The sequence below is a fragment of the Actinomadura litoris genome (genome assembly GCF_009733595.1).
Taxonomy (GTDB): domain Bacteria; phylum Actinomycetota; class Actinomycetes; order Streptosporangiales; family Streptosporangiaceae; genus Spirillospora; species Spirillospora litoris.
Window position 1 is genome coordinate 682,924 of record NZ_WOFH01000001.1, and the last position, 57,171, is coordinate 740,094.

The window sequence follows — 57,171 nt, forward strand, 5'->3', positions numbered from 1 at the left end:
GCGCGGGTCGTCCCGGGCGTCCAGCGGCGGCTCGCCGAGGCCGCCCGCCTCGGGTTCAAGTACGCCGTCGTCCCGCGCGGCTCCCTCGAACTGGCCGACGGCTCCCCGCTCAAGCGCGCCGATCCGCAGCTCTCCAGCTACGAGGGGATGAAGGTGATGGAGGTCGACAGCATCCAGCAGGCGCTCCAGGTCGCCTTTACGGCGCCCTGAGCCGGGTAGCGCCAGAGTATTACTGCACGCAACCGGTGGTTGCGACCAGGGGAGGAACCAGGCGAGCGCCCTCCTCGGTAAACTGACGCCGTCCAGCGACCTCCGGGGGCCAGGTGCCAGCACACGACAAGGGTCATGACGAACGACGCCGCGCCACCCTCGCGGCGGTTGCCCCGGGCACCCAGATCCGGGACGGACTGGAACGGATCCTCCGGGGCCACACCGGTGGGCTGATCGTGCTCGGCTACGACAAGCCGGTCGAGGAGCTGTGCACGGGCGGCTTCGAACTCGACGTCGAGTTCTCCGCGACCCGGCTGCGCGAGCTGGCCAAGATGGACGGCGCGATCGTCCTCAACGGCAGCCACAGCCGGATCGTCCGCGCCGCCGTCCACCTCGTCCCGGACTCCACCATCCCCACCGAGGAGTCGGGCACCCGGCACCGCACCGCCGAGCGCGTCGCCCGCCAGACCGGCTACCCGGTCATCTCGGTCAGCCAGTCGATGCACATCATCGCGCTGTACCTCGACGGCATCCGCTACGTGCTGGAGGACTCCGCCGCGATCCTGTCCAAGGCCAACCAGGCCCTCGCGACGCTCGAACGCTACAAACTCCGGCTGGACGAGGTGTCGGGCACGCTCTCGGCACTGGAGATCGAGGACCTCGTCACCGTCCGCGACGTCAGCGCCGTCGTCCAGCGGCTGGAGATGGTGCGCCGCATCGCCGACGAGATCGAGGGCTACGTCGTCGAGCTCGGCACCGACGGGCGGCTGCTGTCCCTCCAGCTCGACGAGCTGGTCTCCGGCGTCGACGTCGACCGCGAGCTGATCGTCCGCGACTACCCCTCCGCCGACACCCGCGCCCGCGGGGTCAACGCGATCCTGTCCGCGCTGGACGTGCTGTCGGCCAACGAGCTGCTCGACCTGTCCACGGTCGCCGAGGTCATGGGCTTCGCCGGGCCCGACGCGCTCGACCTGCCCGTCAGCCCCAAGGGCTTCCGCCTGCTCGCCAAGGTCCCGCGCCTGCCGAGCATGGTCGTCGAACGCCTCGTCGAGCACTTCGGCGGCCTCCAGAAGCTCCTCGCCGCCAGCATCGACGACCTCCAGGCCGTCGGCGGCGTCGGCGAGTCCCGCGCCCGCAGCGTCCGCGAGGGCCTGTCCCGGCTGGCCGAGTCCTCCATCCTCGAACGCTACGTCTGACCCTCGGGCCCGGGGGTTCGCGGCCGGTCCGTCAACGGAGCTGGAAGACCTGCTTCCCGGCGCCCTTCAGCGCGACGACATAGGTGCCCGGACGGACGCGGGCGCCCCCGCAGCCGCGCCGCCGGTCCCAGCCGACGGTGTCGACGTAGGGGATGCCGCGCCGCAGCGTCCGGCGGGTGTTCTCCGCACGTCCCCCGCCGCCCCTCCGGCAGCGCGCCGACGACCAGATGCGGTCATCGCCCGACGCGACGCGCACGTCGAGTGATCCCGCGTCCCACGTGCACTCGCCCTCGCCCGCGTTGACGACCGAGACGCGGAAGCGCGGCGCGTCCCGTCCGGTGTAGGTGTCGCGGGACGCCGCCAGGCTGACGACCAGGTTCTTCGCCGCGCAGCGGCCGCCCTCCGCGACGGGCTCGGCGGAGCGGATGACGGTCCGCGTCACGGTGACGGTCGGCATCGCGGTCGGCGGCGGATCGCTCCGCGCGGCGTTCGCGCGCCGCCGGGGCTCGTCCTCCCCGTCCGCGCACGCCCACGCGAGGACGCCGACGGCGCCGAGACCCATCGCGAGGGCCACCACCCGGCGCCGCCAGTACCGGTCGAGCCCAGAACCACCGGAACCACGTCCGGTATCCACCCCCATACGGTCAGTATGCATTCGCCGAACCGGTGCGAGGACGCGACCCGCCGCGTGCCACAATGGCGATCCGCCATGAACTCCATCTACCTCGACCCGATCCTCGGCTGGTACGAGGCGAACGCCCGTGACCTGCCGTGGCGCGCCGACGACGCCACCCCGTGGGGCGTGCTGGTCAGCGAGATCATGCTCCAGCAGACCCCGGTCGCGCGCGTCCTGCCCGTCTGGCAGACCTGGATGCGGCGCTGGCCCGCACCGGCCGACCTGGCCGCCGAACCGTCCGGCGAGGCGGTCCGCGCGTGGGGGCGGCTCGGCTACCCGCGCCGCGCGCTGCGGCTGCACGGAAGCGCCCGCGCGATCACCGAACGGCACGGCGGCGCGGTGCCCTCCGCCCACGAGGAGCTGCTGGCGCTGCCCGGCATCGGCTCCTACACGGCCGCCGCCGTGGCCAGCTTCGCCTTCCGGCAGCGCCACGCGGTGCTGGACACCAACGTCCGCCGCGTCCTCGCCCGGCTGCTCGGCGGCGTCGAGTACCCGCCGAAGTCGCAGACCAGGGCCGAGGTGCGGCTCGCCGAGTCGCTGCTGCCGCTCGACCCGCCGACCGCCGCGCGCTGGGCCGTCGCGGTCATGGAACTCGGCGCGCTGGTCTGCACCGCGCGGACGCCCCGCTGCGCCGACTGCCCGGTCATCGCGTCCTGCGCCTGGCAGCGCGCGGGCAGGCCCGCCTACGACGGCCCGCCGCGCCGCGGCCAGACCTACGCGGGCACCGACCGGCAGTGCCGGGGGCGGCTGCTCGCCGTCCTGCGCGACGCCGAGGGGCCGGTCGAGAAACCCGCGCTGGACGTCGTCTGGTCCGACGCCGTCCAACGCGAACGCGCACTCGACGCCCTGGTCGCCGACGGCCTGGTCGACCCCCTCCAGGACGGCCGGTACGCGTTGCCCGTGTAAAAGGCGACACCCGCCGGGCGGGTGGCCTGGCGGGCGTCTCACCTTGTGCTGCTCAGTGGCGGTGCTTCTCGTAGGCGTCGATCAGACGGCCGAGCTTCGAGAACTTCTCGGTGTAGGAGTAGGGGTAGGTCCCGGGCGGGGTGGCCGGGCGTCCGGCGTCCACGTACTGCGTGCCCAGGTTGGAGAACACGACGACCACGTAGGAGCGGCCGCCCTTGCCGGGCAGCGCCCGGACGATGCCCGCGTCGGCGGCGGTGTTGTTCACCCAGCCGGTCTTGTGCGCGAACGCGACCTCGGCCTTCGCGTTGCACGGACGGACGTCCTGGCCGAACTTGTTGCCGTCGACGGTCACCGTCCCGTCCTCGCCGATCCAGCGGGACGGCACGGCGTTCGGGATGCCGGGCGCCGGGTAGTCGCCGCCGCACCGGTTCGCCGACGACAGCATGTCGTTGAAGCCCTGCTGCCCCAGCTCGGACAGGAAGAACTTCCGCGACTCGGTACTGAGGACCGCCCTGGTCACGGGCTTGCCGTCGGGCGCCGTCCACACCCGCCCGGGGGCGCCGTTGATGAGCGTGAGCAGCTTGGCCGTGTCGAGCGAGCTCATCGTGACCGAGTTGGACCAGCGCCCGCCGTTGGCCGGGTTCGTGCCCTTGAGCTGGAGGGTCTCCAGACCGAGGTCCTGGAACGTCTGGTTCAGCGGGTCGATGGCCTGGTTGTCGTGCAGCATCTTGATCAGCGCGCACGACGCGGCGTTGGAGGAGTAGGTCAGCGAGGCGTCCATGTACTGCCGGATCGTCTTCTTGCTGGCCCCTCCGCACAGCGAGCTGATCGGCGAGGGCTCGTAGGAGTAGGTGTCGTCCAGCTTGACCTTGCCCTGGTCGACCAGCCGCAGCACGCCGAAGTTGACCATCAGCTTCAGCACGGACGCCGGGTAGTCGAGCATGTGGTCGATGGGCGCGTTCTCCCGGCCCGGGACCACGTCGATCGTGCCCTGGCCCTTGTTCTTGTACCAGCCGGCGTCGTCCCACTGCCGCCAGCGGACGCTCTTGGTGGACAGGTTCCGGTCGACCGGGACCACGACGCCGTCCTTGTAGAGCGGGCTCATCAGCACCGTGCCGGACGAGACGGGACGCCCGCGCCGGTCCAGCTCGATGACGGTCGCGTCCATCTGCGGCTGCTGCGCGATCGGCTGCGGCGCGGCGACGGAGGCGACGCGCCTGTCGGCGTTGAGCTCCTTGTCCACCGGGTTCCGCGCGGACCGCGCCTGCGCCGTGCTGGGCGGCGCCGTGTCCAGGACCTCCTGGAACCTCAGCCCCTCGATGGCCTGGCGGAGGTGCTGGCCGACCTTGCCCGTCCGCTTCGCGTCCACACCCTTCGCCGTCTCAGCCGACGCCTGTCCGGTGGTACCGGCCACCAGCGCCGCCGCGGTGACGACTCCGACGGCCCCGTACATCCATGTGCGCCTCAATGGACCTCCCCGATCCGGTGGGCAAATTCAAGATCATCGTAGGGAGGTGCCGGACGGCCGCGCATCGGAACCCGGTATTTCGATGCCGGCCGCCTGTGCCTGAAGCTCGGATCGGACGAGTTCCAGCAGCCGTCCCGACCAGTTGCGCCCCCGATCGCCCCGGGTCGCCCAATGGTCGGAATCCATGCCGCCGTAGCCGATCGGGGCGTCGCCCGTCCCGAGCAGGATCGCGGCGAGCCTTGGATGCTGGGCGAACTTCGCGCGTTGCAGGCCCGCCATGACGGCCGTCCGCGCGTCCGGCCAACCTTCCACCCGCGCCGACTCGGCCGCCAGTTTCCGCGCCTCGGACGGAGTCTCGGCCTCCCGGATGCGCTCCCGCGCCCCGCGATCGGCCGTGGACAGCGCCCAATACGCGTGCGACACGGACGGATAGACGACTCCCCCGACCTCGATCGGTGCGGGGAACTCGTCTTGCAGCACATCGAGGCCGGCTTTCTCAGGAGGGCCTTTGGGGAACACCCGGCCACCCAGGTGGACCGTCCCCGCGACCGGCTTCTCCGGATCATCGGCAGGCCGTTTGTTCGCGTACTCCGTGCGGGCCTGGTCACGCTCGGCGAAATACCGCAGCGCCTCGTCCCGCATGGATTCGGTGATGGCCTCCACCTGGAACCAGCCGCCTATCGGCGGTTCTCCGATATCGGTGGCCAGGGCGACCAGCGGTCCGTCCTTCCGGTCCATGTCACCGAGCGCGTAGTGGCGCTTGTGTTCCGGAATCGCGAGATACGCCTCACGCAACGCGCGCCGATCATCCTCGTCCCGCGTTGCCAGATAGCGGTCGAGCCTGGTCAGGCACCGGTCGGTCGAGTCCGGACGGTCGTTGAGCCGCTCGATGTCGTCGGCGACCTCGCCCAGCAGCATCTCGGCCGTGAGCCCGAAACTCGCCTCGGCCGTTTTCCACCGGCCCAACTCGAACGCGCTGACCTCGGCGCCCTCCGGCACCTCGGTCACGACCCAGCCGCTGTCGAGTTTGCGTCGCAGGCCGTCCAGGTCCACCCATTCCCAGCAGTGGATCGCGCCGTCCGCGTATATCTGAAGGCCCGTCAGGTGATACGAGAAGTTGTGAATGAAGACCGGGCGCGTCACGCCCTCGATGCGCCGCCCGTCCGCGACGCGGTAGATCCGATCCATGCCCCCGCCAACTCATAGGTGTCGCCGAAGCATGCCGGGCGCCCCGAGCCAGGTCAACGGACATAAACCGATGGCCCGCGATCACGCGGGCCGAATACGGTACGTGGCGTGCGTGATCTGCTCAGCCTCCCCAAGGTCCACCTGCATGTGCACCTGGAAAGCACCATCCGCCAGGAGACCCTCCGCGAGATAGGAGCGGCGAACGGCATCCGGGTACCGGCCGGCTCCGGCGCCCTCGGCGGTTTCGCCGCGTTCTTCGCGCAGAACAACCTGGTCCGCGAATGCCTCCGCCGCCCGCAGGACTTCCACCGGATCGCCTATGAGTTCTGCCGGGACGAAGCGGCCCAGGGCACCCGCTACGCCGAGGCGTCGTTCACCGCCGCCGCCCACGGCGAACGCCTCGGCGACCTCGACATGCCCCTGACCGCCGTCCGCGAGGGCCTGGCCGCCGGACGCGAGGCGTTCGGCATCGACGTCCGCCTCATCCTCGACCACTCCCGCCGCCGCTCCCTGGACCGCGCCTGGCACACCCTGGCCCTTGCCGAACGCCACGACGACGTGGTGGCCATCGGCCTGGCGGGAGACGAGTCCTACCGGGGCGACCCGTTCACGGCCGTCTTCGCCGCCGCCCACGACGCGGGCCTGCACGTCGTCCACCACGCGGGCGAGGCCGAGGGCCCGGCCAGCATCCGCCAGGCCCTGGACGCGGGCCGCACCGAACGCCTGGGCCACGGCATCCGCGTCCTGGACGACCCGGACCTGGTCGCGGAGGTCCGTGAACGCCGCATCCCCCTGGAGGTGTGCCCGTCCTCCAACGTGGCCCTGGGCTTCTCGCCCTCCCTGGCCGACCACCCCCTCCCTCACCTCCTCGACGCGGGCCTCCTCGTCACGATCAACACCGACATTCCAGCCCTGATCGACACCCCGCTGACCACCGAGTACACCCACGCCCGCGAAACCTTCGGCTACGACGACGCCACCTTGGCCGCCCTGGCCCACAACGCCACCGAAGCCTCCTTCGCCCCACCACCCACAAAGACAACCATCCACAAAGCAATCAAAACCTGGCTAACCCCAACCCCCCAATAACCCCCCGCCCCAGCCCCATCCCCCGGCCCTCCGGCCCCGGCTCCACGCCCCAGACCTCCGGGCTCCCGCCTCGGGCTCCGGGCTCAGGGCCGTGGGCAGGGCTCCCCGGGGGCCTGGGTGAGGGGCCCTGGGTGGGGTTCAGTGGGAGTGGGGGGTCGTTACCTGGATCAAGGGGGAGGCTCGGATTTCGCGGAGGAAGGGGTCGTTGTCGTCCTGCCACTGCGCGAGTGTGCGGACCACGGGGTGCACGGGCAGGCCGAGCCGGGCGGACGCCTGCTGGGCCGCGTCGAATGCCGCCTCCGGGCCGAGGTCGCCGATCACCAGCACCTCCACGTCACCCGGCGGGTCGCCATGGATTCCCTCGTAGCGCTTGGCCCAGGGGCCGAACAGGTGGAGCTCCCGGACGGCGGGCAGCCGCCCGAACACGTCCGCCACGACGGTCGCCGGGCCGAAGGTCAGCATGATCAGCTGGGCGAGCGGCTCGTACAGCGGGCTGCTCGTGTCGCGGACCACCACGCGGCCCGCGAGGGTGCGCCGCAGGGCCACGACGCCCGCGTCCGCGAGCGACTCGACTTCGCGCATCACGGATCCGAGGTCGCTGCGGAGCATCACCGCGAGATCGAGCATGGTGATCTCGTGCTCGGGCCCGAGCAGGACGCGGGCGAGCAGTTCGCCCTGGAATCGGGAGCGGAAGATCGGCGGTTGGGGCGGGGCGGGCGACCGGGCGTTCCGCGGGAACGCGTCCGGGACACGTCCCTTCCGTCGCCGGAATTCCGCCGCCGAACCAACCGGATTCGATCGCATGTTCGAATATTAGGACTCCCCTCTGACATTCCTCCGCGTCATATGGGGCCTTCTGGGTCGAGTTCGCTGGGTTCTTGCTTCGAGGTCGCCACCACCTCCGGGCTGGTCGGGCGGCCTAGTGAATCGGGGGCTGCCGACGCGCCCCAGAGGGAAGGGCGCTGCCGGCTGTGGGGCGTTGAGGCGGGGTGTCTGGCGGGGCTCAGGAGCGTTCAGGGGTGTGTTCTCCTCTCTTGACGGCTTGCACGCCCCGGGCAGGGGGTTGAGGCGCTCTGGAATCGTCTGACGTCCAGGATCGCGGACGGGCGGCGGGGCGGGAAGGCGAACGTGGTTCTGGGGATAACACGGCGAAGGGCCCGCGCCGCGGGAAGCGGAGCGGGCCCTTCGTGGTCCGGGGGCGGTCAGTCCTTGTTGAAGTTGACCGCGCCCTCGATCGGGGGCGGGCTGTCGGGGACCGTGGACGGCTTCGGAACACCCTTGAAGGTGAACTTGGCCTCCTCGCCGGTGCCCTCGACGCCGACGATGACGATCTGCCCGGCCTTGAGATCGTTGTAGAGGATCTTCTCGGACAGGTTGTCCTCGATCTCGCGCTGGATCGTGCGACGCAGCGGACGGGCGCCGAGCACGGGGTCGTAGCCCCGCTCCGCCAGCAGGTCCTTGGCCTCCTGGCGCAGCTCGATGCCCATGTCGCGGTCGCGGAGCCGCTCGTCCACCCGGGCGATCATCAGGTCGACGATCTGGATGATCTCCTTCGGCGTCAGCTGGTGGAAGACCACCGTGTCGTCGACGCGGTTGAGGAACTCGGGACGGAAGTGCTGCTTGAGCTCCTCGCCGACCTTGGCCTTCATCCGCTCGTAGGAGCCCTGCTCGTCGTTCGCGCGGGCGAAGCCCATCGAGACGCCCTTGGAGATGTCCTTGGACCCCAGGTTCGTCGTCATGATGATGACGGTGTTCTTGAAGTCCACGACGCGGCCCTGGGCGTCGGTGAGGCGGCCGTCCTCCAGGATCTGCAGGAGCGAGTTGAAGATGTCCTGGTGGGCCTTCTCGATCTCGTCGAACAGGACGACCGAGAACGGCTTGCGGCGGACCTTCTCGGTGAGCTGGCCGCCCTCCTCGTAGCCGACGTAGCCGGGCGGGGAGCCGAACAGCCGCGAGACCGTGTGCTTCTCCATGAACTCGGACATGTCGAGCTGGATCAGCGCGTCCTCGTCGCCGAACAGGAACTCCGCGAGCGTCTTGGACAGCTCGGTCTTACCGACGCCGGACGGGCCGGCGAAGATGAACGAGCCGCCGGGGCGCTTGGGGTCCTTCAGGCCGGCGCGGGTGCGGCGGATGGACTGGGAGAGCGCCTTGATGGCGTCCTCCTGGCCGATGACCCGCTTGTGGAGCTCGTCCTCCATGCGCAGCAGGCGGGTCTGCTCCTCCTCGGTCAGCTTGAAGACCGGAATGCCGGTGGCGGTGGCGAGGACCTCGGCGATCAGCTCGTCGGTGACCTCGGCGACGACGTCCATGTCGCCGGCCTTCCACTCCTTCTCCCGCTGGGCCTTCTGGCCGAGGAGCTGCTTCTCGGAGTCGCGGAGCGCGGCGGCCTTCTCGAAGTCCTGCGCGTCGATCGCGCTCTCCTTCTCGCGCCGGACGTCGGCGATCTTCTCGTCGTACTCGCGCAGGTCCGGCGGCGCGGTCATGCGGCGGATGCGCATCCGGGAGCCGGCCTCGTCGATGAGGTCGATCGCCTTGTCGGGCAGGAACCGGTCGCTGATGTAGCGGTCGGCGAGCTGGGCGGCCGCGACCAGCGCGCTGTCGGTGATCGACACGCGGTGGTGCGCCTCGTAGCGGTCCCGCAGGCCCTTGAGGATCTCGATCGTGTGCGACAGCGACGGCTCGGCGACCTGGATCGGCTGGAAGCGGCGCTCCAGCGCGGCGTCCTTCTCCAGGTGCTTGCGGTACTCGTCCAGCGTGGTGGCGCCGATGGTCTGCAGCTCGCCGCGCGCCAGCATGGGCTTGAGGATGGACGCGGCGTCGATGGCGCCCTCGGCGGCGCCCGCGCCGACGAGCGTGTGCAGCTCGTCGATGAACAGGATGATGTCGCCGCGGGTACGGATCTCTTTGAGGACCTTCTTCAGGCGCTCCTCGAAGTCACCGCGGTACCGGGAGCCGGCGACCAGCGCGCCGAGGTCGAGGGTGTAGAGCTGCTTGTCCTTGAGCGTCTCGGGGACCTCGCCCTTGACGATCTTCTGCGCGAGGCCCTCGACGACGGCGGTCTTGCCGACGCCGGGCTCGCCCACCAGGACGGGGTTGTTCTTGGTGCGGCGGGACAGCACCTGCATGACCCGCTCGATCTCCTTGTCCCGGCCGATGACCGGGTCGAGCTTGCCCTCCCGCGCGGCCTGCGTCAGGTTGCGGCCGAACTGGTCGAGCACAAGGGAGGTGGAGGGCGCGGACTCCGAAGGACCGCCGGAGGCGGCCGGCTCCTTGCCCTGGTAGCCGTGCAGCAACTGGATGACCTGCTGGCGCACCCGGTTGAGGTCGGCGCCGAGCTTCACAAGGACCTGGGCGGCGACGCCCTCGCCCTCACGGATCAATCCCAGCAGGATGTGCTCGGTGCCGATGTAGTTGTGGCCGAGCTGCAGCGCCTCGCGCAGGGACAGCTCAAGGACCTTCTTGGCGCGCGGAGTGAACGGGATGTGGCCCGACGGCGCCTGCTGGCCCTGACCGATGATCTCCTCGACCTGCTGGCGCACCGCCTCAAGGCTGATCCCCAGGCTCTCCAATGCCTTGGCAGCGACACCCTCGCCCTCGTGGATCAGACCAAGGAGGATGTGCTCGGTGCCGATGTAGTTGTGGTTGAGCATCCTGGCCTCTTCCTGAGCCAGGACGACAACCCGCCGCGCGCGGTCGGTGAACCTCTCGAACATCTCGTCGCTCCTCACAGAGCGGTTGGGCAGAGTCCGGAACGTCCGGAACTGTCCTTCCGCATGCTAGCCCGCCCCGAGGAGGCCGCCCGGTGCACTCCCACCAGGAGACGTTCCCCAGCTAAGCGCTGTTCAGTCTCATCCAACTACCGTATCGGTGCGTCATGTTCCCGCTACGCCCCAAGCGAACGAGGGGTTTCCGCAGGTCGGCCACGGCACGTCCGAGGGTCGCCGAATGGGGCGTCGCGCCCCGCGCGCCCCGGTCTACCTCACCCCCGGTCGCGACAAACCCGCCGGACGCTACGCCACAAGCGAACGGCCCGCCGCGCCCCGGCGGTCGCTTCCGCCCCATCGCGCCGACAAATCGGTGCGTTTGTATGAGTAACGCCCCGGCCCGGCCACAGCATCCCCGCGCGCGAGCGGCGATCACCGAAGAACGCCGGGCGGCCGCGCGGTTCCGGCGAACAGCGCACGAACAAACAACACCGCCCTGCTTGGACGGCGCACAGCGGACGCACCTCTTGGGAGGCGGCGCGGCGCTCATGACAAACAACGCACCCGCGCGAGTCCTCGGATCCGCCCGACGATCAACGGCACGCGGCGCCGCCTGAGCGGGCCCGGACAAACGGCATGCCCTGCCTCCCGGGAACAGATCACCGGCGGCCCGCCCGCAAGGACCGGCGGCGGGCGGGCGCAAGAAGCCGCGCACAAGTAGCGGCGCCATGTGGGCGGCCCGCGACAAACACCGGGCCCTCGCGAGAAGCGGCTTCGTCCGACGACCGATGACCGATGACGGGTCGGCCCTGCCCCATGACGGCGGCCTCATGACAAGGCCCTCATGACAAGGCACCTCCGCGCCACAAGCTAACGGCCCGTCCCACGAAGGGAGACGGGCCGTTGGCGGACGAGCGGATCAGTTGGCCGCCTCGTACTGTTCGATCACCGTGGCCGGGATCCTGCCGCGCTCATTGACCTTGATGCCATTGTTCTTGGCCCAGGCGCGGATCTCGGCGCTGCGCTCTCGGCTGGACGCGCCGCGCTGGCGGCGCCGGCGGGTACCCGTGCCCGCCTTACGCGACTTCTCCACGAACGGGTGCAGGGAATCCCGCAGCTTCTTCGCGTTGGAGCCACTCAAGTCGATCTCGTAGGAGGCGCCGTCGATCGAGAACGCTACGGTCTCGTCCGCCTCGCCACCGTCGAGGTCGTCGACGAGAAGCACCTGAACCTTCTGTGCCATGGGGACAGACCTTTCGGCTGGAGCAAACTTGCATTCGGTTGACAAAGATATACCGAGAACTCCGCCGATGACAATTCAACACCCGTGATGAAGCCGTCCACCCGGAGTGACATCGCGTAAGCGTTGACCGTCGAATCCGCCATGACCACCCGGGACGGCGGGCACGGCGGCTCCGCGCCGCGGCAATTGTCCGGGTGGACGTGCCCGCGGCGGGGATTTCGGCGTGACCGGCGTCACCGTCCACCCGTCCTGACCTGGGCCGCCGATCGCGGATTGGACAGGGTTTCGGGGCGTCCAGGCTTTCCAGGCCCGCGCCGTCCGACGAAAAAGAGCCCGCTGGGACCTTAACAGGCCGGGGGCCTCCGCCCCGCCCGAACCTTTAGACCGGCGTAACGGACTTACCGCACCGCAGGGGAATGGGCGGCGCGCCCGAGGCCTTGCCCGGCGGGAGGGGTTCCGCGCCGCTCACCGGCGGATGTCGCTGGATAACGGCGAGTGCGCCGCCGACGAAATCTTCTTGCCATGTCTCCGTGACGGGAAGTCACGATCCGCTATCCCCGCGCGACGTCGGGCGGACAGTCGATCCCGATTTCAGCGGATTAGCGGCACAATCCCACCTCCTGCCCTGCTTCATCAACCCCGTCTCGGAACCTGGACCAGACCAGACCAGTCCACCCCGCGCGGGCTCCCGCCGCGCGGGCCGAAAGGCCCGTTCCAACCGAGACGTCGTCCCATCCACCGTTAGTCCTTCGCCCTATGAAGCCTGGCCGTCACCGGCGCGCGAAGCACCCCACAAAGCGGAGGGGGCGTCCGGGACAGGACACATCCGCCCCGATTCGGGGCCGTAACCGGAACGAGTGTCACATTCCCCCCGAGTGCACCGATTCCCGCCCACCTGGCGGCCGCCTTAGAGCCCACCCCAGGCCCGCTTGTGGACCGGGGGTGAACGTTCGCGGCGGCGAACCGAAAGCCACGCCTGGACGCTCCCTAACGTCCACCTGCCGACGCGCTAGTGGATCTGTGAACGGACCTCGTCCGACCCAAGCGCCGTAGGCCCTGCGCTGCTATCACGAGCTCCTAACCGCGGTCCTAAAGTGAACGCGCCCTCCTACTGCGCTCGGTATACAGAACGCGCATACGGTTCTATCGGGAGCACCACGTTGAACTGACCACCGGAACGGTCCTTTGAGACCTGGCGGACACCCCTGCCACCGGCCGCCGCCGAGCGTCGTCCCCAGAAACACGGCTGCCGGCGATGGCGCCCGCAAAGCCGCCGGCGCGGGCCGAGGAGGCTCCAGAGAACGGATGGAGGCTTCCGGGCACCTCGCCTGACACCCGGAGCCTTACGGACGCCTACACGGCCGTCAGCAACGACCTGACAGCCCGCGGCGCGATGACGGGAACCGCCCGGCCGAAAGGGCGCCCGCGCCCAGAAGGCCGCCTACTCGGGCGGCGACGAGCGGGGGCGTTTGCGGACCTGGGTGTTCAGGAGCCGGTCGTGGCCCGCCTGGCGGCCGGCGCCCTCATAGAGCAGCCCCGCGTTCACGACCCAGAAAACCCCGGCGAGCAGGCCCAGCACGGGGACGGGCCGGACGGCGACGGGCAGCGCGTAGACCGCCGCGCGGGCGATCGACCGCAGGATCCCCAGCCGGGCGCGCCGGGGCCCGGTCGCGGTGACGACCTCGATACCGGCGAAGCGCTTGCCCAGCGTCCGGCCCCAGACGGCCAGCTGGACCGCGTCGTAGACGAGCAGGCAGCCCGCGACGGCCGGCGGCGCCACGACGTCCACCCGGCTCCCGGACACCAGCTCGCGGACGACCACGATCACGGGCAGGCCGACGATGAGCGTGTCGACGATGCGGGCCAGCAGCCGCTGCCCCGGCTCGGCGAGCCCGTCCGGCCCGGCGGCGGCCTCGGCCACGGCCTCGCCGGAAGGCTCGGCGTCGGGCTCGGGGTCGGCGTCGGGGCGGGCGGGTTCGGCGGGGTCGGTGAGCGGCTCGTCCGGGTGCTGCGATGCCGTCATCGAGAAACTACTCCGCGTAGTCGTAGTCGTCCACTCGCTCGTCGATGACGATCGTCCCCGCGAAACGGTCGTGCAGGGCCTGGTGCAGGGGCTGGTCCCAGATCGCCCACAGGTGCGCCATCAGCGCGCCCGCCCAGACGAGCAACATGCCGTAGGCAGCGTAGTTCCAGACCATCACCGCGAGCACGAGAAAGAAGAACACGCCCAACTGGTAGGCGACATGGGTGATGGCGGCGCGCCACACCGCCTGGGTGGTCGTGATGGCGTTTCCAGCGGGACGCACCTGGACGACGCCCAGCCCGAGCACGCGCTTGCCCAGCGTCCTCCCCCACACGGACAACTGGACGGCCTCATAGATGAACGGCAGAACCGACAGAACGCAGAACAGGGTGAAGATGATGGGCCAGTTCCAGATGCCGCCGTCGTCCTCCGCCTTGCTGCCGGGCTTGCCCAGGCCGAACGCGCCCACCGTGATCGGGAGGACGAGCGCGAAACCGAAGACCGCGACGAGCGCGTTGTCGAGGACGCGCGCTCCGGCGCGCCGGTGGATGGGCGCGAGGGGCAGATCGGCGGCGCTCCCGTCATAGGCGCCGCCCCCCGGGTACTGGTCGTAGGCCGACTCATAGGACGGCTCATAAGACCGCGGCTGCTCATAGGACGGCGCCTCATGGGACGGCTGCCATTGTTGCTGCGGCGGCGGTGACTGCGGCCGCTGAGGCTGCTGCTGGGGCTGCCGCCCGGGCGGGGGCTGCTGAGGCTGCTGCTGCCACTGCGGCGGGCCCTGGTAGGGGGGCGGGGGGCCGTACGAGCCCTGCCCCTGCTGCGGGTGGTAAGGCCGCCCGCGGTCGGGGTTCTCACTCATTGCGGTCAGTCCTCCAGGCGAAGCAGCATCCGGGTGTTGCCCAACGTATTGGGCTTCACCCGGTCGAGGTCGAGGAACTCTGCCACGCCCTCGTCGTAAGAGCGGAGAAGTTCCTCATACACCTCCGGCGCCACCGGGGTCCCGAGTATCTGCTCGAAGCCGTGGCGGACGAAGAACTCCACTTCAAAGGTAAGGCAGAACACCCTCCGCACGCCGAGTTCCCGGGCCGTTTCCAGGAGCCGGTCGACGATCCGGTGCCCGATGCCCCGGCCGGTCAGCCCCTTGTCCACCGCGACGGAGCGGACTTCGGCCAGGTCCTCCCACATCACGTGCAGCGCGCCGCAGCCGAGGACGCGCCCGTCGGCGTCCTGCGCGACCCAGAACTCCTGTACGTCCTCGTACAGCTTCACCGTGGACTTCTTGAGCAGGCGTCGCCCCGTTCCCGCGTACAGGCCGACCAGTCTGCGGATCTCCTGAACATCGGCGGTGCGGGCACGCCTGATCTCGACTTCCACAAACAGGCGAGATTATCGAACACCGGACAGCGGGTCGGACACCGGGCTCCCGCGTCCGCGCCGATGGGGCGGTGAGCCGCCCGCCCGCCGGGCCTTCATAACTAGCCAACAAGAACTAGTCCGCCTACGGAAAGTGAGCCAAAGCGCACTATCCGCACCGCGATCCGGTGCGGAACTGTCATGGCGACCAGCGAATTCGCATGTTCTGGTTGGCATCCAATGCCGGGTCCGTTAGTGTCCTGCGCTGACGTCGGCCAACCGCATGGCGGAGGCCGAACCGCCGAGTCCCCGGGTCGCAACCAGTGTCCCGAGGAGCCGGGGACCCCACTCCCGGCCGCCCGGGACAGCGTCCAGGGAAGCGGCCGGCAGGGGTGAATCCGTATTCGCGCGCGGACCGATCCGCGCGTGCCTGCGGACGGGCTGCTCCGGCCCGAACCCGTCAGCTAACTCGGTAGGCGGACGAGGAGAGGAGAATCGGTGGAGCCGTCCCGGCCCGCACCCGTTTCACGCTCTGCACGCCCACGGAAGGCAAGCCCGGCGAATGGGCACCCGGCCCGTTTCCGGGGACGCGCGATCGCCGTCGCCGGCGCGCTCGCCGTCGTCTCCGTCGCCCCCCATGCCCTGGCCCCGCACACCGTCGCGGCCGCCCACGCCGACCCGAAGCCCACGACCAAGGAGCTCAGGGCCCAGGCGCTCAAACTCGCCGACCAGCTTGAGCAGATGACCGAGCAGTACAACGGGCTCAAGGTCAAGCTCCAGCAGGCGCAGCGGGCCGCGAAGGTCGCCACCGACAACGCCAAGCGCCAGGAAGAGTCGCTCAAGGGAATCCGCGACAAGGTCGGCGCGCTGGCCGCCACCAGCTACATGCAGGGCGGCTCGGACCCCACGGTGTCCTTCGTCGCCTCCCAGGACCCGCAGGCCGTCCTCGACCAGGCCGCCACGCTCAACTACTTCGCCACCCAGGACAGCACGAGGGTCCTGGGGCTCATGCAGGCCATGCAGGGCGCCCAGCGCGCCCGCAAGTCGGCCGAGGCGCGCGCCCAGCAGGTGGCGCAGCTGCGGAGCCAGCTCGACTCCCAGCGCAAGAAGGTCTCGCAGAGCTATGAGAAGATCCGCGGCAAGCTGGTCAAGGAGGACCCCACCCAGCTCACCAAGCTCCCCACCGTCGGCACGGGCAAGGCCGCGCAGGCGCTGCGGATCGCGATGACCAAGATGGGGCGTCCGTACGTGTGGGGCGCCTCCGGGCCGACCACGTTCGACTGCTCCGGTCTGACGATGTGGGCCTACAAGCAGGTCGGCATCAACCTGCCGCACTACACCGGCAGCCAGTGGAACGCGGGCACGCACGTCTCCGAGAGCGAGCTGCAACCGGGCGACCTGGTGTTCTTCTACTCCGACCTGCACCACGTCGGGATGTACATCGGGGGCGGCAAGATGCTGCACGCCCCGCACACCGGCGACGTCGTGAAGATCGCCCCGATGGGGGGTCGTCCCTTCGCGGGCGGGGTCCGGGTCGCCTGAGCCGAACCCAGCCCAGTCCGGCCCAGTCGACAGCCGGGAGCCCGCCGACCCGCAAGCCGAGGTGACATGGCATCCGCCGGGACGGACCGGGGATGGCACTCGCCCCTCGACCGGAGGTGGCGCGCGATGTTCCGCGGACGGCGGTGGCGGGCGCGGTCAGGGCCCGTGCCGCCGCGGCGGTGACAGGACGAACGGTCTTGCGACGAGCGTTCTTGCGACGAGCGGTGGTGCGACGAGCGGTGGTGCGATGCGACGAACAACGTCCGCGGCGACGCCTGCTGCAGGGACCTACCTGTCAGGCCGTCGGCGCCGCCGCTGCGGGGTCGGACGGAGTTCGCGAAAGTTGGCCGCCTGTTCTCTCCTTGGTGACGCCCGCCGTCCCCTGACGGGCGTCGTCTGTGCACTCCGCTAGATGAGCTGCCTCCGGGCCGCCCACACAACGGCCTCGATAGGGGTGTTGACCTCCAGCCGGTCGCAGATGGTCCGCAGCCGCCGGCGTAGGGTCCGTGCGCTCAGTTCCAGCTTGCGTGCCGCCACATCGGCGGTGACACCGCTGGCGATCTGGGCGAGCAGCCGAATCTCCTCATCGCTCAGCCGCAGATCGTCGATGCCACGTCGCAGCAGTGTGGCCTGTTCCACTCCGTCCTCCCTCGTCCGTGGTTGATGACCGCGGGGATGCAGCCGTCCGCTGCACAGGCACGGGTTGGCCTCGATCTGTACGCGTTGGGTTGCCGGGTCCGGAGCCTTCCGGACTTAGATCATCGGGTTCCTTTGCTGTCTCGCGCGCTTGGCCGGAGGTGGCCGATGGGCCGATTGCTGGGTCGAGCGGGGGAACTCCGGGTGACGATTCACTCGTTGGCCTACCGGACGACGACACGCTCCCAGGTCCGGGCCGGCCCACGACGGCGTGGGGAGGCCCCTTCGGAACGGGGTATGTCTCGCCGGGGACGGGTCACGATCGCCAGCCATCGAAACCGTCCCTTCCGGTTGGACTCACGAAATCTCCGCGCGGACGAAGATCGTGAATCGTTTCAAGCTACGCTCGTGCCGGAACGCTAGGCGGCCGGATCCGGCCCGTCAAGCGCTGGTTAAATGCAATCTGTGCTCGTATGGTTGCCTTGCGTGACCGACTGTCCGGGGGCTAGATATGGAAAACTCCACTACCTGCGAAAACAGATCCGGGGCGGACGAGGAGCGAGTTGCCACAGACCAGTATTCGTGAGGTCGCGAGGCGAGCCGGGGTCTCAGTTGGGACCGTTTCGAATGTCCTAAACCGGCCAGACCTCGTGGCCGAAGCTACCCGTGACCGCGTCCGAGCGGCGATCGAGGAGCTCGGATTCGTCCGGAACGAGTCCGCCAGACGGCTCCGCCAACGCCCCGACCGCACCGCCGGAGAGTTCGGCGACGAGCGCCGGCGGGCCTTCGGCGTCGTCGTCGAGGACCTCACCAACCCCTACGCGACCGATGTCGTCCGCGGCGCCGAGCAAGCGCTCAACGCCTCGGGCCACGACGCCCTCTGGCTGTCGAGCGACCACTCCTCGGCCAAGGAGCGGCGCTCGCTCGAACTGCTGGAGGACCAGCGCGCCGCGGGAGTGATGATCATCCCGGTGGGGCTGGAGTCCGGCGACATCGCCCGGCTGCGCGCGGCGGGCCTCAGCGTCGTGCTGATCGACCGCGACGGGCCCGACGCGTGCTCGGCCCAGGTCGACCATGTCGCGGGCGGCGAGATCGCCGCCGCGCACCTGCTCGGCATCGGCTGCGAGCGGGTGGCGTTCGTGACCGGTGCGCCCGAGCCGCGCCCCTGTGTGGAGCGCCGGGACGGCGCCGCCCGGACCCTCGTCGAGGCGGGTTTCGGTAAGCCCAAGACCCTTGTTCAGGACGCGTTGAGCCCGGCCGAGGGACAGGTCGCCGCGCAGCGGATCATGGAGATGTCGCCGCCGCCGGACGGCGTGTTCTGCGCGAACGACCTGCTGGCCATCGGCGTGATCAACGAGCTGACCCGGCTCGGCGTCAGCGTCCCGGAGGACATCGCGGTCATCGGCTACGACGACATCGAGTTGGCCGCGAGCGCCGCGGTGCCGCTGACGACCGTGCGGCAGCCGAGGCGCGAGCTGGGCGAGGAGGCCGCCGAACTCGCGATGGCCGAGATCAGGGAGGGTAAGGCCCACCAGCACCGGCAGGTGGTGCTCACCCCCGAACTGGTCGTGCGCGAGTCGGCCTGACCTTGTTCGGGCGCTGTTGCGCGCCCGATTCGTGGGCCAATAACCGAATTGGCCAAATGGGTTGGCTCGGATGGACCAGGTTGTCCACAGGGCGTTGTCTCTGTTGACAGGATTTCGCCGATCGTGGTGACTTGGGCCATGGAGGAAGCGACGGAGCAGGCGGTCGAGGCCGCGGCGATCCTGGGGTTCGACCCGTCCGATCCGGCCTTCCGCGCCGACCCGTACCCGCACTACAGGGCGCTGGCGGCCGGCGGACGGCTCCAGCGGACCGACATCGGCCTGTGGGTCGCCACGTCCTACGAGCTGTGCGACCGGGTCCTCCGCGATCCGCGGTTCGGGCACCAGCCGAAGAACGGCGGCCTGTGGCGCGACATCGCCGAACGGCACCGCTCCTTCCTCACCCTCGACCCGCCCGACCACACGCGGCTGCGCGGGCTCGTGAGCAAGGCGTTCACCCCGCGCCTCGTCGAGCGGCTGCGGCCGCGGATCGAGGCGCTCGTCGACGAGCTGCTGGACGCCGCGTCCGGCGAGACCGACCTGGTCTCCGCGCTCGCCTACCCGCTGCCGGTCATCGTGATCAGCGAGATGCTCGGCGTCCCGGCGTGCGACCGCGCGCTGTTCAAGGGCTGGTCGACCTGCCTGGCCCGCGGCCTCGACCCCGACTTCCTGCTGCCGGGCGAGGAGATCAGGCGCCGCGACGACGCGCGCGAGGAGTTCGGGGCCTACTTCCGCGAGCTGGCGGCGTGCCGCCGCGCGCGCCCGCGCGACGACCTGCTCAGCGCGCTCGTGCGCGTGTCGGACGGCGGCGACGTCCTGTCGGAGGACGAGCTGGTCGCCACCTGCGTGCTGCTGCTCGTCGCGGGCCACGAGACGACCGTCAACCTCATCGGCAACGGCGCGCTGGCGCTGCTGCGCTCCCCCGAGCAGCTCGCCGCGTTCCGGGCGCGGCCGTGCGACGCCCCGGCGGCCGTGGAGGAGGTCCTGCGCTACGACCCCCCTGTCCAGCTCACGATGCGCGCCGCCCTCGACGACGTCGAGCTGGAGGGCTCGCTCATCGAACGCGGACGGCTCGTCCTCCTGCTGACCGGCGCCGCCAACCGCGACCCGGCCGCCTTCCGCGACCCGGACCGCCTCGACCTGCGCCGCTACGCCGCCCCCCGCGCGCGGGGCCGCGAGGCCCCGCACCACCTCACGTTCGGCCACGGGATCCACTTCTGCCTGGGCGCGCCCCTGGCCCGCCTTGAGGGCCAGATCGCGCTCCGCAAACTCTTCGAGCGCGACGTGGCCCTCACCGGCGCGCCCCTCGCCTACCGCGAGAACCTCGTCCTGCGCGGCCTACGCGCCCTTCCCGTGACCCTCTGACGCCCGCCCGGCAAAGGGCCCGCCGTCGAGCGCCACGGCGCGGACAGGCGCCCCTCAGAGCCCCTCCGCCCTACGCGGCGAAAGGGCGACGGGGAACGCGCCGGCGCCGCTCAGCCCGAGGGGGCCGCCGGTGCCGCGGCACCGGCCGAGCGGTCGCGATCACTCGGGCTTGACCAGGGGGAACAGGATCGTCTCGCGGATGCCCTTGCCGGTGAAGGCCATGATCATGCGGTCGATGCCGACGCCGACGCCGCCGGTGGGGGGCATGGCGTACTCCAGCGCGCGCAGGAAGTCCTCGTCGAGCTGCATGGCCTCGACGTCGCCGCCCGCCGCGAGCAGGGACTGCTCGGTGAGGCGGCGGCGCTGCTCGACGGGGTCGGTCAGCTCGGAGTAGCCGGTGCCGAGTTCGGTGCCGAAGCCGATGAGGTCCCACTTCTCGGTGAGCAGCGGCTCCGCGCGGTGCTGGCGGGCCAGCGGGGACGTCTCGACCGGGTAGTCCATGACGAAGGTGGGCTGCACGAGCGTGTGCTCGACCAGCTCCTCGAACAGCTCCTCGACGAGCTTGCCCTGCCCCCACTTCGGGTCCCACGCGATGCCGCGCGCGTCGGCGAGCCCCCGGACGGTGTCGATCGGCGTGTGCGGCGTGACCTCTTCGCCGACCGCGTCCGACACCAGGGAGTACAGGGTGACGCGGGGCCACGCGGCACCGCCGAGGTCGATCTCGACACCGTCGCGAACGACCACGGTCGTGCCGAGCGCGGCGACGACCGCCCGCTGGTACATCCGCTGGGTCAGGTCGGCCATGTCGTTGTAGTCGAGGTAGGTGCCGTAGGCCTCCAGCATCGTGAACTCCGGGTTGTGCGTGGAGTCCGCGCCCTCGTTCCGGAAGTTCCGGTTGATCTCGAAGACCTTGTCGATGCCGCCGACGACGAGCCGCTTGAGGTACAGCTCGATCGCGATGCGCAGGTAGAGGTCCATGCCGTAGGCGTTGATGTGCGTCTGGAACGGGCGCGCCGCCGCCCCGCCGTGGATCGGCTGGAGCATCGGCGTCTCGACTTCGAGGTAGCCCTCGTCCTGCCAGAAGTCGCGCGCGGCGCGGACGGTGGCGCTGCGGACCCGCGCCATCCTGCGGGCCTCGTCGTTGACGATCAGGTCGACATAGCGCTGCCGCACCCGGGCCTCGGGGTCGGTGAGGCCGGCGTGCTTGTCCGGAAGCGGTCGCAGGCACTTGGAGGTGATCGCGAAGGACTCGGCCATGACCGACAGCTCGCCGCGGCGGGAGGTGATGACCTCGCCCTCGACGCCGATGTGGTCGCCGAGGTCGACCTCGCGCTTCCAGAAGTCGAGCCGCTCCTGACCGACGTTGGCCAGCGACAGCATGACCTGGATGTCGCCGCCGCCGTCCCGGATGGTGGCGAAGCACAGCTTCCCGGTGTTGCGGACGAGCATGACGCGACCGGTGACGCCGACCTTCTCGCCCGTCTCGGTGCCCGGCTCCAGGTCCGGGTGTTTCTCGCGGATCTCGGCGATGGTCGCCGTGCGCGGGAAGGTCACCGGGTACGGGTCGGTCCCGCTCTCGCGGAGGCGGTCGAGCTTCTCGCGGCGGACGCGCATCTGCTCGGGCAGCTCGGCGCCGGCGTCCCCGCTCGGAGCGGTGTCGTTGGTCTCGTCACTCACGGCTCAAGGCTATCCAGCCCGCTCGGTGCGCCGCGAACCACTTCCCGGACGGCCCCCGGCCCGCGCGCCAGCACGGGGCCGAGGTCGCGGGCGAGGGCGGCGGCCAGCGTCCGGAAGGCGCGGACCTCGGCGGACGGGTCGTCCCGCCGGCTGGTGAGGACGCTGTTGTCCCACGGCGCGTCCACGATCGGGAGGTACCGGACACCGGGCCAGGAGTAGAAGCGGGCGAACGAGGCGAGCCCGGACCCGGTGCCGCGCCCGGCGGCGACGCTGGCGAGGGCCTCGTGCGGGTTGCGGGCCTGGTCGGGGCCGCGGCGGGGCCCGGCGCCGCCGCGCGCGGAGTTGAAGTACAGGTAGTCCCGGAACGCGCGCGGGGTCGTGGGCGGCAGGGTGAGGAACGGCAGGTCGAGGATGTCGGAGAGGCGCGCGGAATCCGCGTCGCCGAGGGGGCTGGACGCGGGGACGATGACGATCCGCGGCTCGGTCGTCAGCACGTCGACCGCCACCCGGTCGTCGTCCACCGCGGGGCGGACGAACGCCACGTCCACCTTGCGCTGGAGGAGCGCCGACACGTGCTCGGTGAAGTCCAGCGGCTCGATGTGGAGCCGTGTCAGCGGCCTGGCCTGCCGGAACGCGCGGATGATCGCCGGTGTCAGCTCGGCGGACCCGTGCCCCATCACGCCGACCCGCAGCACCGGCTCGGCGTCGCCCGAGCCGAGGTCGGCGACGGACCCGGCGGCGGCGGCGACGGCGGCGAGCGCGGCCCTGGCGTGCGGGACGAACCGCTCCCCGGCCTCGGTCAGCCGCAGCGGGGAACGCTCCAGCAGCGGCACGCCCAGCTCGCGTTCGAGCCGCGCGACATGCCCGGTCACGGCGGGCGGCGACAGGAACAGCCGCTCGGCGGCCCGCGCGAACCGTCCCTCCTCGACCACCGCGAGGAACGACGCCAGCTCCCGCAACTCCATACCGTCCACGGTAGCCACCGGCCGATCCGGCGATCCGGCCCGGGTTCACGAAATGTAAAGAGATGCGGAGTTCAGGGGTTTCGCGACGTAGACAGGGGCTCATGGCTGCCACGACCTCGTCATCCGTCTCGTCCCGGCCGCGCCGCGCCGCCGGGCCGGGCGCGGTCGCATCGATCATGTTCGGCGTCGGCTGGGGCGCGAACCAGTTCGCCTCGCTGCTCGGGCTCTACAGCGGGAGGCTGCACCTCGGCGACGGCGCCGCGCAGGCGATGTTCGGGATCTACGCGCTGGGGCTGGTGCCGGGCCTCGTGCTCGGCGGGCCCGCCTCCGACCGGCTCGGGCGGCGGCGGATCGCGCTGCCGTTCGCGTCCGTGTCCGCGCTGGTGACGCTGGTGCTGATGGCGGGCGCGTCGGCCCCGGCGCTGCTGTACGTGGGCCGTTTCCTGGCGGGCATCGTGACCGGCGCGGTCCTCGCGACCGGGACGGCGTGGGCGAAGGAGCTGTCGCCCCGCTCGGGGACGCGGCTGACGGCGCTGGCGGTCTCGGCCGGCTTCGGCGCCGGGCCGCTGGTGGCCTCGCTGGTCGCGCAGTGGGCCCCGGACCCGCTGGTCACCGCCTACGTCCCGCATCTGCTGATCATGGTGGCGGCGGTGCCGCTGGCGTTCCGCGTCCGCGAGACGAGCGTCCGGCGGCCGAAGCCGGTCGAGGGCCGGGGGCCGCGGCTCGGCGGGGTCGGGCGGGCGCGGTTCTGGCAGGTCGTGGCGCCCGTCGCGATCTGGACGTTCACCGCGCCGGTCACCGCGTTCGCGGTGCTCCCGACGCGGGTGCCCGTCCGGCATCTGCCGATCGTGTACTCGGGGGTCATGACGGCGCTGACGCTGGCGGCCGGGATGGCGGCGCAGCCGGTGGCGCGGCGCCTGGAGGGGCGGCATCCGCGCCTGGTCGCGCGCACCGGGCTGGCGGGGATCATCTCCGGCCTCGTCGCGGCCGCGCTGACCGTCGGGCTGGAGCAGCCCGCGCTGAACGCGGTCGCGGCCCTGCTCCTCGGCGGCGGGTACGGGTTCGTCCTGAACTACAGCCTCACGGAGGTCGCGCGCATGGCGCGGCCGGGTGAGCTCGCCGGTCTGACCGCCGCCGCATACGCCCTGGTCTACGTGGGGATGTTCACGCCGCTGGTGCTCACGAGGCTGGACGGCCTCGTCCCGCTGGACGCGCTGCTGGCGACGCTCGCCGTGCTGGCCTCGGCCTGCCTCGCCTACGTGTGGCGGCGGAACGCCACGGCGCGGCCGGAGGCGGCGGAGCGGCTCACGGAGTGTTCCGCTGGTAGATGAGCCGCAGCCCGACGAGGGTGAGCCACGGCTCGAACACGTCGATGCGGCGCGACTCCTCCAGCACGAGCGGCGCCAGGCCGCCGGTCGCGATGACCGTGACGTCCTGCGGGTCGTCGGCGAGTTCCTCCGCCATCCGCGCGACGATGCCGTCGACCTGCCCGGCGAAGCCGAAGATGATCCCGGACTGGAGCGCCTCGACGGTGTTCTTGGCGATCACGCTGCGCGGCCGGACCAGCTCGATCTTGTGGAGCTGGGCGCCGCGCGAGGACAGCGCGTCGATCGAGATCTCGATGCCGGGCGCGATCGCGCCGCCGACGTACTCGCCCTTCGCCGAGACCGCGTCGAAGGTGGTGGCGGTGCCGAAGTCGACGACGATCGCGGGGCCCCGGTGCAGGTGGACGGCCGCCAGCGCGTTCACGATGCGGTCGGCGCCGACCTCCTTGGGGTTGTCCATCCGGACGGGGACCCCGGTCTTGACGCCCGGCTCCACGATCACCGCGGACACGTCGCCGTAGTAGCGGCGGCACATCTCCCGCATCTCGTGCAGGACGGACGGGACCGTGGAGCACAGCGCGATGCCGCTGATGTCGGTGTCGGCCAGCAGCGGGCTCTGCTGGACGAGCCCCTGCAGGACCACGGCGATCTCGTCGGCGGTGCGCCGCGGATCGGTGTTGATCCTCCAGTGCTCGATGACCTCCTCGCCCTCGAACAGGCCGAGGACCGTGTGGGTGTTACCGACGTCGATGGTGAGCAGCATCAGGTCCCCGCTGGTCAGGTGAAGTCAAGGCCGATGTCGAACACGGACGCCGAGTGCGTCAGCGCGCCGACCGCAAGGTAGTCGACCCCGGTCACGGCAACGTCTCGGGCCCTGTCCAGGGTAAGGCCACCACTGGCCTCCAGCTCCGCCTTCCCCCCGACCAGGGCGACGGCCTCGGACATCTCCGCGTCGCTCATGTTGTCGAGGAGGATCGCGCGGGCGCCGACCGCGAGGGCCTCCGCGACCTGGTCGAGGGTGTCGCACTCGACCTGGATGTGCAGGGACGGGTAGACGGCGCGGACGGCCTCGTACGCCTTGGAGACGCTCCCGGCGGCGGCGATGTGGTTGTCCTTGATCAGCGCGGAGTCGTGCAGGCCCATCCGGTGGTTGACGCCGCCTCCGCACCGCACGGCGTACTTCTGGAGCGCGCGCAGGCCGGGCAGCGTCTTGCGGGTGTCGCGGACCCTGGCCTTGGTGCCCTCCATCGCGTCCGTCCAGCGGCGCGTGGCGGTCGCGATTCCGGACAGGTGGGTGAGCAGGTTCAGGGCCGTCCGTTCGGCGCGCAGCACGGCCCGGGTCGGCCCCTCCACCGAGATGAGCACCTGCCCGGGCACGACGCGGTCCCCGTCGGCGACCTTCGCCTCGTAGGCGACCTCCAGCGCCTCGAACACGACGGCGGCGACCGGGATCCCGGCGACGACCCCCTCCTCGCGGGCGGTGAAGTCCCCGGTCGAGGGGTCCCGCGGCGCGAAGATCGGCTCGCTGGTGACATCGGCCTCGCCGTCCTCGGCGAGCGCCGTCCGGACGACGTCCTCCACAGCCTGTGGATCGAGCCCGGCGGTCCTGAGCGTCCCGTCCAGTTCCGGTGTCATGCGCGGCTTCCTTCCTGGCGTTCGTAGGTCGTGGTGAGAGCGTTCCCGTCCAGGCGGGTGACGAGGTGGCCGCGCCAGGTCCCGTCGGCGCGGTCGGGGAAGTCCTCGCGCCAGTGGCTGCCCCGGGTCTCCTCCCGGAGCCGCGCGGCGGCCGCGATCGCGGACGCGACCGTGTGCAGGTTGGTGACCTCCCACGCCGCGACGCCCGGCGCCTGCTCCCGCCGCGGCGCGGACGGCTCCGAAAGCTCGGACAGCTCGCGGACCGCCGTCGCGAGGCCCTCGGCGCCTCGGAGCACGCCGACATGGGACGTCATGATCCGCTGGATCTCGCCGCGCAGCCCCGGATCGAGGAGGCCGCCTGCTCTCCGCTCATCTGCCGGCAGGTCCGTGCCGGGCGGGCCGGCGAGGTCGTCCTCGATCGCGGTGGCGATCCGGGCCGCGAACACGAGCCCCTCCAGGAGGGAGTTGGACGCGAGCCTGTTCGCGCCGTGGACGCCCGTGCAGGCGACCTCCCCGCATGCGTACAGGCCCGGAACGGACGTCCGTCCGAACAGGTCCGTGCGGACGCCTCCGCTCGCGTGGTGCGCCGCGGGGACGATCGGGATCGGCTCGGTCACCGGGTCGATCCCGTGGTGCCGGCAGGCGGCGAGGATCGTCGGGAAGCGGTGCTCCCAGGTAGCGGCGCCGAGGTGCCGGCCGTCCAGGTACATGTGGGACGCGCCGGTCTCGTGCATCCGGTTGATGATCCCCTTGGCGACGACGTCGCGGGGGGCGAGTTCGGCCAGTTCGTGGCGGCCGGTCATGAAGCGCTCGCCCGCGTGGTCGACCAGGTGGGCGCCCTCGCCGCGCACCGCCTCGGAGATCAGCGGCTGCTGCCCGGCGGCGTCCGCGCCGAGCCAGAGCACCGTCGGGTGGAACTGGACGAACTCAAGGTCGGTGACGGCCGCCCCGGCGCGCAGCGCGAGCGCGACGCCGTCGCCGGTGGAGACCTCGGGGTTGGTCGTGGCGGAGAACACCTGCCCGAGCCCGCCGGTGGCGAGGACGACGGCGCGGGCGCGGACGGCTCCGACGCCGCCCGGCTGGCCCTCGCCCATGACGTGCAGGGTGATCCCGGCGGCCCGTCCCGAGGCGTCCTTCAGCAGGTCGAGGACCAGTGCGTGCTCGATGACCTCGACGCCGGAGTCCTTGAGCGCGGCGAGCAGCGCGCGGCTGATCTCGGCGCCGGTCGCGTCGCCGCCCGCGTGCGCGATGCGGCGCCGGTGGTGGCCGCCCTCCCTGGTCAGCTCGATGTCGCCGGAGCCGGAGCGGTCGAAGGCGGCGCCGAGGTCGATGAGCCCGCGCACGGCCTCCGGCCCCTCGGTGACCAGGGCCCGGACGGCGTCCTCGGCGCAGATCCCGACACCGGCGGTCAGCGTGTCGGCGAGGTGCTCCTCCGGGGTGTCGTCGGGGGCGAGCGCGGCGGCGATCCCGCCCTGCGCCCAGCGGGTCGACCCCGCGTCCAGCAGTGCCTTGGTGACCAGCAGCACCCGCCCGCGCGGCCGGCACCGCAGCGCGGTGACCAGGCCGGCGATGCCGGATCCGATGACGACGACGTCGGTCTCGGTGGTCCAGCCGGGGGCGGGGGCCGCGAGAACGGAAGGGATCATGAGCCCTCCTCGGGGTTCGGTTCTCGTCATTGTGACATTAACCCCGGGAGCCGCCAATGAATCGGGACGAAGGTCACATTGACGGAGAACTTTCCGGGCAAGCGAAACGGCCGTACGCCCCCGGGCATACGGCCGATACGGCACGCGGATCAGCGCTCAGGCGGGGCGCCGAGGTCCAGGGGCAGGTTGTCGATCAGGTGGGTGGCGCCGACCCGGCCCGCCGCGGCGAGCACGGCGGGGCCGGTGTGCGCGTCCGCGACCTCAAGGAACGTCGCCGGATCGACCAGGACGAGGTAGTCCAGCGTGAGCGGGGGCTCGGCCGTCGCGGCCTCGGCCAGGACGGCCCGCGCCGCGCCGGCGATCGCCTCCGGGCCGCCCCGGGCCGCGTCCGCGCCCGCGCGCAGGGCCCGCGACAGCGCGAGCGCCGTCGCGCGCTCGTCCGCCGACAGGTAGCGGTTGCGGCTCGACAGCGCGAGGCCGTCGGGCTCCCGGACGGTCGGCGCGCCGACGACCTCCACCGGCAGGTTCAGGTCGAGGACCATCCGCCGGATCATCGCGAGCTGCTGCGCGTCCTTCTGCCCGAAGACCGCGACGTCCGGGCGCACCAGGTTGAACAGTTTCAGGACGACCGTGAGCATCCCGTCGAAATGGCCCGGCCGCGTCACGCCCTCCACCCGGGCGCCCATCGGCCCCGACCGCACCGTGACCTGCGGCTCCGTCGGATACATGACCTCGCGCCCCGGGGCGAACACGAGGGCGGCGCCCTCCTCGGCGCAGGCCCGCAGGTCCGCGTCGAACGTCCGGGGGTAGCGGTCGAAGTCCTCGCCGGGGCCGAACTGCAACGGGTTGACGAACACGCTCACGGCCACCACGTCCGCGCGCCGCCGCGCCTCGCGGATCAGCGACCGGTGCCCCTCGTGCAGCGCGCCCATGGTCGGGACGAGGGCGAGGCTCCCCCCGGCCGCCGCCCTGGCCTCCGCCAACTCCTCGCGCGTCCTGACGACGGCGGGCATCGCGGACATCGGGTCCTCCTCGATCGTTGGGGGCGGTCGGCCCGCTCAGTCGGCCAGCGCTTCGAGGAGGCGTTCGGCGTCCTCGGGTTTGAGCAGTCCCGCGCCGAGCGCGCGGTCGGCGGTGAGGCGGGCCAGCGCCACGTAGGCGCGGCGGCTCTCGGGCGACACCCGGCCGAGTTCGGCGACATGGTCGGCGACGGTGCCCGCGTCGCCGCGCGCGACCGGCCCGGTGAGGCCGTCGATGCCGAGGCGCAGCCCGTTGTCGAGCGCCGCGCCGAGCAGCGGGCCGAGCATCCGGCCGGGCTCGGCGACCCCCGCGCCGCGCAGCAGGTCCATCGTCTCGACGACCAGCGTGACCAGGTGGTTCGCGCCTCCGGCGAGGGCCGCGTGGTAGAGCGGGCGGCGCTCCTCGGGGATCCACACCGGCTCGCCGCCCATCTCCAGCACGAGCGCCTCGGCGACCGGGCGCAGCGGCTCGGGCGCGGTCACGCCGAACGAGATGCCGGTGAGGCGGTTCACGTCGTCGGGCCGTCCGGTGAAGGTCATGACCGGGTGCAGCGCGAGCGGCAGCGCCCCGGCCCGCGTGACCGGGTCCAGGACGGACGCCCCGTACCGTCCGCTCGTGTGCGCGACGAGCTTGCCGGTCACCTCGACCCCCGCGCCGACGAGCCCGGCGGCGAGTTCCGGCAGGGCGTCGTCGGGGACGGTGAGGAGCACCAGGTCGGCGGCGGCCACGACCTCGTGCGGGGGCGCGACGTCCACGCCGGGGAGCCGCTGCTCGATCCGCTCCCGCGACCGCTCGGACACCGCCGCGGCGGCCACGACGCGGTGTCCGGCGCCGGCGAGCGCGGCGCCGAGCGCCGTCCCGACGCGTCCGGCGCCGACGACGCCGACCGCCAGCCGCGCGGGCCGCTCCCCGGCGCCGCCCGGACCGTCTCCGGGGCCGTTCCCGGGCGCGGCGGCAGGGGGCGTGGCATGTGAATCCATCGGTTCGTTCCAGTCCTCAGGTAGGTACCGGACGTGCGCGACCCAATGTACTCGCGGGCCCGTGGCCTGACGTCCGGCGGATGGCACGGCGCCTGTGCGGCGGGGTGGCACCGCGCGGACACTACCCGAGCCGACCATGCCATCCCACACGAGTAAGGACTCAGCTACCAGGTGTGACGATCATCTCCCTGATCCGGCCACACTTTCTGGACGACGGAGGGTCATCTCTTGCGGCGCGCCGAAAGGCGAGCGTATCTCTGGATTGCGACGGCGCCGTCACCATAAGTGAAACCCTCGGACGCACCCGAGCCATCGCGGACGGCCCGGCGGTAGGGGAACGGACCCGCTCCTACCACCTCGGAAAGGCCGCCCGCACCCCACTCCGCCCCACCGCTAACCGTCGTCCCCTGCGGTGGGGCGGAGCCAACCCTCATCACGCATCGCACCCGGTTTGGGACCGCGCCGATCCCGCCCCGGGCGCCCTCGCGCACTCAGTCGGTGGCGAGGGACTCGACGATGGACGCCTTGGCGGCGCGCCGCGCGGGCATGACCGCCGCGACCGTCCCGGCGGCGCCCGCGAGCACGACGAAGCCGACGACCTGGAGGTAGGGCAGCGAGAAGACCGACCCCTCCGCCATCGCGCGGGTCGCGGCCCAGCCGAACGCGATCCCGAGCACGACCCCGGTGGACGCCCCGATCACGGCCATGACCAGCGCCTCGACCGACAGCATCCGGCGGAGCTGGCGGCGGGTGAGGCCGAGGGCGCGCAGCAGCGCCGACTCGCGCGTCCGTTCCACGACCGACAGCGTCAGCGTGTTCGCGATCCCGAACAGCGCGATGACGATCGCCAGCCCGAGCAGCCCACCGAAGATCATCAGCATCATGTCGATCGCGTTGCTGACGCTCTCCTCGAACTCCGCCCCCGAGTACACCTTCGCGGTCGGGTAGGGCCGCGCCGCGTCCTCGACGACGCGCCGCGCCGCCTCCGGGGGCACCCCGTCCTTGTCCTGGATGTAGATCGCCGACTGGCCGGGGGCACCGAAGTACCGGCGGAAGTCCGCCTCCGGCACCAGGACCTCGCCGACCGGCGCGGGCGAGGTGTACACCGCGGCGATCTTGACGGGCACGGTTCCGTGCGCGGTCTTGAGCTGGACGGTCCGGCCCGCCGACAGCCCGTTCCTGTTCGCGATCAGCTTGTCGACCAGCACGGTCCCGGGCTGGAGGCCGCCCGGCTTGAGCGCCGCCTCCGACCCCGCCTCGATGCGGGGCTTGAGCACGGTGCCGAGCGCCCTGCCGGTCAGGCTGGCGACCGTCACCGACCTGCCGCCGATCTCGGTGTCCTTGCCCAGCACCTCGAAGACCTGGGCGAACTCCGGCCGCTTGGCCAGCGTCTCGGCGAGCGCGTGCGGGACGACCCCGCCGCTGTCGCGGCCGGGCCCCGCGCCGCCGCGCGCCTCCACCTGGAACTCCACCGGGTACTGCTCCGCGAGCTTGGCCGCCGAGGTCGCCTTGCTGCTCGCCGCGACCACCGCGAACAGGCTCATCAGCCCGACGCCGACGGTCAGCGCGATCGTCGTCGTGGCGGTGCGGCGCGGCGTGCGGCGGGCGTTCTCCACCGCCAGCCGCCCCGGGACGCCGCCGAGCCGCGCCGGGATCGCGCCGGCGACGCGTCCGAACGGGCGCACCAGCGCGGGCATGCCCGTGACCACCGCCAGGAAGAACACGCCGCCGCCGAGCGCGACGACGTACATCGCGGTCGGCCCCTTCCCCATCTGGAGCGAGCCGAGCCCGCCGAGCGCGAGCCCGGCCGCCCCGAGCAGGACGGTCAGCGCCGTCCGGACGCGCCCGAGCCGGAACCGGCCCCCGCCTGGCTCCAGCTCCGAGCGCAGCGCCGCGACCGGCGGCACGCGCGTCGCCGCCCGCGCCGGCAGCAGCGCGGAGAGCACGGTCACCGTCACGCCGACCGCCAGCCCCACCACGACCGTGCGCCCGGCGAAGGCCAGCCCGCTCACCGGCACCTCCGAGGCGAACCGGCTGAGAGCGGCGACCGCGCCCGCGCCGAGCCCGATCCCTGCGAGGATGCCGAGCAGCGAGCCGACCAGGCCGACCACCGCCGACTCCACCAGGACGCCGCCGAACACCTGCCGCCGGGTCGCGCCGACGCAGCGCAGCAGCGCCATCTCCCGCATCCGCTGCGCGATCAGGATCGAGAACGTGTTGTAGATGACGAGGGCCGAGACCAGCATCGCCACCAGCCCGAAGATCAGCAGGCCGGTGCGGATGATCTCGGTGTCCGCGCCCGCGCCCTTGGCGAGCCGCTTGGCGAGCCCGTCCCCGGTGAGCACCTCGTAGGAGCCGCCGACGGCGGCGGCGACCGCGGCCCGGTCCGGCCCGAGGACGTCGATCTCCGTGTAGCTCTTCCTGCCCGTCATCGCCTGCGCCGTCGTGGCGTCGAACCCCACCCCGCCCTGGGCGCTGACCTCGTTGTCGATGCCGAAGTCGACGATCCCGACGACGGAGAAGCGGTGCGGGCGCCCCGCGTGGTCGAGGACGGTCACCGCGTCCCCGACCTTGTATCCGGCCCGGTCGGCGACCTCCTGGTTGAGCACCGCCTCGGCGGCGCCGGACGGCGCGCGGCCCTTGTCCACGTCGAACCGCAGCAGCCGCCCGGTCGGCACCGACAGGCCGAAGGTCGGGTAGTCGCCGACGGTCTTGCCGTCCTTGCCGACGAGCGCGGCCTCCCCGCGCACCGCGCCCTGCGCGTCGGTCACCCCCGGCAGGCCCCGCACCTTGCGCAGGACGTCGGCGGGGATACCGGTCTCATCGTCCGGCCCCTTGCCGGCGCCGCGGCTCGGCAGGATCGCCACGTCCACCTTGCCGGCGGACTTCGCGAAGGTCTTGGCGACCCCCTGCTCCATCGTGTCGGTCAGCACGAACGTGCCGGAGATGAACCCCACGCCCAGCGTGATCGCCACGGCGGTCAGCAGCAGGCGCAGCTTGTGGGCGAGCAGGCCCGCGAGTGTCGTCCGCAGCATCACGCCCCCAGGCTCTTGAGGCGGTCGAGCACCGCGTCCGGCGTCGGGCGGACGATCTCCGAGACGATCTCCCCGTCGCGCAGGAACACCACCCGGTCCGCATACGAGGCCGCCACCGGGTCGTGGGTGACCATGACGATCGTCTGGCCCATCTCCCGCACCGACGAGCGCAGGAACCCGAGCACCTCGGCGCCCGCGCGGGAGTCGAGGTTGCCGGTCGGCTCGTCGGCGAAGATCACGTCCGGCCGGGCGACGATCGCCCGCGCGCACGCGACCCGCTGCTGCTGCCCGCCCGACAGCTCGCTCGGCCGGTGCCCGAGCCGCTCGCGGAGCCCGACCACGTCCACGACCCGGTCGAACCACGCCCGCTCGACCTTGCGGCCCGCGAGGTCGAGCGGCAGCCGGATGTTCTGCTCAGCGGTCAGCGTCGGCAGCAGGTTGAACGCCTGGAACACGAACCCGACCCGCTCCCGGCGCAGCATCGTGAGCTGCCGGTCGTTCAGGCCGGTCAGCTCGGCGTCGCCGAGCATGATCCGTCCCTCGGTGACGGTGTCGAGGCCCGCCAGGCAGTGCATCAGCGTCGACTTGCCCGACCCGGACGGCCCCATGATCGCGGTGAAGGCGCCGTCCGCGAACCCGACGCTGACCCCGCGCAGCGCGTGCACGGCCGCGTCACCGGACCCGTACACCTTCGACACGCGGTCGGCCGCGACCGCCGGCGCTTTCGCCGCGTCCGGCGCTCCCCCGGGTGGGCTGGTGAACGTGCTGGTCACGGCGACTCCTTCGTGGATGGGGACGGTCGTGCTCCACGCTAGGAATCGGCGCCGCTCCCGCCATCGCCCCCACGGCCACGGTTCGCGTCAGCCATGTGGCGCGTCCGGAACGCCCCGTACGACCTGAGTCGTACGCCCCCGTCAGCCGTCCTACCGACTCAGCGGCTCCCCGGCCGCCACGGCATGCGATCGGCAACCCCCGGCAGACCGCGCCCGCGACCGGCAGGCCGGGGGGCGCCGCCGGTGGCCACGGCCTCGGTCTCGACCGGAGCCCGCGAACTCCGCCGGGGGACCGCGTTCTCCCAGGGCAGGCGGCGGGTTCGGCCGGGCAAGGCTCCGACCAGGCGATTCGTCGATCGGAGGCGATGCGAGGTCGGTCAACGCGTCCGGAACGCGCGCGAGCGCCGGGGGCCCGAAGGACCCCGGCGCTCGCGGCTGAGACCGGGACGGCTCAGTGGTTCAGGTAGTTCACCGACGCGCCGCCCTTGCAGCCGGCGTTCGCGATGCCGACGACGGCGATCGCGTTGCCGCAGACGTCGATCGGGATGGAGATCGGGGCGATGATCTGGTTGCCGCCCAGGATCGACCCGTTACCGCTGGTGTGGTTGTTCGAGAACTGGCCGCCGTGCCCGTGTCCGTGGCCGTGCCCGTGCCCGTGGCCGTGGCCATCGGCGAAGGCGGGGCCGGCGGTCAGGATCGAGCCGGTGACGGCGAAGCCGATGATGCCGGTAGCGGCAAGCTTCTTGATCACGTGAATCCTCCCGTACGTCGGGTTTCGGTGGACCCGATGGACATTGCCCGAGGCCATCCGCATGAATGGCATCGCGTACGGTAGTTACCCAGCTACCGTCTGGTAGCGGAAATGCAATCCCCAAGCTGTCTGACAATAGTCATCAAGCGGTGACCAAGTCGTTACGGTGAGTCGTCTCTTTGGCCGCTTTTGACCAGACCCGTCTCATACGCGAACACGACCGCCTGGACCCGGTCCCGAAGCCCCAGTTTCATCAGGATCCGCCCCATGTGCGTCTTGACGGTCGCCTCCGACACATACAGCCGCGCCGCGATCTCCGCGTTGGACATCCCGCGCGCGACCAGCCGCAGCACCTCGCCCTCCCGCTCGGTCAGGCTCTCCAGCGCCCCGGTCGCCCGCTCCTGCGCGTCCGGCAGGTGCAGCGCGAACCGGTCCAGCAGCCGCTTGGTCGTGCTCGGCGCGACCACCGCGTCCCCCGAGTGCACCGCCTTGATCGCCTCGATGAGCTGCGCGGGGCCCGCGTCCTTCAGCAGGAACCCGCCCGCCCCCGCCTTGATCGCCGCGAACGCGTACTCGTCGAGGTCGAACGTCGTCAAGATCACGACCTTCGGCCCGGACGCCGCCACCACCCGCCGGGTGGCCTCGATGCCGTCCATCCGGGGCATCCGCACGTCCATCAGGACGACGTCGGCCGCCGTGGCCCGCAGCAGCTCCAGCGCCTGAACGCCGTCGGCCGCCTCCCCCACCACATCGATGTCGGGCTGCGCGTCCAGGACCATCTTGAACCCGGCCCGCACCAGCTCCTGATCGTCGACGAGGGCCACCCGGATCGGGCCCTCGTCCGCAAGCTCGTCCACACTGCCTCCCAGCACGCTCCTGCCACCTCCCACCCAACACCCAGCCGCGGACCCCTCCGGTCACGCCGCCTCGCGGACGGGGATCCGCGCGACCACCTCGAACCCGCCGCCCGGACGCGGCGCCGCCCGGACGCTGCCCCCGTACACCGCCGCGCGCTCGCGCATCCCGACCAGGCCGTGCCCGCGCCCGTCGTTGACCGCGGCGGCACCGCGCCCGTCGTCCACGACACGGATCTCGACGGTGTCCCCGGCATAGCAAAGCCGGACATGGGCGGACACACGCAATCCGCCGTGTTTAAGCGTGTTGGTCAGAGCCTCCTGGACGATCCTGAACACGGTGAGCTGCCGCCCCTCCGACATGGCCGCGGGTGAGCCGTCCACGCCCATCGTCACCGAAAGCCCCGAGGCGCGGAGCTGTTCCACCAGGTCATCGAGCTGCGCGACCCCGGGCTGCGGCGCGTACTCGCCCGCGTCGTCGTCCTCGCGCAGGACGCCGAGCAGCCGCCGCATCTCCCCCAGCGCCAGCCGTCCGGTCGAGGAGATCGTCTCCAGCGCCTGCCGCGCCCGCACGACGTCGGTGTTGATGGCGTAGGACGCGCCGTCCGCCTGGACCACGATCACGCTGACGTTGTGCGCGATGACGTCGTGCAGCTCCCGCGCGATCCGGCCGCGCTCGGCGGCCATCGCCATCTGCACCTCGGCGTCCCGCTCGCGCTCCAGCCGCTCGGCGCGCTCCTCCACCGACCGCAGGTAGGCGCGCCGCGTCCGCATGTGCAGGCCGAGGATCCACACGCCCGCCACCACCGCCGTCATCGCGAGGAACGTGAACTTCCTGTCGTTCGCGTCGACCGGGTACCGGAGCGTCGCCATGAGCGTCCCCAGCTCGCCGATCAGCGCTGTGGCCACCCCCCACCGGAAGGCGCAGCCCGCCGTGACGGTGTAGATCCCCATCAGGATGGCGATGTTCGCGGGCAGGACGGGGATGTGCAGCGCCCACTGGACGAACGAGACGGCGGCGACGACCGCGAAGACCGTCCGGGGGAACGTCCGGCGCAGCACCATCGGCACCAGCAGCGCGGCCGTGACCGCCACATATCTGTTCCCGCTCAGATCGGGACCGTTGCCGAGCAGCACCGGGAACACCAGTACCAGCACCGGCGCGACGAGGAACGCGTCGACCAGCGGCTTCCTGCCGCGCAACCACTCCCAGAACCTCGGGGCCATGCCGTCAGCGTAAGGACACGCAGGTCAGCCTCGGATCAGCCGCAAGTCGGAACCGGCTCCACCCCAAGGATGGACCTCGGCGGCGGCGACCCACGGTAACCTCACAGGAGTGCCGATGCCCGTGACCGAATGGCTGACCTGGCGCACCGCGATGGAGCGGGCCCTGTACGGCGAGGAGGGCTTCTACCGGCGCGGGGAACGCCCCGCCGAGCACTTCCGCACCTCCGTGACCGCCTCCCCCCGCTTCGCCGCCGCGATCGCCCGGCTGCTGGCCGAGATCGACGCCGCGCTCGGCCATCCCGCCCGGCTGGACATCGTCGACATCGGCGCCGGTTCCGGACGGCTCCTGGCCAACGTGCTGGCCTGCGCGCCCCCCGCCCTCGCCGACCGGCTCGCGCCGACCGCCGTGGAGATCGCGCCGCGCCCGTCCGACGTTCCCGCCCGCATCACCTGGCGCGCCGACCTTCCCACCGAGATCACCGGCCTGGCGGTCGCCAACGAGTGGCTCGACAACATCCCGCTGGACGTGGCCGAGCACACCCCGGACGGCGTCCGCACCGTGCTGGTCGACCCGTCCAGCGGCGCCGAGCGCACCGGTCCCGAGCCCACCGCCGAGGACCGCGACTGGCTGGAGCGCTGGTGGCCCCTGCGCGAGGCGGGCGACCGCGCCGAGATCGGCCACCCCCGCTGCGCCGCCTGGGCCTCGGTCATCGGGCGGCTCCGCCGCGGCCTCGCGATCGCCGTCGACTACTCGCACCACCGCGAGTCCCGTCCGCCCTACGGCACCCTGACCGGCTACCGCGACGGCTCCACGGTCCCCGCCGTCCCGGACGGCTCCTGCGACGTCACCGCCCACGTCGCCCTTGACGCCTGCGTCGTCGCGGGCGAACGCGCGGGCGCCACCTCCACCCTCCTGACCACCCAGCGCGCCGCCCTACGCGGCCTCGGCCTCTCCGGCGCCCGCCCCCCGACGGCCCAGGCCCACCAGGACCCGCGCGCCTACCTGACCGCCCTCTGCCACGCGGGCGAGGACGCCGAGCTGACCGACCCCTCCGGCCTGGGCGGCTTCGGCTGGCTGGCCCAATCCGTCCAGATCCCCCTCCCGGCCTCCCTGACCGAGACCCCATAAGCCCCACCCCACCCCGCAGCCCCCGCCCACAACCGCGAACGTCCCAGCGTCTCCCCCCGCAGCAGAGCGTCCCGCGCAACAACGGGCCCCCGGCACCACAGCACCCTCCCGGCACCACGGCACCCTCCCAGCACCACAACGCCCTCCCAGCACCACAACACCCTCCCGGTACCACGGCACCTTCCCAGCACCACAGCACCGGTCCCGGCACCACAACGCCCTCCCGGCACCACGGCACCTTCCCAGCACCACAACGCCCTCCCAGCACCACGGCACCTTCCCAGCACCACAGCACCGTCCCGGCACCACAGCACCGTCCCGGCACCACAGCGCTTTTCCGGCACCACAGCGCTTTTCCGGCACCACAGCGCTTTTCCGGCATCACAGCGCTTTTCCGGAGCACATGGCCTTCCCGAGTAACAGCACCCCGCCGCAGCAACGACGGGCCGACGCGGCGACAAGGCATGAGGCGACAGGGTGACAAGGCGACAGGGTGACAAGCGGCAGGCCGCCGGCACACGACACCGCGCTCCCCTAACGCCTGCAAGCGATGACCGCGACGGCGCAGGGACACGCCTTCCCAGGGGCCAACAACTAGCCCCAGGGACTGGGGGACAAGAAACCGCGCGCCCTCACGTCCGCAAGCGATGAAGCGCCAGCGCGCGGGGCGGCCCCGGCGCGCCGATCACAGCTCGGATGGTCGTCACGGTTGAACTCCGCCAGGCCGAACAAGCCGAACCGGCTCCCAGATCAGCATTCGACGTAGAGGGCCTCCAGGCCACGCAGGACGAAGCCGGACTTCCATTTGGGCTCGTCCGTCAGACGGAGGTCGGGGGCAAGGCGCAGGAGCGCGCCATAGGACTCCGCGAGTTCGATCCGGGCCAGCGGCGCGCCCAGGCAGTAATGGATGCCGAGGCCGAACGTGATGTGCGGGTTCGGGTCCCGTCCCAGGTCAAGGCGGTCGGGATCGGCGAACGTCTCTGGGTCGCGATTGGCGGACGCGAACTGAAGCGCGACCTCGGCACCGCGCGGGATATCGATTCCGGCAACGGTGATGTCCTCCAGTACCCACCGCTCGAACATCGGCGCCGGAGTGTCATACCGCAGCAGTTCCTCAATCGCGGTGGGGACGAGCGAGGCGTCGGCGCGCAGCCGCTCCAGTTCCCCCGGGTGGCGGAACAGTGCCCACCACCCATTTCCGGTCGTGTTGACCGTGGCCTCGTGGCCCGCGTTGAGCAGCAGGACGCAGGTGCCGATCAGCTCGTCCTCGGTGAGCCGGTCGCCACCGTCCACGACCTGGGCGAGCGCGCTGATCAGATCGTCGCGCGGCTCGTTCCGCCGTGACCGTGCCAGCTCACGCAGGTAGTCGGAGAACTCGGCGGCGGCCCGGACGGCCGTCCGCTGCACGTCCACCGGCGGATTCAGCTCGTACATACCGCAGATGTCGGCGGACCAGGGACGCAGCAGGTGCCGGTCCGAGACGGGCACGCCGAGCATCTCGGCGATCACGTTCACCGGCAGCGGCTCGGCCACCTCGGCGAGCAGGTCGCCGCCGCCCTTGGCCGCCAGGGACTCGGCCAGTTCCCCGGCGAGCCGCTGGATCGTCGGCCGCAGCCCCTCGACCATCCGCGCCGTGAACGCCTTGGAGACGAGCCGCCGCAGCCGCGTGTGCGTGGGCGGCTCCATGTCGAGCATCCCGGCGCGGACGAGATCCCAGAACGGTCTGAGGAACTCGGTCTCCGGCTCCTGCCCGAACTCCTCGTGCCCGGCGATGTGCAGGTAGGTGCGCCCGAGCCGCCGGTCCCGCAGCAGCGCGTTCACGTCCTCGTACCTGCTGATCACCCATTGGCCGCTGGGCTCATGGAAGAACACCGGACGCTCATCACGCAGCCACTCGAAGACGGGATAGGGGTTGGCGACGAAGTCGGGCGACCACGGATCATAGGCCAGCTCGTTCATGGTTCCGACGATAAGCCCGTGATCGCCTCATTCCGAGGGCAAATCGGTGAGAGAACCGGGCATCAGATGGCGCGCCAGCGTCTCCAGCGCCGCCGTCACCTCCGGGACGTGCTCCGGCCCGCCCAGAGCCGCCGTCAAGGCCCCCTCGATGCCCGCCGCGCGTACCTCGGCCACCCGCTCGGACACCTCACCGGCCTTGCGCACCAACGACCGCCGCCGATCCGCCGGATCCGGCGCCGTGACCACCGATCCCGCCTCCCTGAGCCGCGCGACCGCCATCGAGACCTGACTCTGCGGCAACCCGGTGCGCTCGGCGATCTCCCCGACGGCCGTGTCCGGATGCTCGACGACATCGCTCAACACGATCAGCACCGCCCGGGTCCCCCCGCGCTCCCCACCCCGCGCCGCAGGCATCGCCTCCTCCCCGACCTTCATCAACGCCCGCCCCAACAAGAACAGCTGAACTCCGTTCACCCCCTCAACTTACATCTAACAAGATACATCAAAGTTGATACATCTAAATAGATCCATTAAGCTCCCCACCAACAACCCCCGCCCAACCACCCACCCCCACCCCTTCGCCCCCCTTCGCCCACGCCTTCGCCCGCCTCTTCGCCATCCCTTCGCCCACCCACCACCCTCCCTACATCCAGCGCCGCTTCCCCCATTCAGGGGCCTTCTCCCAGCCGCCCCTCACCCAGAGGCCTTCGCTCAACCGCCCTTCCTCCAGAGACCCTTCGCTCAACCCCGCCCGGGCCCAACCGCCCACACCCGTCCGCCCGAACCGCTCCCCCTGACGACTGGCAGGGGGCTGACCGTATTCACCGCTCCCCGGCGCCGACGGCCCGGCAGCTCATCCGGGACCGCGACCCCTCTTCTTCGCGCGAGAACCGCAGCACCGGCACCGCAACACGGACGCCGCAACACCGGCGTCGCACCACGCGCGCCGCAGCACGAAGACCGGCGCACTGCTCTCACCGCCTCCCCCGGCAATCCGATCAACCTCGCTCTCACCCGAGCGACCTCGTCTTGAGAGGACGTAGAAGACATGGCAGCCACCAAGAGCGCGATGCTCCCCGTACCTGGAGCCGAGCTGTACTACGAGGTCAGAGGGGACGGGCCGCTGCTGGTGATCGGTCAGAGCGGCGAGGGGGACGCGCGGCGGAGCGTGGACATGGTCGACCGGCTGGTCGAGCACTACACCGTGGTCACCTATGACCGGCGCGGGCTTTCGCGGACCACCGTCGCCGACCCGTCCGCGCCCGTCCCACCCGAGACGCACGCCGAGGACGTCCACCATCTGCTGGCGAACCTCACCGACGAGCCAGCGCTCATGCTCGGGTGCAGTCTGGGCGCGCTCTACGGGCTTCACCTGGCCGCCACGCACCCCGGGCAACTCTCCACGCTCGTCGCCCATGACGTGGCCGCGCCCGGTTTGCTGCCTCCTTCCGATCGCGCCCGGATCGAGCGCATGCTGGGCGAGGTGGAGACCACCGCCCGGGCGGGCGGCTGGCGTGCCGCCATCGCGATGGTCGCCGCCGCCACCGGGCTCGACCCCTCCCGCATGGAGACCGAGTCCGGCGTCACCCTGGTGCCGATGACCGAGGATCGGGCCGCCAACATGACGTACTACCTGACCAATGACGTTTCCGAGCTTCGGCGCAGCGCTCTCGGGCCCGACGAGGTCGCCGCGGCCGCCGCGAGCACGCGGATCGTGCCCGCCGCAGGAGCCGATTCGAAGAACGCCTGGAACCATCAGTGCGCCGAGGAGCTGGCCTCCCTCCTCAACACCCCGCTCGTGGAGTTCCCCGGCGGGCACAACGGCAACACCGCGTTTCCGCGTGCCTTCGCCGCCCGCCTGCACGAGGTCCTGACCCTCACCTCCTGACGATCACTCGTGTGTTTCGGGCGGTCGGCCCGCCCTCCCCCTCTCGGACGGGCCGACCAACTCCATGGTGGGGGCGGGGCGCCGGGGGCAAAAGTAGAACGGCGTTCTGTGGATAGCCCGGCCGGCGAGAGGGCCCAGCGGGGCGTGCCCCTCCTCGCCACAGTTCCCGGACGAACGGACGACGGCCGGTCAGTGAAGCCCCGGGAGGGTCGTGTCGCTCTACGCCGCAGACCCCGGTCGGGCACGACGGCCGCCGGTCGGCAACCGAGCCTGGTGCGACGTCCGGCATCATCTTCACGGCGACCTCGCGCGTGCCTGGCGGGGGTCCGCAGCACGATCTTCTCGCCGGTCCACTGCCGCGATCCGGAGCGGGCGGTTGCCGACCGGCATGCGCGCGTAGGACGCCGAGGGCCGCGACCTCATATGTGACCCGCCCGCCGCGCGGGCGGGGATGACGGAGAAGCCGTGTTCGGCGGGGCCCGACCTCATACGTGGCCCGCCCCGCCGCGGGTGCTGGACGAACAGGACGCGGCGGCGGCCAGCGAGCGGCCCAGCGGGGTGTGTCGCGCTCCGCCGCGGTTCCTGGGCGAGCGAGAAGGCCGCCGGTCAGCGGGTCGCCCAGTGGGTCGTGTCGCCTGAGGTCCGGCGGGCCGCCTGGGCCCGCCGGGCGGTCGAATCGACGATCGCGCGCGCCTCGCCCAGGTCCCGGGCGGACGTGGCGACCTGCACCGGCCCCGGCGGCGCGTCCACGTGGACCGTCGCCAGCCCCTTGAGCCGCTGGAACAGGTTGGCCGTCAGGCGCACGCTCTGCGCGCGAGCGTGCGCGATGACGTCGGTACGGCGGCAGGGCCAGCCGTGGCGGGCCACGAACACCACGTCGTCGGTACCGGCGCCACCCGCGCGGTCGATGGTCACGGCCTTCGACGACGCGGGGACGAGCGGCAGCGCGTCGATGTTCGTCCCTGGGAACACCTGCGACACGAGGTACATGGCGACCTGCCGGGGCGCCACCGGCAGGAGGGTCGAGGAGAGGGCCTGACGCTCGCCCGCGTATCCCGCGACGGTGACCTCGATCCGGGCCCACCCCAGGGCGCGCCAGAGCGCCGGTTCGACGATGCTGACCGCCTGCACGCGTCCGGGCGGAAGGGTCTGCATGCGGGTCTCCAGCAGCCCGTAACGCAGGCGGATGCCGTCCGGTGACATCGCGACCGTGAAGTTGGCGTACATGACCAGCGGCGCGATGACGGCGCGGATCAGGCCGAGCAGCGCGGGCACGGTGACGGCCAGCATGCCGCCTTCCGCGTAGGCCACGAGGAACACCAGCGAGGCCAGGAACAGGACGATCGTCCCGATCACCGGGAGCCGTATCAGCAGGGATCCGAACAGCGCGCCGAAGGGCACGCGCCACAGATGGCGTTCGGGCGCCTCGGGTGTATGGCCCGGCAGCCCGGCCGCCCGCGCGAGGAGTTCGGCCCGTAGTTGCTGGGCGGAACCGCGTCCGAGATAGCGCAGTGCGATTTCGCTCTGCTCGCCCCCGGCGAGTTCCACCCGCACCTCGGCGAGGGCGAAAACGCGAGTGACCAGCGGACGGACGAGGTCGATGGCCTGGACGCGCGACAGCGGTATGCGGCGCTTGCGCTTGCGCAGCAGCCCGGTCTCGACGACGAGGTCGTCACCGTCCACACGGAAGCGCAGCCCCAGCCACGCCCACAGGCCGGAGCCCACGGCGATCAGCATCATCGGGAGGGTCACGACCAGGAACCTGGCGATCACCTCGGGCGTGAGCTCGATGGTCACACCCTCATCGGTCTGCGTGAGCAGCAGCGGAAAACCGAGCAGGACGAAGTACACGATGAGGATGAAGAACGCTCGCAGCGGCGCCGTCGCCCAGTGCAGCCTGTGCGTGCCTTCCGAGAACCGCACCGGTGGGGGCGGCCCATAACCCGGCGGAACTCCATACCCATGAGGCGGACCGTACGGCGGGCGAGGAGGCCCATAAGGAGGGCGCCCCCCAGGCCCATACGGCCCATGCGGCCCGAAGGGGCCCGGTGCTCCGTTAGGGACGGGCGCACCATACGGCCCAGGCCGCCCATACGGACCCGGCTGCCCAGGAGGGCCGTTCTGCCCAGGAGCGCCATATGGTCCGACCGGCCCGGCATGGCCGGGCGCTCCATACGGCCCTTGCTGATGTGGGTGTGGCCCGTAGGGAGAACCCCCGTTTTCTGGAGGAGGGCCAGGAGGGCCGCTCATAGGCCCATGCTCCGCTCCTCGCCCTTCTGGGCGAGCCGATCGCGCAGCAGTCCGGCCTCCGTCGCGGGCAGGCCCGGGATGGTGGCATCGGTGGCCGCGGCGGCGGTGTGCATGCGGACGGTGGCGATTCCCATCCACCGCTCCAGAAGCCCGGCCGTCACGTCCACGAACTGCATCCGCCCGTAGGGGACGACGATGAGCCGCTTGACGAGTACCCCATGCGTGACGATGAGGTCGTCACCCCGTTCCGCGTAGCCGAGGGAGCGGCGCCCCATCTCGGCCATGAGTCCCGCGAGGACGACCACGAGCGCCAAGGCGGCGAGCCACATGGCGGCGGCCACCGCCCCGCCGCCGTTCCGCCACACCAGGAAGGCCCCGAGGGCGCCGACGGGGATCGCCCACAGTACGGCCGTGGTCAACCGGTGCCAGGTGTGGCGCTTGGAGATGGGCGACCAGTGGAGCCCGTTCCCCGGCGCGAACGCCTGATCCGCCGGGTAGGCCGGGGGCGCGGCCACCGCGCCGCCCCGGCCGTGCGCCGCGTAGCCTGCCGGGATCTGCCCCGCCACGGGGGGCGCCGCGCCTGGGCCCGGCCCGTCCCGGCCTGCCCCACCCCGAGCAGGATCCGGTGGCGGCAACGGATGCGCCGCGCCCTGCGATCCCGGGTTTGCGGCGGGCTCATATGGCGGTTCGCCACGGCTCGCGTTCATCGCCTCCTAGTCAACCGGATAACGCCGACCGCTCGCCATGCGACTATGAGGCGGTGATCGGAGCGGCGGAGACGCGACCATGACCACCGAACGAATCGTCGGTATCGGTGCGGGCGCCAAGGAGCTCGCGACCGAGGACATGACCCTGAACATCGGGCCCCAGCACCCGTCCACGCACGGCGTGCTGCGGCTGCGGCTGACGCTGGACGGCGAGCGGATCTCGGCCGCCGAGCCCATCATCGGCTACATGCACCGCGGCGCGGAGAAGCTGTTCGAGGTGCGCGACTTCCGGCAGATCATCGTGCTGGCCAACCGGCACGACTGGCTTTCGGCGTTCTCCAGCGAGCTCGGAGTCGTGCTCGCCGTGGAGCGGATGCTGGGGATGGAGGTTCCGGTCCGCGCCGTATGGGCGAGGACGTTGCTGGCGGAGCTCAACCGCGTCCTCAACCACCTGATGTTCCTCGGGTCCTATCCGCTGGAGGTGGGCGCCATCACGCCGATCTTCTACGCCTTCCGCGAGCGCGAGGTGCTGCAGCGGGTGATGGAGGAGGTCTCCGGCGGACGCATGCACTACATGTTCAACCGTGTGGGCGGCCTGAAGGAGGAGCTGCCCGCAGGCTGGACGGGACGCGCGCGGCACGCCGTCACCGAGGTCCGGGCGCGCATGAGCGACATCGCGGACCTCATCATGGGCAACGAGATCTTCCGCGCACGCACCCGGAACGTGGGCGTCCTCACCCGCGAGCAGATCCTCCAGTACGGGGTGTCCGGGCCGATCGCGCGCGCGTCCGGTGTGGACTTCGACCTGCGGCGGGACGAACCGTATCTGGCCTACGGCGAACTCCCCGTCCGCGTGGTCACCCGCCAGGAGGGCGACTGCCTCGCCCGGTTCGAATGCCTTCTGGACCAGGTGTACGCGTCCCTGGACATCGCCGACGCCTGCCTGGACCGGCTCGCCGAGCTTCCGCCGGGGCCGATCAACCAGCGGCTCCCGAAGGTCCTGAAGGTCCCGGAGGGCCACACCTACGCCTGGACGGAGAACCCCCTCGGCCTCAACGGCTACTACCTGGTGTCACGCGGCGAGAAGACCCCGTGGCGGTTGAAGCTCCGGTCGGCGTCGTTCAACAACATCCAGGTGCTGGCGGAGCTGCTGCCGGGCAACCTGGTCGCCGACATGATCGCGATCCTCGGCTCGATGTTCTTCGTCGTGGGCGACATCGACAAATAGCCCCGCTCTGGAGCACGCTCCTCTACTAGCAGACCGGGCTCCAGGGGCGGGCGGGGGTCAGGCGCGGGAGGCGCCGCGGTTGTGCTCCTCCTCGTTCGGGTCCTTGGGGACGCGGCATGCGTACTCCAGGAAGAAGGCGGCTCCGGCCAGTACGACGGCGGCCAGGAACGTCCCCCCGCTGACGAAGAAGTCGTGGCGGGGGGTCGGCTTGTCGAGGGAGTCGGCGAGGCTGCCGGCGAACCCCGCGAAGACTCCCGCCAGGACCGCGGCCGCATGCGCGCTGGCCTTGCCCAGCGCGGCCATGCGCGCGACCACGAGCGGCTCCACCGGCTTGGTGCCCGGCTTGCGGCGGATGCGGCGCAGCACGTTCACACCGGTGAAGCCCTCGCCCAGCGCCAGCAGCAGCAGCGTCGGGACGGCCGTCCACGGGAGCGGCGGCAGCGAGACGTAGGCCGTGCGCAGCACCGCCCAGGTGCTCACGCCTATGACGACGACGAGGGCGATGAGGAACAGCGGGCGGGACGGTCTCATGCAGGCTGCTGGAGCGTCAGGTCGCCCCGGCGGCGGACGGCCGACGGTCCCCCCTCCGCCTGCTTGGCCTGCGCGAGGTCACCGACACGGCCGTGCCCGGGCAGCAGCACGTCCGGCTCGATGTCGGCCCACGGGACGAGCACGAACGCCCGCTCGTGCGCGCGGGGGTGCGGGAGGGTCAGCGCGGGGTCGTCCATGGCGATGTCGCCGAACACCACGATGTCGATGTCGAGCGTGCGGGGGCCCCACCGGACCTCGCGGACACGGCTCATGGAGTTCTCGATGTTGAGGACGCGTTCGAGCAGGTTCTCCGGCGGCAGACGGGTGTCGGCGACCAGGACGATGTTGAGGTAGTCGCCCTGTTCGGGGATCGTCTCGCCGGGAGGCGCGAAGGGGGCGGTCTCGTAGACGGGGGAGAACGCCACGAACTCCAGCCCGGGGGCGTCGAACAGCGCGTCCACGGCCTCCTGGATGTTGTCCAGGCGGTCGCCGAGGTTGCTGCCGAGTGAGAACACGACGCGGTGCTGGACCAGCATGTGCCCGCCGGTCGCGGTGCGGTCGGGCATGCGGTCGGACGCTGTCATGGGCGACTCCTCCTGATCTTCACGGCCACGTCCGTGAAGGGGTGCGGCACCGGGGCGCTGGGCTTGTGGACGGTGACCTCGGCCTCCACCACCGTCGCGTCTTCCAGACATATCTTCGCGAGCCTCTCGGCAAGCGTTTCGATCAAGTTGACGGGATCACCCTGGACGGCGGCGACGAGCCGGTCGGCGAGCGATCCGTAGTCGACGGTACGCGAGAGGTCGTCGCCCTCCGCGGCCGGACGCGTGTCCAGGCCGAGGACGACGTCCACCACGAACTCCTGCCCGAGTTCGCGTTCGGCGGGCAGGCAGCCATGCCGGCCCCGGGCGCGCAGGCCGCGCAGTTCGATGTGGTCGAGAGTCATTCTTCCTCTGCATCGACGACGTTGAGCACGGGTGAACCATGGTGGAGCAGGAGCCGCCACTCACCGTCCGACCGGACGAACACGTTGGTGGCGACGATGCTGCCGCCGGCGAGGAACCCCGATTCGGTGTCCTCGTCGGCGGTGAGAACGTTCTCCTTGCAAGTGACCACCGCGTGATCGCCGTAAACATCGGTCTCGACGTCGGTCAGCACGAACTGGATGTAGGGCGTGTTGGCCATGATGAGGGCCCAGGAGCGCAGGACCTCCTCGCGCCCCCTGAGCATCGCCCAGCCCGGATGCACGCAGGAGACGCCGTCGGCGAACCGGCCGTCCGCCCATACGGCCGACATCCGGTCGAAGTCACCGGCCTCGAACGCGGCGTAGAACTCGGCGTGGACCTCGTCCAGATCGGCGCGGTTCACTGCGTGGCTCATCGGTCGTCGCTCCCGGATTCGGCGCGACCGTCCGCCGCGGCAGGTTCGGCGTCGGGGACATCGTGCTCGGGCTCCAGCGGACGGGTCGCGCGCATGGCGGCGGCCACGCGGACGGCGTCGACGTTGGGCCGGACGCGGTGCACGCGCACGCACCACGCCCCGCCGTACGCGGCGAGCGCCGAGGTCGCCACGGTGCCGTCGTCGCATTCGGCGAACGGACGGCGCGTACCGTCGGGGTCGGCCAGGAGGGTCGTCAGGAAGCTCTTGCGGGAGGCGCCCACGAGAACGGGATAGCCGGTTCCGGTGAGCTCCTCCAGGTGCGCCAGCAGCGCCCAGTTGTGCCCGGCCTTGGGGCTCTTCGCGAAACCGAGCCCCGGATCCAGCACGATCAGCGACGGGTCCACGCCCTCTTCCAGGACCGCGTCGACGCGGCGGAGGAGTTCCTCACGGACCTCGCGGACGACGTCGGCGTACACCGCGCGGGTCTGCATGTCGTGGCTGTGGCCGCGCCAGTGGACCACGACGTAGGGGACGCCGGCGGAGGCCACGACACGGGGCATCTCGGGGTCGGCCAGGCCGCCGCTCACGTCGTTCACCAGCCGGGCGCCCGCCGCCACCGCGGCCTCGGCGACCTCGGCCCGCATGGTGTCGACGCTGACGGGAACGTTCTCGTCCCTGAGCGCCTCGATGACGGGGATGACGCGGCGGAGCTCCTCGTCCAGCGACACTCGCTGGGCTCCGGGCCGGGTGGACTCCCCGCCCACGTCGACGATGTCGGCGCCCTCGGCGACGAGGTCCAGCCCGTGCCTGACGGCCTTGTCCGCGTCGAACCAGGAGCCGCCGTCGGAGAACGAGTCGGGGGTCACGTTGACCACGCCCATCACGAGGCAGCGCCCTGGCGCGGGCAGCCCCGGAACAACGGCACTGGTCATATGACCAACCCTATGCCTTGATCTCAGCACTCCGGGGCGCGCCCCAGGGCCTACCGGACACCGGCTCGCGCGCGCATACAGGGACCACCGGGAACGCCTCCGGCGTCCCTGGCGAACGACCACCTGAGACGTCCGAGCGCGGCATCGGCAGAAGATCGTCGAGCCGCCCGGAAAGATCGTCGCGACGGCGCGGAGGCCCGCGGCGGCTCTCGGTACGCCGGACCTCCGGCGGGTCTGCCGGGACCCCTGAGACGCGCCGAACGGGCCCCAGCTCGTCGCTGAGGCCCGTTCAGATGCCTTGAGAGGCCCGGAGAAGGGCCGACCGGCGCTAGCGCGTGAGGATCAGGCTCATCGCCTCGGCGCGCGTCTCGGGATGATCGCGGAAGTCGCCGCGGACCGCGGACGTCACGGTCTTCGCGCCCGGCTTGCGCACGCCCCGCATCGTCATGCACAGGTGCTCGGCCTCGATCACCACGATCGCGCCGCGCGGCTCCAGGACGCTCATCAGCGCGTCCGCGACCTGGCTGGTCAACCGCTCCTGCACCTGCGGGCGGCGCGCGTACACGTCCACCAGCCTGGCGAGCTTCGACAGGCCGGTGATCTGCCCCTTTTTGTTCGGCGTGTACCCCACGTGGGCGACGCCGTGGAAGGGCACCAGGTGGTGCTCGCACACGCTGTACACCTCGATGTCCTTCACCAGGACCATTTCCTCATGGTCGGCGTCGAACACCGTCGTCAGCGCGTCCTCGGGACGCTGGCGCAGGCCGGCGAACTGCTCGGCGTACGCCCGCGCCACGCGCGCGGGGGTGTCGCGGAGCCCGTCGCGCTCGGGGTCCTCCCCGATCGCGAACAGGATCTCGCGCACGGCCTTCTCGATCCGGGCGTGGTCGAAGCCCGGGGGGTCGTCCCTGATCGGCGCCTCGTCGTACGGAATGGCCAAGGCGATCAGCTCTCGCCCTGGGCCGGGTCCACGGACTCGGAGCCGACGCCGCCGGACACCCCGCCCTGGCCGTTGCCCTTGGTCAGGTCCGTCACGTCCTGCGGACCGAGCAGCGCGAGCTCCTTGGGCGAGAGCACCGGCGGACGGTCGGACGGCAGGCGCTTGCCATAGCCGGTGTAGGAGTTCTGGTGCGGCCGCTTGGTGATCGGCGCGAAGATCGCCAGCACCTGGTCCTTGGACAGGGTCTCCTTGTCCATCAGGTTGACCACCAGGTCGTCCAGGACGTCCCGGTACTCGACGAGGATCTCCCACGCCGTGTCGTGCGCGCTCTCGATGTAGCGGCGGACCTCGTCGTCGATCGCGGAGGCGATGTCCTCGGAGTAGTCGCGCTCGTGGCCCACGTCGCGGCCCAGGAAGACCTCGCCCGCGCCGGTGCCGAACTTGCGGGCGCCCAGGCGCTCGCTCATGCCGTACTCGGTCACCATGTTGCGGGCGATGGAGGTCGCCTTCTCGATGTCGTTCGCCGCGCCCGTCGTCGGCTCGTGGAACACCAGCTCCTCGGCGGTGCGCCCGCCCAGGAGCATCGCGAGCTGGTCGTTCATCTCCGAGCGGGTCGTGAGGAACTTGTCCTCCATGGGCAGCGTCATGGTGTAGCCCAGCGCGCGCCCGCGGGGGAGGATCGTCACCTTGTGCACGGGGTCGGCGTTCGGCAGCGCGTGCGCCACCAGAGCGTGCCCGCCCTCGTGGTAGGCGATGATCTTCTTTTCCTTCTCCGACATCACCCGGGTCTTGCGTTCCGGGCCCGCCATGACGCGGTCGATGGACTCCTCAAGGGTGTCCATGTCGATGAGCTTGCGGTCGAAGCGCGCCGTGAGCAGCGCCGCCTCGTTGATGACGTTCGCCAGGTCCGCGCCGGTGAAACCCGGGGTGCGGCGGGCGATGACGTCCAGGTCGACGTCCGGCGCGAACGGCTTGCCGCGGCCGTGCACCCGCAGGATGCCCTTGCGGCCCTCCAGGTCGGGACGGTCGACGGTGACCTGGCGGTCGAAGCGCCCGGGACGCAGCAGCGCCGGGTCGAGGATGTCGGGGCGGTTGGTCGCCGCGATGAGGATCACGCCGCCCTTGACGTCGAACCCGTCCATCTCCACCAGGAGCTGGTTGAGGGTCTGCTCGCGCTCGTCGTGCCCGCCGCCGAGGCCGGCGCCGCGGTGCCGGCCGACCGCGTCGATCTCGTCGATGAAGATGATCGAGGGGGCGTTGGCCTTGGCCTGCTCGAAGAGGTCGCGCACCCGGGAGGCGCCCACACCGACGAACATCTCGACGAAGTCGGATCCGGAGATCGAGTAGAACGGCACCCCGGCCTCACCGGCCACCGCGCGCGCCAGCAGCGTCTTACCGGTGCCGGGCGGGCCGTACAGGAGCACGCCCTTGGGGATCTTCGCGCCGATCGACTGGAACTTCGCCGGGTTCTGCAGGAAGTCCTTGATCTCCTCAAGCTCCTCCAGGGCCTCGTCGGCCCCGGCCACGTCCGCGAAGGTCGTCTTGGGCGTGTCCTTGGTGATGAGCTTGGCCTTGGACTTGCCGAAGTTCATCACCCGCGAGCCGCCGCCCTGCATCTGGTTCATGATGAACAGGAAGATCAGCACGATGACGACGATCGGCAGCAGGCTGAACAGCAGGTTCAGGAAGAAGCTCTGCTTGGGCACGTCGACGTTGTAGCCGCCGGGCAGCTTGCCCGCGTCGGCCTGCTTCTGCAACTGCTGCTGCAACTGCACGCCCTGGCCGTCGACCCATGACGCCTGCTGGTGCGTCTTGTTGTCGGTGAGCGTGACCTCGATCCGCTGGTCCTTGTCGATGATCTTGGCGGACTTCACCTGGCCCGCGGCGATCTCCTGGACGACCTTGGAGGTGTCGGTCTTCTCGTACGAACGGCCGGGGTTGAAGCCCCACATGACGAGGGCGACCAAGAGGCCGAACAGCAGGATCCACAGCAGCGGCCCGCGAAAATAGCGCTTCACGTCCATTTATCCGGTTACCCCTTCGGGGCCCGTCCCTCCTGACCAACGTCTGTGTGCGATCCACGCCCGTCCCGGGGGGCGGGCGCCACTGCGACCAACCAAAGGCCCGCATCCCGGGGCTCCGGACTCACCAAGGCGGCCTCCCTCGGGCGGCTCCCTGACCCGAGGGCCGGGGACACCGACGGTACACCGCAGGACACAGGAGACGCAGCCAGCGCCGATCTCCTGATCCTTTCCATATACCCGTCAACGACCTTTGCAACGATCCGTCACGGTCCCTTGTTCCCCGGCGCCGTTGTCAAGCCCCTCACCAGCCGCTGAGGCGCTCGATTTCTTCGCCGGTCCGGGCCCGCCCCGAGCCGGGGCTCTGGAACACATCCGTCCAGGGGCGGGTGCCGCAGGTCAAGAGTAAGCGCGAACCGGTCCGGCGCCCGCACCGCCCCATCGAACGGGGGGCACAAGTCGCCGTCACCCCGCGCTCGCCGCTCCCGCGTGAAGCCTTCCCTATGCGGCCCTCCCCCGCGTCAGGCCCTGTCCCCTCCGTACACGTGCGGGGCGAGCGTGCCGACGAATGGCAGGTTCCGGTACTTCTCCGAGTAGTCGAGGCCGTACCCGATGACGAACTCGTTGGGGATGTCGAACCCGATGTAGCGCACGTCGATGTCGGTTCTGACCGCCTCGGGCTTGCGCAGCAGCGCGCAGATCTCCAGCGAGGCGGGCCCACGCGACAGGAGGTTGCTCACCAGCCACGACAGGGTCAGACCCGAGTCGACGATGTCCTCCACGATCAGGACGTGGCGGTCGATGATGTCGGTGTCCAGGTCCTTGAGGATCCGCACCACACCGGACGACTTGGTCCCGGAGCCGTACGACGAGACCGCCATCCAGTCCATCGACGCGGGCGTGTGCAGGGCGCGCGCGAGGTCCGCCATGATCATGACGGCGCCCTTCAGGACCCCGACGAGGAGCAGGTCCCTGCCCGCGTAGTCGGCGTCGATCTGCTCGGCCAACTCCCGCACCTTGGCCTGCAACCGGTCCTCGGGGATCAGTACCTTCGCCAGGTCCGTGCCCAGGTCCTTCTCGTCCACAACCCCACCCTCATCGCTGTGACACTCGCTTGCCCGGCGGACGGGCGCCGCCGCGCGGCGGACGCGCCGATCGGCGCCTGCGACGCGATATCAGGCCGGGCCGAACAGCAGCCTGCCATACCGCCGGAACGTGCGAAGACCCCCGGGCAGGTCGACGTGCCGCTGGCCGTGCCAGGCCGTGACCAGCCGATCCATTGCATCGACATGGACGGCCGCGAGCGTACCGGGTGGGCTTCCGGCCTCGATCGCCGCCATCCGCAACACACGGGTGCGGACGGCCCTGGGCAGGTCGCCTAGCCCGTCCAGACGAAGCGTGACAAGGGCGCGGGGGCCGTCGCCCCCACGGGTGGGGCCGGCCTGTTCGGAGGCCGTCAGATCCGCGTACGCGGCCTCGGCCAGCTCGTCGAGGGCGTCGGCGTCGTCGCGGAGCATCCGGGCCGTCCTCGCCAGCGCCTCGGCCACGCCGGGGCCCAGCGCCTTCTCCAGGACGGGGAGGGCCTCATGGCGGACGCGTACGCGCGTGTAGACCGGGTCATCGTTGTGGGGGTCGTCCCACGGTTCCAACCCCATGGCGAGGCAGGCCCTGCGCACGGTCGCCCTGCCGAGTTCCAGCAGAGGCCGTTGGTAGAGCACGGTCGCCACGCGCTCTGGGGTGGAGCATGTGCGTGTGAAGGACGAGCCCATGCCGGACAGGGAGCGCGTACCGGAACCCCGCGCCAACCCCAGCAGAACGGTTTCGGCCTGGTCGTCCCTGGTGTGGCCCAAGAGGACCGCGGCGGCGTCGAACCGCTGGGCGACCTCGTCCAGGGCCGCGTAGCGGGCGTTGCGGGCGGCGTTCTCCATTCCGCCCTCGGCCCCCACCGTGACGGCGACCGATCCGACCGGGTCCAGGCCGAGGCCCGTGAGCACGCGGACGACGGTGTCCGCGCGGGCCCCGGAGCCCTCCTGGAGGCCGTGGTCGACCGTGACCGCGCCCGCCGGGCGTCCGGAGCGCGGCGCCTCGAACGCCAGCGCCCCGGCGAGCGCCAGCGAGTCGGCCCCGCCGCTACAGGCCGCGAGCACCATCGCGCCGGGCGGCAGTGAGGCGAGCGCCCCCCGCACAGCGTGACGTACCGCCGCCACCGCCGGATCAGGCCCCATGCGCCACCTCTACCACCACCCGCCGACATATTCGGCGTGCGGGAACCGGTGCGGGCGCCGGGATCGGCCGCTCCGGCTCAGGCCTCGTTGGCCTCCGGCGGAGCCACGTCGATCGCCTGGGGACCGACCACCCGCGCTATCCACAGCGCCGGTTCCTTGATCTCGTCGTGCGTCGGCAGGGACTCCGGCGACTGCCAGACCTTGTTGAAGCCGGACATGCCGGTCTCGGCGACGACCCTCCGCACGAACCGCGAGCCCTCGGCGTACTGCTTCATCTTCAGGTCGATGCCGAGCAGCCGCCGGATCGTCTTGTCCAGCCTGGAGCCGCCGTCCCGCCGCCCCTGGAAGCGCGACCGGATCTGCTGCACGGAAGGGACGACCTCCGGGCCGACGGCGTCCATGACGTAGTCGCCGTGGCCCTCCACCAGCGTCATCACCGCGGTGAGCCGGTCGAGGATCTCGCGCTGCTCGGGGCTCTGGATCGCGTCGATGAGGTTGGCGTCACCGCCCCGGACGGCGTCGGCGACGGCCTCCGCCGCGTCCCGGATGCGGTCCAGCATGACGCCGGGGTCCAGGTCGGACGCGAGGAGGAACTTGGTCATCTGGTCCTGCACGTACTCGCGCAGCCAGGGAACGCCGGTGAACTGGGCGCGGTGCGTCTCCTCGTGGAGGCACACCCAGAGGCGGAAGTCCCGTGATTCCACGCCCAGCTCTTGCTCGACATGCACGATGTTGGGCGCGACCAGGGTGAGCCTGCCCGTCGGAGCGCGGCCGGACGGGTCCGGAGGCAGGAACAGCTCGTACTGCCCGAGGACGCGGCTCGCCATGTAGGCGAGGATCGCGCCCACCTGCATGCCCGTGACCCTGGAACCGACGGCTTGGACGACCACGTTGCCCGCGCCACCCAGCCCGCCCAGCCCGCCCGTCCCGCGACGTTCGGACATCTGCTCCATGAGCGGTTCGAGCACCACCCGGAAACCGTCGACGTTGGCCCGGATCCAGCCGGGCCGGTCGACGATCGTCGCGGGGGCCGGATCGACCTCGGAGGCCATGCCGGTGAATTCCCGGACGTGTCCGTGGGCGAGCCTGGACAGCTCGCGGAGCTCCGTCACGACCTCACGGGCCTCCGCCTGGCTGACCTGGGGCCCCGGCCTGACGAGCCGGGTACCGGCCTGGACCGCCACGTTCCAGTCGATCATTGAGGCGCTCATGTACTCCACCGTACGTTTCGGAGACGGCGCCGGAGCGCCCCTGCACGATCGTTCAACGAACAACCGTTCTGGTTATCTCCCGTACGGGCCCGCCCACACCCGGGCGGCCTGCCGATAAGACCAGTTCAGCCAGGCCGAAACCCCGTGCGGCGGAGGTCGGCCGCAGCATCCGCCCCAGCCGTCGACACGCGACCCATCAGCCGCATCCGCACGTCGCGACGGCGGCGGCGAGCCTGTCGAGTTTTCCGGGGTCCACCGGCGCCTTGCCGTCGCCCGCCATGAAGGCGAACGCCAGCAGTCGTCCGTCCGCGTCATAGGCGATGCCCGCGAGCGTGCTGACGCCCGACAGCGTGCCGGTCTTCGCGCGCACGATCCCGGCCCCGCCCTGGCTCGCCGGAACCGTGTAGCGGGGCGGGCTCAGCGTCCCGGAGAAGCCCGCGATGGGCAGGCCCGTGATGACGGCCCGCAGGTCGGGGCGGTCGGGGCCGGCCGCGAGGGAGACGATGCGTGCGAGCGCGACCGGCGAGATCCGGTTCTGGGGCGACAGCCCGCTGCCGTCGTTGACCTGCACGCCGTTCGCGACGCCGAGCCTGGCGAGGACGTCGTGCACCGCTTGGGCCGCCCCCGCGAACGACGGCGGGCGCCCCAGTTTGATGGCGACCTGCCTGGCCATCGCCTCGGCCACATCGTTGTCGCTGTCGGTCAGTAGATGCTCGACCAGAGCGGACACGGGGGGCGACTGGACCGCGCCCTGTTGCGCCGCGGCCTTCGGCGCGGTGACCATCCGTCCCGCCTTGGCGGACACCCCGTACCGGGACAGCAGGCGCGCGAACGTGGCCGACGCCGCGGCGGGCGGGTTGGCGACCCGGGTCTTGTGCGCCGAACCCGCGGGAGCGACCCGTCCCTCGTCCACGGTCAGCGCGGTGACAGGAGCGAGCTCACCGTCGGGGAGGTAGTTGGGCTTCCAACTGGCGGCGGCGCGGGGGCCCTGATAGGCGGACGTGTCGTAGTCCACTCGCGTGCGCCTCACTCCGGACGACTTGAGGTTCGCGGCGGTCTGCCTGGCCAGCTCCGAGAGCGAGGCGTAGGGCGGATGGCCCCCGCCGGGGCGCTCCGGGAGGGCGGTGAGGGTGGGGTCCCCGCCACCGACCAGTACGATTCCGCCGCCGGCACCGCGCACGACCTTGGTGGTGATCCGGTGCCGGGGCCCGGCCGACGCCAGCACCGCCACCGATGTCGCCAGCTTCGTGGTGGACGCCGGGGTGGCCGGCTGCCCGGCGCGCAGGTCGAACAGCGGATGCCGGGTCACGGCGTCGATGACGACCGCGTTAACCTTCCCGCCCGGGCCACCGATCAGGGGTGACAGCCGTCCGGCGAGGGCGGAGGCGTTCGGCGGGCGTCCCCCGGTGGGATCGGCGGCGGGCACCACGGCCGACGCCCGCACGAGATCGCGCTCGGCGACGGAGGGGGGCTGGGGCGACAGGTGCCGTTGTGGTGTGAGTTTCGCCACTGCCACCCCCGCCACGACGGTGAAGACAATAAGGAGGGACAATGACATCACTGCCAGGGTCCGGCCCCGTCCAGGCACGTGACCGCCCCTCTCCCACTCAGCAACCACCAACGTGCGACATCCTTATATAAGGGAACACCCACCCTGTTGGGGGCGGCCTCGCCCGCACAGGCTCCCGAAAGACTATTCACTGCGACCGCGCAGGGAGCGGAGGACATCTTGGATTTCGACGTCACCATTGAGATCCCCAAGGGCCAGCGGAACAAGTACGAGGTGGATCACGAGAGCGGCCGAATCCGGCTCGACCGCATGCTGTTCACCTCCACGCAGTACCCCGCCGACTACGGGTTCATCGAGGACACGCTCGGCGAGGACGGCGACCCCCTGGACGCGCTGGTCCTGCTGCAGGAGCCGACGTTCCCCGGCTGCCTCATCCGCTGCCGCGCGGTGGGCATGTTCCGGATGACGGACGAGGCCGGTGGTGACGACAAGGTCCTGTGCGTCCCCGCGACGGACCCGCGCATGGAGCACCTGCGCGACATCCACCACGTCGCCGAGTTCGACCGGCTGGAGATCCAGCACTTCTTCGAGGTGTACAAGGACCTTGAGCCCGGTAAGTCCGTGGAGGGCGCGAGCTGGGTGGGCCGGGTCGAGGCCGAGGTCGAGATCGAGCGCTCCCGCAAGCGCGCCGCCGACCAGGGCGGGCACTGAGGGGCTCCCGGCCCTGGTGACCGTCGGGGCTCCGCCCCAGGACGACACCGCGCGACTCGGGACGTCGCTTGGCGGTCGGCGCTGGTCCGCTCCCGCCGCCGCCCGCGAAACGGGCTCCTGGAGAACCCTTCCGCACGGGACACCGTGCGGAAGGGTTCTCGCCTTCCAGGCGTCCCCTGCGGGGCCGGATACGGATGCGGATCGGCTCAAGAGCAGCTCAGCCTGCGGGGCGTGTGGCGCCGATCAGGTCGTTCCGGTGGATGCTGGAGATCCGTACGCGCGCACCCGTGTAGGGCGCTTCCACCATCCGGTCCTGGGCGAGGTAGATGCCGACGTGGTGGATCGTGTCGGGGTTGGACGTGTCCTTGGCGAAGAAGACCAGATCCCCCGGACGAAGCTCGCTCACCGGGACGTGCGGGCCGGACGTCCACTGCGTACCCGTCCAGTGGTCGAGCCGGACACCCGCCTGGGCC

Annotated in this window: 50 protein-coding genes and 1 riboswitch (2 of these 51 cut by a window edge); of the genes, 12 read left to right on the top strand and 38 right to left on the bottom strand. The window is 71.4% G+C overall.

The features are described from left to right. Together radA and disA are read left to right on the top strand one after the other, a co-directional pair. Positions 1-210, top strand: the 3' portion of a protein-coding gene (gene radA / locus GNZ18_RS03080) for a DNA repair protein RadA (RefSeq protein ID WP_156214504.1). 1,263 nt of this gene lie to the left of the window's left edge; 210 of the gene's 1,473 nt are visible here — the last part of the coding sequence; its start codon lies beyond the left edge, outside the window; it ends in the stop codon at positions 208-210. A 113-nt stretch (positions 211-323) separates the two neighbouring features. Continuing rightward, positions 324-1,406: a DNA integrity scanning diadenylate cyclase DisA gene (gene disA, locus GNZ18_RS03085; protein WP_242882195.1), complete on the top strand. Its 1,083-nt coding sequence runs from the start codon at positions 324-326 to the stop codon at positions 1,404-1,406. Between the two features lie 31 nt (positions 1,407-1,437). Here disA and GNZ18_RS03090 read toward each other — a convergent pair whose 3' ends face one another. Further along, positions 1,438-2,046 (bottom strand): hypothetical protein, encoded by a 609-nt coding sequence (locus GNZ18_RS03090; protein WP_156214505.1) that lies wholly within the window; start codon positions 2,044-2,046, stop codon positions 1,438-1,440. Between the two features lie 69 nt (positions 2,047-2,115). On the opposite strand from GNZ18_RS03090, the gene GNZ18_RS03095 reads away from it, so the two are divergent. After that, positions 2,116-2,988 (top strand): HhH-GPD family protein, encoded by an 873-nt coding sequence (locus GNZ18_RS03095; protein ID WP_156214506.1) that lies wholly within the window; start codon positions 2,116-2,118, stop codon positions 2,986-2,988. Between the two features lie 52 nt (positions 2,989-3,040). On the opposite strand, the gene GNZ18_RS03100 is transcribed toward GNZ18_RS03095, so the two are convergent. Continuing rightward, entirely contained in the window at positions 3,041-4,456 is a 1,416-nt protein-coding gene (locus GNZ18_RS03100) for a serine hydrolase (protein ID WP_216651139.1), read from the bottom strand. A 33-nt stretch (positions 4,457-4,489) separates the two neighbouring features. Next, positions 4,490-5,644, bottom strand: coding sequence for an NADAR family protein (locus tag GNZ18_RS03105; protein ID WP_156214507.1), 1,155 nt, complete (start codon positions 5,642-5,644; stop codon positions 4,490-4,492). 108 nt (positions 5,645-5,752) lie between these two features. Between GNZ18_RS03105 and add the strand changes: the two genes are divergently transcribed. Further along, positions 5,753-6,733 carry an adenosine deaminase gene (add, locus tag GNZ18_RS03110; protein ID WP_312874270.1) on the top strand — a complete coding sequence of 327 codons (981 nt, stop codon included), beginning with the start codon at positions 5,753-5,755 and terminating at the stop codon, positions 6,731-6,733. A gap of 138 nt (positions 6,734-6,871) precedes the next feature. Here the strand turns inward: add and GNZ18_RS03115 are convergent, their stop codons facing one another. The 6 genes from GNZ18_RS03115 to GNZ18_RS03140 all read right to left on the bottom strand — a co-directional run bounded on the left by GNZ18_RS03115 (position 6,872) and on the right by GNZ18_RS03140 (position 15,083). Next, positions 6,872-7,537, bottom strand: a complete 666-nt coding sequence (locus GNZ18_RS03115) for an ArsR family transcriptional regulator (RefSeq protein WP_156214508.1) — start codon at positions 7,535-7,537, stop codon at positions 6,872-6,874. Positions 7,538-7,935: 398 nt separating this feature from the next. Next, on the bottom strand, positions 7,936-10,449 hold the full coding sequence (locus GNZ18_RS03120) for an ATP-dependent Clp protease ATP-binding subunit (protein ID WP_156214509.1): 2,514 nt from the start codon (positions 10,447-10,449) through the stop codon (positions 7,936-7,938). A gap of 910 nt (positions 10,450-11,359) precedes the next feature. Next, complete coding sequence (locus GNZ18_RS03125) at positions 11,360-11,683, bottom strand: histone-like nucleoid-structuring protein Lsr2 (protein WP_156214510.1); 324 nt, start codon at positions 11,681-11,683, stop codon at positions 11,360-11,362. Positions 11,684-13,124: 1,441 nt separating this feature from the next. Next, positions 13,125-13,706, bottom strand: coding sequence for an RDD family protein (locus tag GNZ18_RS03130; RefSeq protein WP_156214511.1), 582 nt, complete (start codon positions 13,704-13,706; stop codon positions 13,125-13,127). Positions 13,707-13,713: 7 nt separating this feature from the next. Further along, positions 13,714-14,568, bottom strand: a complete 855-nt coding sequence (locus GNZ18_RS03135) for an RDD family protein (RefSeq protein ID WP_156214512.1) — start codon at positions 14,566-14,568, stop codon at positions 13,714-13,716. 5 nt (positions 14,569-14,573) lie between these two features. Continuing rightward, positions 14,574-15,083 (bottom strand): amino-acid N-acetyltransferase, encoded by a 510-nt coding sequence (locus tag GNZ18_RS03140; RefSeq protein WP_374225421.1) that lies wholly within the window; start codon positions 15,081-15,083, stop codon positions 14,574-14,576. Between the two features lie 268 nt (positions 15,084-15,351). Then, positions 15,352-15,557: riboswitch (cyclic di-AMP (ydaO/yuaA leader) on the top strand. 3 nt (positions 15,558-15,560) lie between these two features. On the opposite strand from GNZ18_RS03140, the gene GNZ18_RS03145 reads away from it, so the two are divergent. Continuing rightward, positions 15,561-16,604 (top strand): NlpC/P60 family protein, encoded by a 1,044-nt coding sequence (locus GNZ18_RS03145; protein WP_242882205.1) that lies wholly within the window; start codon positions 15,561-15,563, stop codon positions 16,602-16,604. 408 nt (positions 16,605-17,012) lie between these two features. Here GNZ18_RS03145 and GNZ18_RS03150 read toward each other — a convergent pair whose 3' ends face one another. Beyond that, entirely contained in the window at positions 17,013-17,243 is a 231-nt protein-coding gene (locus GNZ18_RS03150; RefSeq protein ID WP_214616090.1) for a LuxR C-terminal-related transcriptional regulator, read from the bottom strand. Positions 17,244-17,803: 560 nt separating this feature from the next. Here GNZ18_RS03150 and GNZ18_RS03155 point away from each other — a divergent pair. Next, positions 17,804-18,826 carry a LacI family DNA-binding transcriptional regulator gene (locus GNZ18_RS03155; RefSeq protein ID WP_156214515.1) on the top strand — a complete coding sequence of 341 codons (1,023 nt, stop codon included), beginning with the start codon at positions 17,804-17,806 and terminating at the stop codon, positions 18,824-18,826. Positions 18,827-18,964: 138 nt separating this feature from the next. After that, entirely contained in the window at positions 18,965-20,188 is a 1,224-nt protein-coding gene (locus GNZ18_RS03160; RefSeq protein WP_156214516.1) for a cytochrome P450, read from the top strand. 159 nt (positions 20,189-20,347) lie between these two features. On the opposite strand, the gene lysX is transcribed toward GNZ18_RS03160, so the two are convergent. Then, a complete protein-coding gene (lysX, locus tag GNZ18_RS03165) occupies positions 20,348-21,865 on the bottom strand; it encodes a bifunctional lysylphosphatidylglycerol synthetase/lysine--tRNA ligase LysX (RefSeq protein ID WP_312874271.1) in 1,518 nt (505 codons plus the stop codon). Next, the gene (locus GNZ18_RS03170; protein ID WP_156214517.1) at positions 21,862-22,830 is read right to left on the bottom strand and encodes a LysR family transcriptional regulator; all 969 of its coding nucleotides are present in this window, start codon (positions 22,828-22,830) and stop codon (positions 21,862-21,864) included. The genes lysX and GNZ18_RS03170 overlap by 4 nt, the downstream gene beginning before the upstream one ends. A gap of 101 nt (positions 22,831-22,931) precedes the next feature. Between GNZ18_RS03170 and GNZ18_RS03175 the strand changes: the two genes are divergently transcribed. Beyond that, positions 22,932-24,161 (top strand): MFS transporter, encoded by a 1,230-nt coding sequence (locus GNZ18_RS03175; RefSeq protein ID WP_173390623.1) that lies wholly within the window; start codon positions 22,932-22,934, stop codon positions 24,159-24,161. On the opposite strand, the gene GNZ18_RS03180 is transcribed toward GNZ18_RS03175, so the two are convergent. The 10 genes from GNZ18_RS03180 to GNZ18_RS03225 form a co-directional block, all read right to left on the bottom strand. Beyond that, a complete protein-coding gene (locus GNZ18_RS03180) occupies positions 24,136-24,918 on the bottom strand; it encodes a type III pantothenate kinase (RefSeq protein ID WP_156214519.1) in 783 nt (260 codons plus the stop codon). The genes GNZ18_RS03175 and GNZ18_RS03180 overlap by 26 nt on opposite strands. A gap of 14 nt (positions 24,919-24,932) precedes the next feature. Then, positions 24,933-25,790, bottom strand: coding sequence for a carboxylating nicotinate-nucleotide diphosphorylase (gene nadC / locus GNZ18_RS43985; RefSeq protein WP_156214520.1), 858 nt, complete (start codon positions 25,788-25,790; stop codon positions 24,933-24,935). Then, positions 25,787-27,436, bottom strand: a complete 1,650-nt coding sequence (locus GNZ18_RS03190) for an L-aspartate oxidase (protein WP_156214521.1) — start codon at positions 27,434-27,436, stop codon at positions 25,787-25,789. Before GNZ18_RS03190 ends, nadC begins: the two co-directional genes overlap by 4 nt. A gap of 149 nt (positions 27,437-27,585) precedes the next feature. Next, on the bottom strand, positions 27,586-28,458 hold the full coding sequence (gene panC, locus GNZ18_RS03195) for a pantoate--beta-alanine ligase (protein WP_376766259.1): 873 nt from the start codon (positions 28,456-28,458) through the stop codon (positions 27,586-27,588). Positions 28,459-28,494: 36 nt separating this feature from the next. Further along, positions 28,495-29,436 carry a Rossmann-like and DUF2520 domain-containing protein gene (locus GNZ18_RS03200; protein ID WP_156214522.1) on the bottom strand — a complete coding sequence of 314 codons (942 nt, stop codon included), beginning with the start codon at positions 29,434-29,436 and terminating at the stop codon, positions 28,495-28,497. 491 nt (positions 29,437-29,927) lie between these two features. Next, positions 29,928-32,471: an ABC transporter permease gene (locus tag GNZ18_RS03205; protein ID WP_156214523.1), complete on the bottom strand. Its 2,544-nt coding sequence runs from the start codon at positions 32,469-32,471 to the stop codon at positions 29,928-29,930. Then, positions 32,471-33,244, bottom strand: a complete 774-nt coding sequence (locus GNZ18_RS03210; RefSeq protein ID WP_214616084.1) for an ABC transporter ATP-binding protein — start codon at positions 33,242-33,244, stop codon at positions 32,471-32,473. The genes GNZ18_RS03205 and GNZ18_RS03210 overlap by 1 nt, the downstream gene beginning before the upstream one ends. 451 nt (positions 33,245-33,695) lie before the next feature. Further along, a complete protein-coding gene (locus GNZ18_RS03215) occupies positions 33,696-34,058 on the bottom strand; it encodes a chaplin family protein (RefSeq protein ID WP_312874272.1) in 363 nt (120 codons plus the stop codon). 98 nt (positions 34,059-34,156) lie between these two features. Further along, positions 34,157-34,852 carry a response regulator gene (locus GNZ18_RS03220; RefSeq protein ID WP_308165865.1) on the bottom strand — a complete coding sequence of 232 codons (696 nt, stop codon included), beginning with the start codon at positions 34,850-34,852 and terminating at the stop codon, positions 34,157-34,159. A 60-nt stretch (positions 34,853-34,912) separates the two neighbouring features. After that, positions 34,913-36,076 (bottom strand): sensor histidine kinase, encoded by a 1,164-nt coding sequence (locus tag GNZ18_RS03225; RefSeq protein ID WP_156214524.1) that lies wholly within the window; start codon positions 36,074-36,076, stop codon positions 34,913-34,915. A 115-nt stretch (positions 36,077-36,191) separates the two neighbouring features. Here GNZ18_RS03225 and GNZ18_RS03230 point away from each other — a divergent pair, with 115 nt between their 5' ends. Then, the gene (locus GNZ18_RS03230) at positions 36,192-37,205 is read left to right on the top strand and encodes an SAM-dependent methyltransferase (RefSeq protein ID WP_156214525.1); all 1,014 of its coding nucleotides are present in this window, start codon (positions 36,192-36,194) and stop codon (positions 37,203-37,205) included. Between the two features lie 750 nt (positions 37,206-37,955). Here GNZ18_RS03230 and GNZ18_RS03235 read toward each other — a convergent pair. Both GNZ18_RS03235 and GNZ18_RS03240 read right to left on the bottom strand, forming a co-directional pair. Continuing rightward, positions 37,956-39,164, bottom strand: a complete 1,209-nt coding sequence (locus GNZ18_RS03235) for a cytochrome P450 (protein WP_156214526.1) — start codon at positions 39,162-39,164, stop codon at positions 37,956-37,958. Positions 39,165-39,191: 27 nt separating this feature from the next. Then, complete coding sequence (locus GNZ18_RS03240) at positions 39,192-39,638, bottom strand: MarR family transcriptional regulator (protein WP_312874273.1); 447 nt, start codon at positions 39,636-39,638, stop codon at positions 39,192-39,194. Between the two features lie 574 nt (positions 39,639-40,212). Between GNZ18_RS03240 and GNZ18_RS03245 the strand changes: the two genes are divergently transcribed. Next, positions 40,213-41,052, top strand: coding sequence for an alpha/beta fold hydrolase (locus tag GNZ18_RS03245; protein ID WP_156214527.1), 840 nt, complete (start codon positions 40,213-40,215; stop codon positions 41,050-41,052). 606 nt (positions 41,053-41,658) lie between these two features. Here the strand turns inward: GNZ18_RS03245 and GNZ18_RS03250 are convergent. Together GNZ18_RS03250 and GNZ18_RS43520 are read right to left on the bottom strand one after the other, a co-directional pair. After that, positions 41,659-42,975 carry a PH domain-containing protein gene (locus GNZ18_RS03250; protein WP_312874274.1) on the bottom strand — a complete coding sequence of 439 codons (1,317 nt, stop codon included), beginning with the start codon at positions 42,973-42,975 and terminating at the stop codon, positions 41,659-41,661. 323 nt (positions 42,976-43,298) lie between these two features. After that, positions 43,299-43,868 carry a PH domain-containing protein gene (locus GNZ18_RS43520; protein ID WP_312874275.1) on the bottom strand — a complete coding sequence of 190 codons (570 nt, stop codon included), beginning with the start codon at positions 43,866-43,868 and terminating at the stop codon, positions 43,299-43,301. Positions 43,869-44,088: 220 nt separating this feature from the next. On the opposite strand from GNZ18_RS43520, the gene GNZ18_RS03260 reads away from it, so the two are divergent. Next, complete coding sequence (locus GNZ18_RS03260) at positions 44,089-45,237, top strand: NADH-quinone oxidoreductase subunit D (RefSeq protein ID WP_156214530.1); 1,149 nt, start codon at positions 44,089-44,091, stop codon at positions 45,235-45,237. Between the two features lie 57 nt (positions 45,238-45,294). Here the strand turns inward: GNZ18_RS03260 and GNZ18_RS03265 are convergent, their stop codons facing one another. From GNZ18_RS03265 to dacB, 11 genes are all read right to left on the bottom strand, one after another. Next, the gene (locus GNZ18_RS03265) at positions 45,295-45,768 is read right to left on the bottom strand and encodes a DUF3180 domain-containing protein (RefSeq protein WP_156214531.1); all 474 of its coding nucleotides are present in this window, start codon (positions 45,766-45,768) and stop codon (positions 45,295-45,297) included. Further along, positions 45,765-46,352 carry a 2-amino-4-hydroxy-6-hydroxymethyldihydropteridine diphosphokinase gene (gene folK, locus GNZ18_RS03270; protein WP_156214532.1) on the bottom strand — a complete coding sequence of 196 codons (588 nt, stop codon included), beginning with the start codon at positions 46,350-46,352 and terminating at the stop codon, positions 45,765-45,767. Before folK ends, GNZ18_RS03265 begins: the two co-directional genes overlap by 4 nt. Then, a complete protein-coding gene (folB, locus tag GNZ18_RS03275) occupies positions 46,349-46,714 on the bottom strand; it encodes a dihydroneopterin aldolase (protein ID WP_156214533.1) in 366 nt (121 codons plus the stop codon). The genes folK and folB overlap by 4 nt, the downstream gene beginning before the upstream one ends. Next, the gene (locus GNZ18_RS03280; protein ID WP_156214534.1) at positions 46,711-47,148 is read right to left on the bottom strand and encodes a nuclear transport factor 2 family protein; all 438 of its coding nucleotides are present in this window, start codon (positions 47,146-47,148) and stop codon (positions 46,711-46,713) included. The genes folB and GNZ18_RS03280 overlap by 4 nt, the downstream gene beginning before the upstream one ends. Next, entirely contained in the window at positions 47,145-48,080 is a 936-nt protein-coding gene (gene folP / locus GNZ18_RS03285) for a dihydropteroate synthase (RefSeq protein WP_446678404.1), read from the bottom strand. The genes GNZ18_RS03280 and folP overlap by 4 nt, the downstream gene beginning before the upstream one ends. Positions 48,081-48,408: 328 nt before the next feature. Beyond that, on the bottom strand, positions 48,409-49,020 hold the full coding sequence (folE, locus tag GNZ18_RS03290; protein ID WP_156214535.1) for a GTP cyclohydrolase I FolE: 612 nt from the start codon (positions 49,018-49,020) through the stop codon (positions 48,409-48,411). A gap of 5 nt (positions 49,021-49,025) precedes the next feature. Beyond that, entirely contained in the window at positions 49,026-51,044 is a 2,019-nt protein-coding gene (ftsH, locus tag GNZ18_RS03295; RefSeq protein WP_156214536.1) for an ATP-dependent zinc metalloprotease FtsH, read from the bottom strand. Between the two features lie 518 nt (positions 51,045-51,562). Then, positions 51,563-52,126 (bottom strand): hypoxanthine phosphoribosyltransferase, encoded by a 564-nt coding sequence (hpt, locus tag GNZ18_RS03300; protein WP_214616078.1) that lies wholly within the window; start codon positions 52,124-52,126, stop codon positions 51,563-51,565. A 90-nt stretch (positions 52,127-52,216) separates the two neighbouring features. After that, positions 52,217-53,266, bottom strand: a complete 1,050-nt coding sequence (tilS, locus tag GNZ18_RS03305) for a tRNA lysidine(34) synthetase TilS (protein WP_156214537.1) — start codon at positions 53,264-53,266, stop codon at positions 52,217-52,219. A gap of 77 nt (positions 53,267-53,343) precedes the next feature. Further along, positions 53,344-54,465: an Rv3626c family coenzyme F420 biosynthesis-associated protein gene (locus tag GNZ18_RS03310; protein WP_156214823.1), complete on the bottom strand. Its 1,122-nt coding sequence runs from the start codon at positions 54,463-54,465 to the stop codon at positions 53,344-53,346. 208 nt (positions 54,466-54,673) lie between these two features. After that, on the bottom strand, positions 54,674-56,035 hold the full coding sequence (gene dacB / locus GNZ18_RS03315; RefSeq protein ID WP_156214538.1) for a D-alanyl-D-alanine carboxypeptidase/D-alanyl-D-alanine endopeptidase: 1,362 nt from the start codon (positions 56,033-56,035) through the stop codon (positions 54,674-54,676). A 171-nt stretch (positions 56,036-56,206) separates the two neighbouring features. On the opposite strand from dacB, the gene GNZ18_RS03320 reads away from it, so the two are divergent. Next, positions 56,207-56,698 carry an inorganic diphosphatase gene (locus tag GNZ18_RS03320; protein ID WP_156214539.1) on the top strand — a complete coding sequence of 164 codons (492 nt, stop codon included), beginning with the start codon at positions 56,207-56,209 and terminating at the stop codon, positions 56,696-56,698. Between the two features lie 217 nt (positions 56,699-56,915). On the opposite strand, the gene GNZ18_RS03325 is transcribed toward GNZ18_RS03320, so the two are convergent. Next, positions 56,916-57,171, bottom strand: partial view of a C40 family peptidase gene (locus tag GNZ18_RS03325; protein ID WP_246249337.1) — the final stretch only. The gene runs 995 nt beyond the window's last position; the window shows 256 of its 1,251 coding nt (coding positions 996-1,251); the start codon falls outside the window, past its right edge; its stop codon occupies positions 56,916-56,918.

What these genes read in the sequence shown, in the direction of transcription:
- GNZ18_RS03090 (WP_156214505.1), bottom strand. Translation starts at nt 2,046, where the DNA reads ATGGGGGTGGATACCGGACGTGGTTCCGGTGGTTCTGGGCTCGACCGG.
- GNZ18_RS03095 (WP_156214506.1), top strand. Translation starts at nt 2,116, where the DNA reads ATGAACTCCATCTACCTCGACCCGATCCTCGGCTGGTACGAGGCGAAC.
- GNZ18_RS03105 (WP_156214507.1), bottom strand. Translation starts at nt 5,644, where the DNA reads ATGGATCGGATCTACCGCGTCGCGGACGGGCGGCGCATCGAGGGCGTG.
- GNZ18_RS03115 (WP_156214508.1), bottom strand. Translation starts at nt 7,537, where the DNA reads ATGCGATCGAATCCGGTTGGTTCGGCGGCGGAATTCCGGCGACGGAAG.
- GNZ18_RS03120 (WP_156214509.1), bottom strand. Translation starts at nt 10,449, where the DNA reads ATGTTCGAGAGGTTCACCGACCGCGCGCGGCGGGTTGTCGTCCTGGCT.
- GNZ18_RS03125 (WP_156214510.1), bottom strand. Translation starts at nt 11,683, where the DNA reads ATGGCACAGAAGGTTCAGGTGCTTCTCGTCGACGACCTCGACGGTGGC.
- GNZ18_RS03130 (WP_156214511.1), bottom strand. Translation starts at nt 13,706, where the DNA reads ATGACGGCATCGCAGCACCCGGACGAGCCGCTCACCGACCCCGCCGAA.
- GNZ18_RS03135 (WP_156214512.1), bottom strand. Translation starts at nt 14,568, where the DNA reads ATGAGTGAGAACCCCGACCGCGGGCGGCCTTACCACCCGCAGCAGGGG.
- GNZ18_RS03160 (WP_156214516.1), top strand. Translation starts at nt 18,965, where the DNA reads ATGGAGGAAGCGACGGAGCAGGCGGTCGAGGCCGCGGCGATCCTGGGG.
- GNZ18_RS03170 (WP_156214517.1), bottom strand. Translation starts at nt 22,830, where the DNA reads ATGGAGTTGCGGGAGCTGGCGTCGTTCCTCGCGGTGGTCGAGGAGGGA.
- GNZ18_RS03175 (WP_173390623.1), top strand. Translation starts at nt 22,932, where the DNA reads ATGGCTGCCACGACCTCGTCATCCGTCTCGTCCCGGCCGCGCCGCGCC.
- GNZ18_RS03180 (WP_156214519.1), bottom strand. Translation starts at nt 24,918, where the DNA reads ATGCTGCTCACCATCGACGTCGGTAACACCCACACGGTCCTCGGCCTG.
- nadC (WP_156214520.1), bottom strand. Translation starts at nt 25,790, where the DNA reads ATGACACCGGAACTGGACGGGACGCTCAGGACCGCCGGGCTCGATCCA.
- GNZ18_RS03190 (WP_156214521.1), bottom strand. Translation starts at nt 27,436, where the DNA reads ATGATCCCTTCCGTTCTCGCGGCCCCCGCCCCCGGCTGGACCACCGAG.
- panC (WP_376766259.1), bottom strand. Translation starts at nt 28,458, where the DNA reads ATGTCCGCGATGCCCGCCGTCGTCAGGACGCGCGAGGAGTTGGCGGAG.
- GNZ18_RS03200 (WP_156214522.1), bottom strand. Translation starts at nt 29,436, where the DNA reads ATGGATTCACATGCCACGCCCCCTGCCGCCGCGCCCGGGAACGGCCCC.
- GNZ18_RS03205 (WP_156214523.1), bottom strand. Translation starts at nt 32,471, where the DNA reads ATGCTGCGGACGACACTCGCGGGCCTGCTCGCCCACAAGCTGCGCCTG.
- GNZ18_RS03215 (WP_312874272.1), bottom strand. Translation starts at nt 34,058, where the DNA reads ATGCGGATGGCCTCGGGCAATGTCCATCGGGTCCACCGAAACCCGACG.
- GNZ18_RS03225 (WP_156214524.1), bottom strand. Translation starts at nt 36,076, where the DNA reads ATGGCCCCGAGGTTCTGGGAGTGGTTGCGCGGCAGGAAGCCGCTGGTC.
- GNZ18_RS03230 (WP_156214525.1), top strand. Translation starts at nt 36,192, where the DNA reads ATGCCCGTGACCGAATGGCTGACCTGGCGCACCGCGATGGAGCGGGCC.
- GNZ18_RS03235 (WP_156214526.1), bottom strand. Translation starts at nt 39,164, where the DNA reads ATGAACGAGCTGGCCTATGATCCGTGGTCGCCCGACTTCGTCGCCAAC.
- GNZ18_RS03245 (WP_156214527.1), top strand. Translation starts at nt 40,213, where the DNA reads ATGGCAGCCACCAAGAGCGCGATGCTCCCCGTACCTGGAGCCGAGCTG.
- GNZ18_RS03260 (WP_156214530.1), top strand. Translation starts at nt 44,089, where the DNA reads ATGACCACCGAACGAATCGTCGGTATCGGTGCGGGCGCCAAGGAGCTC.
- GNZ18_RS03265 (WP_156214531.1), bottom strand. Translation starts at nt 45,768, where the DNA reads ATGAGACCGTCCCGCCCGCTGTTCCTCATCGCCCTCGTCGTCGTCATA.
- folK (WP_156214532.1), bottom strand. Translation starts at nt 46,352, where the DNA reads ATGACAGCGTCCGACCGCATGCCCGACCGCACCGCGACCGGCGGGCAC.
- folB (WP_156214533.1), bottom strand. Translation starts at nt 46,714, where the DNA reads ATGACTCTCGACCACATCGAACTGCGCGGCCTGCGCGCCCGGGGCCGG.
- GNZ18_RS03280 (WP_156214534.1), bottom strand. Translation starts at nt 47,148, where the DNA reads ATGAGCCACGCAGTGAACCGCGCCGATCTGGACGAGGTCCACGCCGAG.
- folP (WP_446678404.1), bottom strand. Translation starts at nt 48,080, where the DNA reads ATGACCAGTGCCGTTGTTCCGGGGCTGCCCGCGCCAGGGCGCTGCCTC.
- ftsH (WP_156214536.1), bottom strand. Translation starts at nt 51,044, where the DNA reads ATGGACGTGAAGCGCTATTTTCGCGGGCCGCTGCTGTGGATCCTGCTG.
- tilS (WP_156214537.1), bottom strand. Translation starts at nt 53,266, where the DNA reads ATGGGGCCTGATCCGGCGGTGGCGGCGGTACGTCACGCTGTGCGGGGG.
- GNZ18_RS03310 (WP_156214823.1), bottom strand. Translation starts at nt 54,465, where the DNA reads ATGATCGACTGGAACGTGGCGGTCCAGGCCGGTACCCGGCTCGTCAGG.
- dacB (WP_156214538.1), bottom strand. Translation starts at nt 56,035, where the DNA reads ATGTCATTGTCCCTCCTTATTGTCTTCACCGTCGTGGCGGGGGTGGCA.